Consider the following 56,901-nt stretch of genomic DNA (forward strand, 5'->3'; position numbering starts at 1 on the left):
AACAGGCGTCGCCGGGAGAGCGGAGAGGTGAGGGTGTCAGCCATGGTGCAGGAGTCCTTGCGGGTCCGGGAGCGATGGGCGCTGCCCGGAACGAACCGGGCCGGGCCAACGTAACGAGCTGGTTACGGCATGGGAAGGCCACTCCTGCCTGCGGGTTCGTACTCATCGGCCGACTTTTGGAGGACATGACCGGAACTCTCCCTGGGCAATATCCGATGGCGGAAGAGCGTCGTCGCCGGTCGTCGTGGACCTTTTCGGTCGCTGAACGGTCTCGGGGCGTTGGGCGCCGGGTGTGATGTCTCAGGACTTCGGTGACAGTTCTGTATCAGGACATCGGTGACAGTTGATGTCTCAGGACATCGGTGACGGTTCGGGGTTCTTCGGTGGCCGGCCTCGGCGTTTGCCGCTCCGTTGACCCGTGTGCTTGGAGGCGTATCGGATGCCGAGCGGGGGCCAAGCGTGCTCGGCCAGGATCTCGCCGTGAAGGTCGACGAACGTGACGCTGGCCTGTTCGACGAGGACGTGCACTTCCTGCTGGGCATGAGGGTAGGAGACCTGGAACGCGACGCCGTGGAGGGTGATCGTGCCGTTGTTGTTCACCACCCGTGTTCGTTCACCGGTCTGGATGACCCGCTCCCGGGGGAGCTTCCGGGAACGCTTCTTGCTGTCCCCGACGGACTCGATGATCAGGCTGGGCTCCACGACAGGCCGGGGAGACGGTGCCGGCTCAGTCGCGTCCCAGGCTTGGCGTGGTGTGATCCGTCCGGGAAGTCCCTGGTGAGGGCGTTGCTCGTTATAGATGACGTCGAACTCGTCGACCTGTGCTTGGAGCTCTTCGATGCTTCCCGCGATGGGCTGCTTGTCCAGCCAGCGGAACAAGGTCTGGTGGAATCGTTCGTTCTTGCCCTGCGTGGTCGGCTTGTAGGGCTTCCCGGTGATCGCCTCGACTCCCAGCGCGGTCACGTGGATGACGAGCTGGCCCTTCATCCCACGGCGCGTGGGGTTCAGCGCGGCTCCGTTGTCGGTGAGCAGACGCTGTGGAGTTCCGCAACGCGCGGTGCCCTTGTTGAACACCGCGATCGCTGCTTCAGCGGTCTCGCTGCCCGCCACGTGAGAGGCGACCGCGAGGCGCGAATGATCGTCCTGGAGCTGGAAGATCACGCAGGTCCGGCCGTTGGTGAGGACGTACTGGGTCGCATCCAGCTGCCAGCACGCGTTCGGTGCCGGATAGACGAACCGCCGCCAGGACGCGCGAGGCCGCTTCCTCGGCTCCAGTCGAGCCACGCCTCGTTCGCGGAAGATCCGTGCCAGGGCCGCGATCGATGGCGCTTCAAGTCCCATCGCTTTCATCCGGTCGTGGACGCTGATCGGACCGTGATCCAGCCCAGACGCTTCGAGTGCGGCGCGGACCTGAACAGCCTGGTCCTTGACCTCTTCATCGAGCTGGCCCGGGGAGGTATGTGGTCGTTTGGTGCGGGGCTCGAGCACGGCCGCGGGCCCATCGACGCGGGCGCGAGCACGGAGGACGTAGAACGTCTTGCGCGAGATGCCGTGCTCGACGCAGAACGTGCTCACCGACCCACGCGGCGCGTCATCAGGCCACCGCGAGATGGCCAGGCGGACAGTGGGATCGACGGGCTCGTTTCTGCTCACCGCCCATTTTTACCGGCGAAGTGTCACCACCAAGAGCCACGGAAGTGTCACCGATGTCCTGATACAGAACTGTCACCGATGTCCTGCGACATAACAGCGTTGGGCGCCGGGCCGTGCGCGAGGAGAAGGTAAAAGTTCTCCATGGTGACCGTGCACGCGGGTTCGGCGTGCCCCGCGCCACGAGATCCGTGCCGGGTGAAGGCTCAGCTCCCTGAGTCCCGGGCGAGGCCCCAGGTCTCCGGATCCGGGCGGGAGGTCAGGTCCCTGAGTCGGGCGAGGGCTCGGCCCCTATGTCAGGACAGGGTGTTGATCGCCCTGCGGATCCGCTTGTCGGAGACCGTCTGCTTGGTCCCGAGCGTCTGCGCGAACAGGCTCACCCTCAGCTCCTCGAGCATCCAGTCGATCTCGCGGGCGTCCGGTTCGGCCTTGCGGCGGGCCGACAGCTTCGCCTTCGCCTTGTCCCAGTACTGCTCGAGATCCCGGATCTGCCAGGCGAGCTGCTCATCGCGGCGGGGGTTCTCGGGCAGCTTGTCCAGACGGATCGCATCGGCCTCGAGGAAGCGGCGCAGGTCCGGCAGGTGCTCGATGCCGGTGCGCGAGACGAAGCCGTCCCCGAGCAGCGAGGCCGCATGCTCCCGGATCTGGGTGAGATGGGAGAGCACCGCGAGGGACGGCACGCGGCTCAGCTCCTTGTGGAGCTTCGCGGAAGTGGCGAGCGCGGCGGCGGCATCCTTCACGGCCTGGGCGGCGACGGTGTCGTGCCGGCCGCGCACCCGCTCCCGCAGCGCGTCGAACTCGGCCCGGGTGCGCACCTGGGCGTCGCCCGCGAGGTGCACCGTCGCTGCTCTGGACGCATCGGCCAGCAGGGCCGAGGTGGAGGCGTAGTCGGAGCCGGCGACCGCGAGCTTGGTCGGGTTGGGCAGCGCGTTCAGCACTCCGGAGAGGTCGGTGCCCAGCTCGCGGTCCAACAGGGCGATGACGCCCTGCCGGTGGGCGAGCACCTGCTCGTCCGCGGTGGCGAGCACGGCGAGGTCCACGCGCAGGAGCCGGCCGTCCTCGCCGCGCCGCGCGACCAGCGCCGGGTACCCGGTGACCTTCAGCCCGCCGACGGTGGATTCGTGCACGCTCGGCACACCCTCGTCCGGGAAGCCGGGCAGGTCAGTACGCGCGAGCCCGTCGGCCCGGGAGGAGACCGAGGCGTCCACCCGCTTCTTCAGCCGGTCCTTGAGCACCTCGAGATCATCGCCGGTGCCGATCTGGCGGCCCTTGTCGTCCACCACGCGGAAGTGCATGCGCAGGTGGGCGGGCAGTTTCGAGGTGTCGAACTCCGGCCCGTACAGGGGCAGGTCATCGGGCACGCCGGGCAGGGCGACGAGCTCGTCGGCCACGGCCTCGAGGAACACCTCGCCGGCGTCGGGATCGTCGTCGTGGAGGGTCGCCGCGACGGTCTTCGCACGTTCCGGCGCGGGCACCAGGTGGCGGCGGACGGGCTTGGGCAGGGAGCGGATCAGCTCGGTCACCAGCTCCTCGCGCATCCCGGGCACGAGCCAGTCGAAGCCGCGCACCTGCAGGCGGTTCAGGACCGCGAGCGGGATGGTGGCGGTGACGCCGTCGGTGCCCTTCGCGCCCACCTCCCCGAAGGAGTAGCTCAGCGGCAGGGTGATGTCGCCCTGCACCCAGGTGTCGGGGAAGTCGGCGCCGATGGCCTCGGCGACGTCCTCATCGGCCGCCAGCAGGTCCTTCTCTGTCAGGGTGAGCAGGTCCGGGGTCTCGTGGCGCTGCTTCTTCCACCAGCTGTCGAAGTGGCTCCCGGAGACCACCTTCGCGGGAATCCGCTCGTCGTAGAAGCGGAACAGCTGGTCATCGGAGATCAGCAGGTCGCGGCGCCGGGTCTTCGCCTCGAGCTCCTCGAGCTGGGCGATCAGGGCGCGGTTGTCGCGGAAGAAGTGGTGGCGAGTGCGCCAGTCCCCCTCGATGAGTGCGTTCTGGAGGAAGATGTCGCGCGCCGCCTGCGGATCGATGCGTCCGTATCCGACCACGCGATCGGCGACGATCGGCACGCCGTACAGGGTGACCTTCTCATGCGCCATCGCGGAGGCCTGCTTCGAGGACCAGTGCGGCGCGGAGTACGAGCGTTTGACGACGTGCGCACCGGTCTCCTCCGCCCAGGCCGGATCGATCCGGGCCGCGATGCGGCCCCACAGCCGTGAGGTCTCCACCAGCTCCGCGACCATCACGTAATCGGGTCGCTTCTTGGCCAGCGCCGAGCCGGGCCACAGGGCGAAGCGCGCCCCGCGTGCTCCGGAGTACTCCCGGGTGCGGTCATCGAGCAGTCCCACGTGCGAGAGCAGTCCAGCGAGCAGAGCCTGGTGGATCGCCTGCGGCGAGGCGTCGTTGTCGTTGCGCGAGAGATCGGAGTCCTTCGCCATGTCCTTCAGCTGCGAGTGCAGGTCCCACCATTCGCGGATCCGCAGGTAATGCAGGTGCTCGGCCCGCACCTCCCGCCGGAAGGCCGAGGACGACAGCGCCTTGCGTCGCGCCTGGAGATGGTTCCAGAGGTTGAGGTACGAGAGGAAGTCGCTGGTCTCGTCCTCGAAGCGCTTGTGCTTCTCCTTGGCCTGCTGCTCCTGGCCCAGCGGCCGCTCGCGCGGGTCCTGGATCGACATGGCGGCGACGATGATCAGCACCTCGCGCAGCGCACCGAGGCGATGGCCCTCGATCAGCATGCGGGCCATCCGGGGATCCAGCGGGAAGCGGGCCAGCGCCGTGCCCACCGGGGTCAGGCGACGCCCGCCCGGTTCGCGGGGGGCGGCCTCGATCGCGCCGAGCTCGTCGAGCAGGCGCACACCGTCGGTGATGGCGCGGGAGGCAGGAGGCTCGACGAAGGGGAAGGACTCCACGTCCCCGAACCCCAGCGAGGTCATCAGCAGCACGACGGAGGCGAGCGAGGTGCGCAGGATCTCCGGTTCGGTGAACTCGGGCCTGCCCTCGAAGTCCTCCTCGGAGTACAGCCGGATCGCGATGCCCGGCGAGGTGCGGCCGGAGCGGCCCGAGCGCTGATTCGCGCTGGCCTGGGAGACCGGTTCGATCGGCAGGCGCTGCACCTTCGTGCGCTGGGAATAGCGGGAGATGCGGGCGAGCCCTGCGTCGATCACGTACGTGATCCCCGGAACGGTCAGCGAGGTCTCGGCGACGTTCGTGGACAGGATGATCCGACGGTAGGTGCCCGACGCCGGTGGGGTGAAGATCTTCTGCTGGTCCTGGGCGGAGAGCCGTCCGAACAGCGGCAGCACCTCGACCGGCAACGAGGAGCGACCCTTCGTGCCGCGTTCCAGGTGGGTGCTGAGCGCCTCGGAGATCTCACGGATCTCCCGCTCCCCGGGCAGGAAGACGAGCATGTCCCCGGGGCCTTCTGCGGCGAGCTCGTCGACCGCGTCGGTGATGGCCTCGGTGAGGTCACGTTCGACGGAGTGGATGTCCTCGAGCTCGTCGTCCTCGGCATCCTCGTCGAGCTCGGCCTCCAGGACGAGCGGCCGGTACCGGATCTCGACCGGGTAGGTGCGGCCGGAGACCTCGATGATCGGGGCGTTCACGCGCTCGCCCGAGGGCAGGACGTGACCGAAATGCTCCGCGAAGCGCTCGGGATCGATGGTCGCGGAGGTGATGATGATCTTCAGGTCCGGGCGCTGGGGCAGGATCTGGCGGAGGTAGCCGAGGATCACGTCGATGTTCAGCGACCGCTCGTGGGCCTCGTCGATGATGATCGCGTCGTAGCGCTTCAGCAGCCGGTCCCGGCCGATCTCGGCGAGCAGGATGCCGTCCGTCATGAGCTTCAGCCGGGTGCCGCGACCGGTCTCGCGGGTGAAGCGGACCTGGAAACCGACGGTCCCCTCCCCCAGCTTCTCGCCGAGCTCGCTCGCGATGCGCTGGGCGACGGAGCGCGCCGCGATCCGTCGGGGCTGGGTGTGGCCGATCAGCCGGTTCTTCCGGCCGTATCCGAGCTCGAGCAGCATCTTGGGGATCTGGGTGGTCTTGCCCGAGCCGGTGGCTCCCGCGATCACCACCACCTGATGGTCGCGGATCGCCTCCATGATGTCCTCGCGTCGACCCGAGACGGGGAGCTCGGCGGGATAGGAGATGCGCGGGCCGGGAGCCTCGATGGAGGTCGAGGTCGGCGGCGTGGAAGGCGTGGTCATGGCCCGACCACTCTACGTGGCCGCGCGGCCCGGGTCGCGGTGATATCCGCCGCCCGGACCGACGCTGGCACCGGACCGGGCCGACGCTGCTGCGGGGCCGACGGCCCGTGCGGAACCGTCTCCTGGGACCGGACGCTCGGTCTACGATCGGGAGACGGCGTCCGCGCATGCGGACGTGAGGAGCCGAAGGAGAGCCGACACCGCGATGATGCGTGCGCTGCGTAAGACGGAGCCCGGGCCCGGGCTGTCCATGGTGGACCTTCCCGAGCCGCAGTGCGGCCCGTGGGACGTGAAGATCCGCGTGCTCCGCGCCGGCATCTGCGGCACCGACCTCCACATCCTGGCCTGGGACGACTCGGCGGAGGCGATGTGCGACTCCGTGCCGTTCACCCCCGGGCACGAGTTCTACGGCGAGGTCGTGGACGTCGGCCCCGAGGTGCTGGACGTGCAGGTGGGCGATCGGGTCTCCGGCGAAGGGCATGTGGTGTGCGGGGTGTGCCGGAACTGTCGCGCCGGTCGCAAGCAGATGTGCATCCGCACCCGCAGCGTCGGCGTGCAGCGGGACGGCGCGTTCGCCGAGTTCGTCGTGATCCCGCACCTGAACGTCTGGGTGCATGAGCGCTCCGGCGGCACCGCTCTCATCACCCCCGAGCTCGGAGCCCTCTTCGACCCCTTCGGCAACGCCGTCCACACGGCGCTGAAGTTCCCGCTGATCGGTGAGGACGTGCTGATCACCGGGGCCGGGCCGATCGGTCTGATGGCCGCGGCCGTGGCCCGTCACGCCGGGGCCCGCTACGTGGCGATCACCGACGTCCACGAGCACCGCCTGGAGATGGCCCGCGCAGCCGGGGTGGACCTCGCCCTGAACGTCGCGACCACGTCGATGACGCAGGCGCAGCGTGAGCTCGGCATGAAGGAGGGCTTCGACGTGGGGCTGGAGATCTCCGGGCAGGCCAGCGCCCTGCAGGAGATGATCGCGAACATGAACCACGGCGGGAGGATCTCCCTGCTCGGCCTGCCCTCCCACCACTTCGAGCTCGACTGGACCACCGTCATCACCCACATGCTCACCCTGCAGGGTATCTACGGTCGGGAGATGTATGAGACGTGGAACGCGATGAGCGCGATGATTTCCACCAGCCCCGTGCTGCGCGAGCGCGTGCTCGCGACGGTCTCCGACGTCGTGCCCGCCTCGCAGTGGGAGAGCGCCTACGAGATCGCTCGCTCCGGGGTAGGCGGCAAAGTGCTCCTGGACTGGGAGAACATCGACTGACGCGCTGAGCGCCGAGAGCCGTCGTCCCCTCTGCGACGGCCCACATCCCGCTCATCGGGCCAGCAGTCGGCCCACCGCGCCCCGAAACCCCGCATCCCGCATCCCGCGTCCCGCACCCTCACGAAGCAACCAGCGCCCTTCGTCGAGAACGCACCGCACGCACCACGCACCACGCACCACGCACCACGCACCACGCACCACGCACCACGCACCACGCACCACGCACCACGCACCACGCACCACGCACCACGCACCACGCACCACGCACCACGCACCACGCACCGACCATGGAAGGACCCCCGTGTACACGGACCTCAAGGACCAGCTGACCGCCGAACTCGCACAGATCCAGGAGGCCGGCACCTTCAAGCACGAACGCGTCATCTCGACCCCGCAGAGCAACCGCATCACCGCCGGTCCGCTGGGCCGCGACGGCGCCGAGGTGCTCAACTTCTGCGCCAACAACTACCTGGGGCTCGCCGACCATCCGGACCTGCTCGCGGCGGCGAAGCAGGCGCTGGACGAGCGCGGCTTCGGCATGGCGTCCGTGCGCTTCATCTGCGGCACCCAGGACCTCCACCTCGAGCTGGAGAAGAAGGTCTCGGCGTTCCTGAGCACCGAGGACACGATCCTGTTCTCCTCGTGCTTCGATGCCAACGGCGCCGTGTTCGCGCCGCTGTTCGGCCCCAAGGACGCGATCATCTCGGATGCGCTGAACCATGCCTCCCTGATCGACGGGATCCGCCTGTCCAAGGCGGTCCGCTACCGGTACCGCAATGCCGACCTCGAGGACCTGCGCGCCCAGCTCGAGTCCACCCGCGCCCAGAACGACGGCGCCGGCGCACGCCGCACGATCATCGTCACCGACGGCGTGTTCTCGATGGACGGCTACCTCGCCCCGTTGGACGGGATCTGCGATCTGGCCGACGAGTTCGGTGCGCTGGTGCTCGTGGACGACTCCCACGCCGTCGGCTTCATGGGCGCCACCGGCGCCGGCACCCCGGAGCACTTCGGGGTCTCGGACCGGATCGACCTGTACACCGGCACGTTCGGCAAGGCCCTCGGCGGGGCCAGCGGCGGCTATGTCTCCGGTCGCGGCGAGATCGTCGCGCTGCTGCGCCAGACGGGCCGGCCCTACCTGTTCTCCAACTCGCTGGCACCGTCGATCGTCGCCGCCACGCTGGCCGCCCTCGACCTGGTCGCCGGCAGCGCCGACCTGCGCGCCGCCCTGTTCCGCAACGCGGAGCTGTTCCGTCGTCGGATGACCGAGGAGGGGTTCGAGCTGCTCGAGGGCGAGCATGCGATCGTGCCGGTGATGTTCGGCGACGCCGCGCTCGCCGGACGCATCGCCGACGCGATGCTCGAACGAGGCGTGTTCGTCACCGCGTTCTCCTACCCGGTGGTCCCGCGCGGCAAGGCCCGGATCCGGGTGCAGCTCTCGGCCGCCCATACCGAGGAGGACGTCGAGGCGGCGGTCCAGGCGTTCGTCGCCTCCCGTGCCGCCGTGCAGAACTGACCCCGGCGTGCCGAGGGACACCATGCTCGAACCGGGCCTGTCCATGCTCTGGGAGACGACGGATCCCCGCGAAGCTCTGCGTGCGCGCTTCGGCTTCGACGGTCTTGGGGGCGCCCGCGACTGGATCACGACGATTCTGCGCGCCCATTGGGGCATCACCGTGCACGACTGCCCGCGTCTGGTGATCAGCGACCAGAACGTCATCGCCTGGGTGACCGGGGTGTCAATGGGTCCCGGCTGGATCAGAGAAGCAGCTGGCGAGGGAGAGCAGCCGCGACGTGATGGCGGTGGCGGACGGTTCATCGTGAAGTGGTCGGGGGATCCCGAACGATTTGACGCACTCCGGGCGTCGACCGCCCTGGTGCGAGACATCGCGGAGCCGGGCATCCTCGTTGCTGCACCGATCCCCTCGGCAGACGGGGAGGTGCGCCTCGAGCTCGACGGTCCGTCGGGGCCCTTGTCCGTCGCCGTCCTGCCTGAGATCGACGGCGACTGGCTCGACGTGGCCGATGAGCGGGCCGTGCGCTCAGCCGGGCAGATGCTGGCGCGGATCCACGACGCGCTGCGGCGTCACGACCCCGGGAAGAGCGCAGTTCCCGGGCCGGGCGAAGCGCTCCCCCGGCGGCTCGACGAGTGGTGGGAACGATCCGACCGGGGACTGGCCCAGGAGGCCTCGGCACGGTTGCGGCAGCTTCTTGCCTCCGCGCCGCCGCCACCGGCCGCACAGCAGCTCGTCCACCATGATTATCGCGCCGCGAACATCCTCACTCGTGCTGGACAGGTGGTCGCAGTCCTGGATTTCGAGGAGGTGGGGAGGGCTCCCCGGATCGATGATCTGGCCCGCGCGAGTGTCTACCTGGCAACCCGGTTCACCGACTGGTCCCCGACTCCGGCCGCCGCGCGAGCCGCCCTCCGTGCCGGCTACGAGTCGATCTCCCCGATCGGCGCAGCGGAGCAGCAATGGCTGGAGATCCTGACCCTCTGGTACGGCATCAGCGCCATTCCCCCTGGCAAGAACCGCGCCGAGTGGCAGGCGGCCGTGGATCCCGGACCGCGCGCCGACGCGACGGACACGATCTGAACGCCCTCCTCAGGGACTCTGGTGACCGTGACGTCCGGCCGGGCCGGGCCGGGCCGGGCGTCTCAGCCTCGAAGCAGCCGTCCAGCGACCTGCCCCAAGGGATGGTTCGACGGGTACGCCCCGGTCAGGCTCAACGCCATGCGCGTCGCCCAGGCGTGGGCGCGAGCGACGAGCGGGCCCCAGATCTCGTCGACCTCGATGCCCTCCCAGCTCGCGGACGCGCGGTAGGTCTCGAGGGGCGCGGCGCCGAGCCCGTGCAGGAGCAGTGCGCCGAGATCGCTCGCCGGGTCACCGGCCGTGGTGTCGCCCCAGTCGATGAGCGCGGCGACGACGCGGTTCCCCTCGGCGGCGTCGTCGACCACGACGTTTCCCGGGTGCGGGTCACCGTGCAGCAGCAGATCCTCGCCGGTCCACGCCCGGGCTGCCAGCCCGCGCTCCCAACGATCCACGGCATGCGCCTCGCAGCGCGGGGGAAGCTCTGCTTGCTCCAGGTCCTCGGCGAAGGCGTGCGCGCGGGTCGAGAGCGGGACCCCACGCACCGTGCTGCGCTCCATCAGCGGCACCTCGGAGGAATGCACCTGGGCGAGCATCCGCGCCAACTGCTCCCCCGCCCTGATCCGCCCCGCGGAGTCCGCCTCCGCGGCGGTGATGCCCGGCAGCCAGGGAATCAGCAGTGCATCCTTAGCAGTCGCGAGCGGGGCGGGGACGCGCATCGCGAGCTGGTCGCTCCGTGCAGCGAGATGCCTCAGCACCGTCACCTCGCGTGCCAGCAGCGGTCGTGCGCTCCTGCGCCGCACCACCCGCGCCACCAGGGTCGTCCCGTCGGCCTCGCCCACGGGCCACAGCACGTTGTCCCAGCCCTCCCCCAGAGGCTGCGCACCCAGCCTCCACACACAGTGCTCGAGCGAGATTCCGGGTTCGGGGAGCCAGAATCCCTGGAGCGCCCCGACTGCCTGCACATCCACCGGGAGGTCCGCCGCGGGCGGCCGGGGCGCAGCCCGGGCAGCCGGGCCCTCGCCTGCCGATCCTGCGCCGTGGAGGCGTCCTGCTTCGGGCTGCGACATCGCCCCAGACTACGAGCCCGCGAGGCCGCCGCACCGGGCAACCATCGGCAAGATCCTGAGCGCCTCGCCCGCGCTGGATAGCGTGGATGGCGACGGGCGACGAGGACTCGCCCCCGGGCGATGCGGCCCGGACACACCCCAGGAGGTTCGCATGGCACGAATCGGTATCCAGCTCATGATGCTCAAGGAACATGTCGCCCAGGACGGCATCCTGCCCGTGCTCAGGCGTGTGAAGGACACCGGCTTCGAGGTCGTCGAGGTGTCCCAGATCCCCATGACCGAGGAGAACGTGGCCGGCATGGAAGCCGCTCGCGACGAGCTCGGCATCCATTTCGCGGCGATCTCCGCGAAGACCTCCGCGCCCGAGGACAGCGACGAGCTGACGCTGGCGAAGCACTTCGACCTCCACGTCGAGCACGCCCGCCGTCTGGGCACGAAGCATCTGCGGATCGGCATGATGCCGCTGAGCGCGATGGCGTCCCAGGAGGCCTTCGACGCGTTCGCCGCCGAGGCCGACGGATATGCCCGACGCATGGCGGACGCGGGCCTCCGCCTCAGCTACCACAACCACCACGTCGAGTTCGCGAAGCTCGGCGGCGTCACGCTGCTCGACCAGCTCCGTCAGAAGGCGCCCCACCTGCGCTACGAGATCGACTGCCATTGGGTGCAGCGCGGCGGCCGCGATCCCGAGCGTACCCTTGCCGACTTCGACGGCGTGCTGGACCTCGTCCACCTCAAGGACTACCGCATCACCCTGCCGCCGGCCGAGGTGCTCGCCGCGGCCGCCGGCGGGGATCGGTCCGCGTTCACCCGCTTCTGGGGCGGGGAGATCGTGCAGTTCGCCGAGGTAGGCCAGGGCACGCTGGACTGGAAGCCCGTCATCGAGCAGGCCCTCGCCTCCGGAGCTCAGCACCTGCTCATCGAGCAGGACCAGACCTACGGCCGTGACATCTTCGACGCCCTCACGATGAGCCGTGAGCACCTCGTCTCGCTCGGCTTCGGCGCACTGATCACCGGCTGACCCGACCGTCCCGCGGCTAATCCACCCGTCCATCGGCTGCTCCACCGCCGCACGCCACACGCCACACGCCACACGCCACACGCCACACGACGCAGCGGCCACACTCATCAGGCCATGCCGTGCCGTGGCCGTCGCCGTCTTTCGCCCCCTTCTCCGGACCCACCCCACAGGAGCCTTCATGACCCAGCAGGTCCCCCTCTCCAGCCGCGTCAAGCAGATCATCGAGGTCGACGGGCTGCAGTTCCGGGACCTCGATGGGGACGGCGAGCTCACCCCGTTCGAGGACTGGCGGCTGGCCCCGGCCGAGCGGGCGGCGGACCTGGTCTCGCGGATGTCTCCGGACGAGAAGCTGGGGCTGATGGTGATCAGCTCGCGACCGATGGGCATCTCGCAGCACGACACGGAGCTCACCAGTCACGACGGGGCGGTCGACGAGCAGCATCTGCCGCTCAAGCTCGACCCGCACACCAGCGCAGGCATCCCCTTCCAGGGCACCACCGAAATGATCCGGGGCATGCACATGCGCCACTTCATCATGCGCGAGGAGCCCACCGGATCGCGGATCGCGACCTGGATCAACGCGATGAACGAGATCGCGGAGGACACCCGATGGGGCGTTCCCGTGATCGTCGCCGCGAACTCCAAGAACGAGGCCGGCGGGTTCAAGATGGGCGCCACACCCGAGGACCTCCCGTTCACCCAATGGCCGGGCACACTCGGCCTCGCCGCCACCGGGTCGCTCGACGTCATCGAGGATTTCGCCGCCCAGTCGCGGGCCGAGTGGCTCGCCTCCGGGCTCCGCAAGGGCTACATGTACATGGCCGATGTCTTCACCGACCCGCGCTGGTTCCGCGGCCACGGAACCTTCGGCGAGGATCCCGAGTTCGTCTCCCGCGCGATGGACGCGATCGTGCGCGGCTTCCAGGGCGGCGACCGCCTCGCGGCCGACGGCGTGGCCCTGACCACGAAGCATTTCCCCGGCGGCGGCGCCCGGGAGAACGGCACGGATCCCCATTACGCGGAGGGCCGTTTCAACATCTACCCGACGCCAGGGTCCCTCGAGGAGTACCACCTGCCTCCGTTCCAGGCGGCGATCGATGCCGGGACCTCCTCGGTCATGCCCTACTACGCGATCCCGTCGGACGAGAAGTCCTCCACCCCGCAGGGTCGGGTCACGCAGTTCGAGCAGCTCGGATTCGCCTTCAACAAGGAGATCCTGGACCTGCTGCGGTCGATGGGCCATCGCGGCTACATCAACTCCGACTCGGGCATCCTCTCGAAGATGGCCTGGGGCGCCGAGGAGCTCACCACGGCCCAGCGGGTGGGCCTGGCCGTGATGGCCGGCACCGACATGTTCGCGGACACCAACGACGTCGACGCCGTGCGTGATGCCTTCGTCTCCGGCTTCTTCACCTCCGCGCGGCTCGACGAGGCGGCGCAGCTGCTGCTCGAGGAGCTGTTCACCCTCGGACTGTTCGAGAACCCCTACGCCGACCCCGCCGAGGCGGACCGCATCGTCCGGAACACGGAGGCAGCTGCGGCGGCGGAGGATGCCCACCGACGCTCCGTCGTCCTCGCCAAGAACCACGACGCCGTGCTGCCGCTCACGCCTGCCTCCCTCACCGGCAAGCGCGTGTACGTCGAGCTCATGGCCAAGGAGCTCACGGTCAAGGAGCTCGACGCCCTGCGGTCCCGGATCGAGCAGGCGCATCCGGATGTCGCGTTCACCACCGACCATCGCGGAGCGGACGTCGCGATCGTGCTCATGAAGCCCTTCGTCGGCGCGTACTTCGAGTTCGTGGGGGTCGCCGACCTCGCCATCGATGACCACTCCCACGTCGACATCGAGAAGGTGCGCCGCATCCGCGAGAGCGTCGACACCCTGGTGATCGGGCTGAACGCCATGTACCCGTGGCTGCTCGACGCGATCGAGCCGCTGGCGGACGGCCTGCTGGTCGGCTTCGAGTCCCGCTACGAGACGATGGTCGACGCGGTGCTGGGCGAGTACTCCCCCAGCGGTCGCCTGCCGATCACGTTCCCGATCGACGCCGACGCGATCGCGGTGGATGCGGACGGCCGCTGCGCGTCCCCCAACGACGTGCCGGGCTACGCCAAGGAGCGGCACATGGACGGCCGCCCCTACGTCTACGTCGATGCGGACGGCAACCGCTACGAGCTGGGGCACGGGCTCACGTACGACGTCGCCTGAGCGGCACCGGGCACGCAAAAGGCCCCCTCCCCGCGCAGCAACGCAGGTGAGGGGGCCTTTCGTGGTGAGTGCAATGGTGGAGCCGGCGGGAATCGAACCCGCGTCCGATAGTGCGGAGCAAGAGCTTCTCCGGGCGCAGTCCGTATTATCGTTTTCTCAGTCCCGACGCTCGCACGAACACGTCGTCGACGGACTCAGTCACTCTGAAGTGTTCATCCTTCCCCGATGACGAGGGTCGGCAGCAGTGGCTCCTTAGATGATGGAACGATCCGGGTCAGGAGCAAGCCCGGGGTTCCAGACTGCTAACGCTGATCAGGCAGCGAGAGCGAAGTCAGTGCGCTTGGATTCGGCACTTATTGGTTTCCAGAGGACGTTAACGAGATGACTCTGGCTTCTCGGCCCGCTTCCCCTTGCTGGACAACTACCGTCGAAACCGATCGGCCCCCAGCGTGGGTCTGCAGCACAGATATCGGCGATCCCGAGGGATCGCCCTTGCACTCACGATTCTGTTGTCAAACAGCCACGAGCACCGGGTCTCCCCGCATGCCGTTCCTTGAGTCTACCGCGACTGCCTGTCGAACTGAAGCGAATATCCCTCAGCTCACGGCGAAGCGGTCATCCCTGGACCGCACGCGGCCGCAGAGCCCATCATGATCCCATGGTCGGATTCACCGCAGCAGGAGTGCAGGTCATGGTCGATGACGACACCCTGCGGGAGGTGGTCGCCGATCCCGAGGCCCTCGCGCGCTGGTGCACGGAGAACCCGGAGGATCCCCGCGTCGTTGCTCATCTGCGCATGCTGGGTCGTCTCGACGAGGCAGCGATCGCCGCCCGGCGCTCCCTCGAGGACCCGGCTCTGCCGCCTCTCATGCGCGCGGTGCGACGCACCAGGTATGCCCACGTGCTGCAGTGGCAGGGCGCGTTCACCGCGGCCGAGGAGCAGTTCGACCTCGCCGCCGAGGAGACCGGTTTCGAGGATCCGACCTCCCCCTCCTCGCTGTCCGTGCTCGCTGCGGTGTTCCAGCATCGTGCGAAATGCCGTTTCGAGCACGGTCTCCGGGAGCTGCGCTCGGGCCGGGAGGTCTCGGCGACGGGGCTTCGGGGCCTGGCCCTGGAGGATGCGCGCCGGGCGCTGGTGATGCGCGAGATGCTCGGTGCCGGCGACGAGGGGATCCTGGAGTCGAGCCGACAGACCGTGGCCCGGCTCGAGCGCGACGACTGACCAGGTCCAGGACAGGCCTCGGAGCGCCAGACGGCGTGATCGTCCGGGCCGGAGCGCGTGAATTCGCGTCGGCCCGTCACCCTCAGCGTGCGAGGAGCGCCTCCCTCAGCGCTGGCGGTGCGTTCCGACAGGAAGGTCAGGCGAGTTCGCGCTGCCGCATGGCGCGCTGCGCCTCACGCAGGTCCTGCTGCTCGCGCAGAGTCTGCCGCTTGTCCCATTCCTTCTTGCCGCGCGCCAGGCCGATGACGACCTTCGCGTGCGAGCCCAGGAAGTACATCTCCAGCGGGACGATCGTGAAGCCCTTCTCGCGGGACTTGCTCGCCAGGCGCTCGATCTCCTGCTTGTGCAGCAGCAGCTTGCGCTTGCGTCGGGCTGCGTGATTGGTCCAGGTGCCCTTGACGTACGGGGCGATGTGGACGGCGTCCATCCAGACCTCACGGCCCTCCACGAAGCAGTAGCCGTCGATCAGGGAGGCGCCGCGATCGCGCAGCGACTTCACCTCGGTGCCGGACAGGACGATTCCCGCTTCCCAGGTGTCGTCGATGTAGTAGTCGTGCCGAGCACGCTTGTTCGACGCGATGAGCTTCTTCTCGGGACCGTCTTCCCTGGCGGCTTTCTTCGCCGCCGTCTTCTTCTTCGCCGCCATGGAGTCCCTCCGTTCCGCAGTCGATCTGCGCCAGGTGCCGGCCGGGCTCGTACCGCGACCGAAGACCAAGCTTACGCGGTGATCACCGCAGGACGCGAGACAATATGGCCCGCTCGACGCCGACCGTCCCGACGCGGGCGGGCCCGGTCACGCGCCGCTCTGCGTCACAGGTAGTTCGCGGGGTTGACGGAGTTCCCGTCCTCCTGGACCTCGAAGTGGAGGTGGCAGCCGGTCGAGGAGCCCGTCGTGCCCACGTAGCCGACGGTGTCACCGGCGGAGACCTGCGCGCCCACCGGCTTCGCGAAGCCCTGCAGGTGGTGGTACGAGCTGGTGACCAGTTTCCCGTTGTGGATGCCGTGGCTGAGGATGATCTTGTTGCCCGCACCGCTGTTGTGCGTGCGAGCGATGACGCGACCGGAATGGGTCGCCCCCACCGAGGTCCCGCACGCGACCGGGAAATCGACTCCGGCATGCAGCTTCCGCGTGTGGTAGATCGGGTGGTAGCGCCAGCCGTAGTTCGAGTTCATGCGCGAATTCACCGGGTAGTTCCAGCCTCCGCCGGTGTTCGCGGAGCCGCCGCTGCTGCTCTTCTTGCCCGTGCCGCTCCCGCTGCTGCTCTTCTTCTTGGCCGCTTCGGCCGCCTTCTGCTCGCGTTCGCGCTCCTGGCGGGCGAGCTCCTCGATCTCCGTGTCCAGGGTCGAGCTGCGATCCTCCAGGTTCGCCTCGTCCTCCTGGTACTTCGTCTTCTTGGCCTCGAGGTCGTCACGCTGGGTCTTCTGCGTGGCGTAGAGGTCGTCGAGGTCGGCCTTCGCGGCGGCGGCGGCGTCCTCCGCGTCGGCGGTGCGCTGGACGGCCTGCTCGGACTCGAGCTTCAGTGCGTCGATCTCCTCGCGCACTGCGGTGAGGCGGTCCGCGGAGTTCTCCGTGACCGCCTGGTCGGCGCGCAGGGTGTCCAGGCGGCTCCCCTGGGAGGACATCGTCAGGCGGTAGTTCATCGAGCGATCCACCGCGTCCTGCGGGTCCTGCCCGCCGGTGTAGATGGTCGACGGATTGGGCAGCCCGCCGCCCTTGTAGGCGTCCAGAGCGACCTGCGCCAGCTCGTCGTCGCTGCGGTCGACCTCTTCCTGACCGGTCTCGACCTCTCCGGAGAGCTGCTTCTCCTCGTCCTGGGCGGCCGTGAGGCGCTCCCCGGTGAGCCGATCGTCCTCACGGGCGGCCGCGAGCTCGGCCTGAGCGTCCTCGAGATCCTGCTGCGCCTCCGGGATGAGCAGTTCCGTCTCCGCCAGGGCGATGTAGGTGTCGGCGAGCTCATCGTTCACCCCGCCGAGATCGATGCGGAGGTCCTCGAGCTGCTGGTCGACCGTCTCGCGCTCGGCGATCTTGTCCTGCTTGGTGCCCTCGGCCGAGGCCGGCGACAGCGGTCCGGCCAGCGAGGGCGTGAGGACCAGCAGGACGGTCGCGGCGAGAGTCAGCGGACGGCGCAGGATGCTCGGGGACATGCTCACACCTTCAGATAGCGGTTCAGGGAGACCACCGACGAGGCGATCGAGAGGATCGCGCCGAGCGCGACGAGGACGGGCGCGGCCCAGATCAGGTCGGCGACGCCCACCGTGATCAGGTCGCTGCCGAGGGTCGGCGCGAGCCAGCCCTGGACGATGTAGTCCAGGCCCAGCCACAGCATGCCGGAGGCGATCACGCCGCCGATGATCGCGGCGACCGCCCCCTCCAGCAGGAACGGGAGGCGGATGAAGAGGTTCGAGGCGCCGACCAGCCGCATGATGGCGATCTCGCGGCGACGGTTCGCCACCGACATCCGGATGGTAGTGGCCACCAGGAGCAGCGCGGCGATCAGCATCAGGACCGCGAGCCCGAGCGCGAACAGGGTCGACTGGTTCAGCACATCGATGAACGGGGCGAACGTGCTGAGGAGGTCGGTGACCTCGTCGACCCCGTCGCGACCCTGGAAGAACTCGACGACCGCAGCGGATTCGTCGGCGTCCTGGAGGGTGATGTGGAAGGAGACGGGCATGTCCTCGGCGGTGAAGTTCGAGACGAACCCCTCCCCGGCGAACTGCTCCTGATAGATCCCGAGCGCCTCGTCCTGGGAGCGCTCGTCGTAGGACGCGATGTAGGGCGAGAGCACGTCGCCGTCCAACGCCTCGCGCACCGAGTCGATCTGCGCGTCGGTGGCCGCGCCGCCGGCACAGGAGGCGGCGGTGGAATGCGGTGAGCACAGGAAGATCGTCACCTGCGACTGCTCGACGAGAGTGTCCTTCATGTCCATGATCTGCTTCTGCATGATCAGTCCCGTGCCCACGAAGGTCAGGGACACCGCGGTCACGATCACGACGGAGATGACCATGGCGATGTTCCGCCAGAGCCCGGAGAGGATCTCCCCGGAGATGTAGCGCATCCTCATCGCAGAGCCTCCCCGTCCTCGTCCTCGGCGAACGCGTCCTCGTGCTGCTCCAGCAGCGCATCGCGCTCGTCGATCAGCTCCTCCTCCAGCACGTCCCCGGCAGGCCCGTCCTCTGACGCAGGCTGCTCGCCCTCGTCCACGAGGAGCGCGGACGGCAGTTCGGAGCGGTGGGCGGAGTCATCGGGAAGGTGCCCGGAGATCACGCTGACCGGGGTCTCGCTCTCGTACAGGCCCTCGCGCTCGTCACGCACGACGCGGCCCCCGACCATCTCGACCACGCGGCGGCGCATGCGGTCCACCGCGCCGTGGTCGTGGGTGGCCATGACCACGGTGGTGCCACGCTCGTTGATCTCGCTGAGCAGATCGAGGATCCCTTCCGCGGTCGAGGGGTCGAGGTTGCCCGTCGGCTCATCGGCCAGGAGGATCGAGGGTCGGTTGACGTAGGCGCGGGCGATGGCGACGCGCTGCTGCTCACCGCCGGACAGCTCGTGCGGGAGTCGCTTGCCCTTGTCCTCCAGACCCACCATCTCGAGCATCTCGGGCACCAGTCGGCGCACCACCTTGCGGGGCGTGCCGATCACCGCCAACGCGAACTCGATGTTCTGGTAGGCCGTCTTGGACGGCAGCAGGCGGAAGTCCTGGAACACCATCCCGATGTCCCGGCGGAGTGCGGGAACCTTCCAGGACGGGATGCGGGAGAGGTCCCGGCCCGCCACGTAGACGGTGCCGAGCGTGGGGGCGGTCTCCTTGAGCACCATGCGCATCATGGTGGACTTCCCGGAGCCCGAGGCGCCGACGAGGAACACGAACTCCCCGCGGGCGAACTCGATGTCGAGGTTCTCCACCGCGGGGTGCTGGCCACGCATGTACGTCTTGGTGACGTTGTCGAAACGGATCACGGGTGCCTGTTCACATCGGGGGAGGCGTTCTGTCCCAGAGTAGGGTCGCCGACGCGCGAATCGCCGCAGGCTGACTCGTGAACGAGGTCAAAACCTGGTCAAGGTCTGGTGCCGGTGCTCACACCAGGTGGATCAGCGGACTGCAGGCCCCCGACGGCGCTGATCAGTCCTGCAGCTTGCCCTGCTCGGCGCGCCACCGGATGCCGGCGTCGATGAACTCGTCGATCTCACCGTCGAACACCGAGGAGGGGTTGCCCTCCTGGTACTCGGTGCGCAGGTCCTTGACCATCTGATACGGGTTCAGCACGTAGGAGCGCATCTGGTCGCCCCAGCTGGCCTTCACGTTGCCCGCGAGCTCCTTGCGCTCAGCGGCCTCCTCGGCCTTCTTCAGCAGCAGCAGGCGAGACTGCATGACGCGCAGCGCAGCGGCACGGTTCTGGATCTGGGACTTCTCGTCCTGCATGGAGACGACGGTCCCGGTGGGCAGGTGCGTCATGCGCACTGCGGAGTCCGTGGTGTTCACGGACTGCCCGCCGGGGCCCGACGAGCGGAAGACGTCGACCTTGAGGTCGTTGTCGGGGATCTCGATGGAGTCGGTGGACTCGATCAGCGGGATGACCTCGACGGCGGCGAAGGAGGTCTGGCGACGCCCCTGGTTGTCGAAGGGGCTGATGCGCACCAGGCGGTGGGTGCCGCCCTCGACGGACAGGGTGCCGTAGGCGAAGGGTGCGGAGATCTCGAAGGTGACCGACTTCAGCCCCGCCTCTTCCGCGTAGGAGGTGTCCATGACCTTGTGCGCGTGGCCGTGCCGCTCCGCCCAGCGCAGGTACATGCGCATGAGCATCTCCGCGAAGTCCGCGGCGTCCACGCCACCGGCGCCGGCGCGGATCGTGATGACCGCGTCGCGCTCGTCGTACTCGCCCGAGAGCAGGGTGCGCACCTCGAGCTCGTCGAGCGTCTTGTGGATCGAGACCAGCTCCTGCTCGGCCTCTTCGAGGGTGTCAGCGTCGTCCTCCTCGGCGGCGAGCTGGACCATGACCTCGAGGTCCTCGATGCGCGAGGAGAGCTGGCTGATGCGTCGACGCTCGGACTGCGCGTGGGAGAGGGACGAGGAGACCTTCTGCGCGTTGTCGACGTCGTCCCACAGGTCCTGGGACGATGCCTGCTTCTCGAGGTCGGCGATCTTGGCGTCGAGCGCCTCGATGTCGGTCACCTGCTCGATCGACGACAGGGTCGAGCGGAGCTGGGGGATCTCTACGGAGAAGTCGATGGAAGTCACGAGGCCCGAGTCTACGGCAGGAGCCTGGACCGGGCCGACGAATCGGTCCGTCCCGGGGCTCCCCGGGAGCGTTCCGGGCTCTCCCGGTATCGTTCAGCGGCCTGCAGCGCCCGACCCGTCGCGCGCGGCAGCATGCTCCTGCTGCGGGGCATCCACGAGCCAGGTGCCGAGGTCGCGCCCCACCTCGACCAGCCACCTCGCCGGATCGGCGATCGCCTTCTCGACGGATCCGGCGCGCGAGGTGAGATCCCACGCCCTGGTGATCCCGGCCTCGTGCAGCTCGTCCTCGGACAGGGTGATCGCTCCGGCGACCGCCGCCACCGGGAGCCCCAGATCATGGGCGCGACGGGCGATCTCGGCAGGCCCCTTCCCCTGGAGCGTCTGTGCATCGAGCTTCCCCTCCCCCGTCACCGCGACGTCGGCGCGGGCCAGGAGGGACTCGACGCCGGCGAGCTCGAACACGGCGTCGGCCCCGGAGCGCTGGGCGGCACCGAGCAGGAACAGTGCGAACCCGGTGCCGCCGGCGGCGCCGGCACCGGCGGCGTCCCGGCACGCATGCGCGGGGTCCAGGATCTCCGCAGCGGCGCCGAGGACCGCGTCGACCACCGCGATGTCCTCCGACGGGATCCCCTTCTGCGGTCCGTACACCGCGGTGGCGCCGTCGTCTCCCAGCAGCGGATTGGTCACGTCGCTCGCGGCGATCAGCTCGATCCCTTCCAGCGCCTCGAGCGCCGGGGCGAGGTCGACCGAGGCGAGAGTCGCCAGGCCGTCGACCCCTGCAGCGATGTCCTCCCCGGCGGCGGTCAGCAGCCGCCCGCCGAGGCCCTGGAGCAGACCGGCCCCGGCGTCGGTCGAGGAGCTGCCGCCGAGTCCGACCATGACCGAGCGAGCCCCGGCGGCGACGGCGGCGAGGATCAGCTCGCCCAGACCACGGGTGGAGGCCGCGCGGGGGGCGAGTTCGTCACCGGGGAGGGCGCGGAGGCCGACGGCCTCGGCGAGCTCGACGACGGCCAGCCCGTCCGAGAGCGCCCAGCGCGCACTGCGGGACTCCCCCGTCGGTCCGGTGATGAGACTCGTGCGCTCCTTGGCGCCGGCGGCGAGCGCGGCGTCCACGGTGCCATCGCCGCCGTCGGCGATCGGGCAGGCGAGCAGCTCGACGGCGGGTGCCGTGTCCCGGATCCCGCGGGCGAGCGCCTCGACCACCTCGGCGGCGCCGAGCGTTCCCTTGAACTTGTCGGGGGCGAGCAGTGCGGTCGTGATCGGGGTGGTCATCGCGATCTGGCCTCTCCTTGAACGGTCAGGGGGACGGACAGTCCCGTCCTTCGTGTGAACCATCCTGCCAAGGGCGGATGGGTGCGAGCGGTGACCACGACGCGGACGGTCCCGTCCCCGTCGACGGAGACGTCGAGCACCTGCACGTCCTCGGTGCTGGTCGTGTCCAGGGGATATCTGCGCAGCTGCTCCTGCGCGGCACGACGCGCGAAACCGGCGTGGAGGGCGTTGCCGTCGCCGGTGGTGTAGAGCCGCGCGGGGTCCACCGCCTGCGAGGCGGCGAGCGCGGCGCTGTCCGCAGCGGCCTGCAGGCCATTGCGCTCCAGGTGGACCCCGGTGACGGCGGTGCCGACGCCGATCACCATGAGGATCACGACGAGCACTCCCGTGGTCAGGATGGTCATGGACCCCCGGGGATCGCGCAGCCTGGAGAGCACCCGGCACCGGCCCCGACGTGAGTCCTCGGTGCCGTTCACTGTCGGCGCTTCGGTCCCGTTCACGGTCGGCTCCTCGAACCCGTGCACGGTCGGCTCGTGGTGTCCGCTCATGGGGCCCCCTCCCCGTACTGGTCGACCTGGACGGCGTGCGCGGATCCCACCGTGACCGGTCCGGTATCACCGAGGATCGGGCCGAGACCGGGGACGGGAACCGGGATCCGTACCCGCGCGGTGACGGTCCCTCCCGCGGTCGCACACGGGTCCTCGCTGCAGCGGATCTCCACGACGTCGCTCACGGGGAGGCGGTAATCCTCGAGGATCATCGTGGTGTGCTGCCAAGTTCGCGCGGTGGCGTTCTCGGGATCGGCGTCGACGGCGTGGATCCGGGCTGCGTCCCGGGCGATGGTGTCGGCGGCGAAGACTGCCGCCTGGACGGACCCGAGCGTGAGCACGAGGTAGAGGGAGGGGATCAGCAGCGCGGCCGAAAGCGCCACGAACTCGACGATCGTGTTGCCGTCCTCGTCGCGCAGGCGGTTCCGTGCGCCGTTGCATCGGCGATGCCGAGGGCCGATCGCGCAGGGCGCGACGAGCGTCACCATGCCTCCTCATCCAGTGCGCGTCCCTCGACGCGGAGCGTCCCCGCGGGGCCGAACAGTCCCACCAGAGGCAGGTTCGCGCGCACGTGGACCGTGATGGTGCCGTCGGCGTCCTCCGACGCCGTGGCGGCGACCTGGTACGAGCTCCCGAACCGCTGCTGGACGAGCTGCTCCGCCCGTGCGGCACCGTCGTCGGGGGCGGCTCCGACCAGGGAGGCGTGGTGGGCGCCCTGGACGGCGGCATCGATGAGCGTGTTGCGGGTGTGGAGGACGAGGGCGGCCTGCACCACGGCGAGGGCGATGAGGATGATCAGCACCGCGACCATCGGGAACTCCGCCACCGCCGAGCCCTCCTCCCGGCGCAGGTCGCGCGCCAGCTGCCGGCCGGGGCTCGTGCGTGATCGGCCGCGTCGGGCCGGAGGGCAGGGTGATGCCACGAGTGTCGAGGACGGTGCGGTGATCACGGTGAGAACTCGGGAGCGACGGCGATCAGAGGCTTCCGCCGAGGAACGGCGCCATGGCGTTCTCGAAGATCTGCACGATCTGCTCGGAGGCCACGGCCCAGAGGGCGACGACGATCCCGGCAGTCATGAGCGTGATCAGCACCCATCCGGGCACGTCGCCGCGATCGGAACCCAGACGCTCGACGAGCTGCGACGTCCTGCTCTGCGGCTCGACCGCTGCGCCGTGCCGCGGGCCGCGGTATGCGACACGCCCTCGGCGGGACCGACGGTGGAGAGTGGTGCGGTGAATGGTCATGTCTGGCTCCTCGGCAAGGATCCCGGAGTGTTTCTTCGGGATCGGGTCGGCGGTGCGGGGCGTGCTCGTTCAGGTATCTGGAGAGGCAGCCGGCGGCCGGCCTCGACGGGCAGGACCGGAGGGGGTCGGCGGGCAGTTCCCGGCAGCGAGAGGTGCCGGGCGCCTCCCGGCGGCATCGGCGCCCTCACAGGGCGATCTCCAGCACGGCGATTCCCGGAAAGATCGCGAAGACCACCACGAGCGGCATCACGAAGAACACGACGGGCATCAGCATGTAGATCTCGCGGCGACCGGCGATCTCCATCAGATCGCGCTTGGACGCCTCCCGGGCATCCTGTGCCTGGGCGCGCAGCACGTCCGCCAAGGGCGTGCCGCGTTCGATCGCCACGGAGACGCCCTCACCGAAACGCCCCAGCGAGGCCAACGGCGTACGTGTCCCCAGGGAAGCGAGCGCCTGGGCGACGGAGGTGCCTGAGCGGATGTCCGCGACGGTGGCCGCGAACTCCTCGGGCAGGGCGCCGGTGGAGGTGTGCGCGACCCGTTCCATCGCCGCGATGGGGCTCTCGCCCGCAGCCACGGCGAGCGCGAGCAGGTCCGCGACCGTGGGGAACTCCCGCGCCATCCGGGCGGCACGGCGCGTGATCTCCCGTCCCAGGAGGTAGTCGCGCAGGAGCACTCCGAGCAGCGTGCCGAGAGCGACGATGCACAGTCCCAGCACGGGGCTCGCGCCGCGGGAGCTGATCGCCAGCAGCGCCACCACGAGGCCGAGGAGCAGGCCGAGCACAGCGAAGACCACCTGCTCGACGCGGAACGAATCCACGGAAGAGCGTTTCCCCGCCAGGCGCAGCCGCCGTTCGAGCTGGTCCGCCCCGCCGGTGAGGCGTTCGAGCAGACCCAGGCCGCGGTGCGCGATCGGGCCGAAGAGGTTCTCGGCGACGAGTCGCGTCCTGCTGGTGCTCGCTGGGGCGCTGAACAGGGAGGCGGAGCGGGAACGACGCAGATACGGGTCGATGCGCGCGCCGAGATCGCGGGAGCGCAGCCATGGCAGGCGGCCTGCCACCAGGGCGAGCCCGATCCCGAGCATGAGACCGAGGAGCGCTCCCAGGAGGGCGATTCCGGAGGTCGTCATCGCAGCACCCTCTCGTCCTGCGGCAGACGCGCGATACGCAGCATCACGCGATAGGCGACCAGAGAGACTGCTGCTCCGATGAGGATCATCGACATTCCCATCGGGGAGTCGTATGCCTGCGCTGCCTGCGGACGGGTCGACATCAGCGCCAGCACGGCCCACGGGGCGACGAGCGCGAGGCGTGCCGCGTTGATCGTCCAGGACTGGCGGGCCTCGAGCTCGGCGCGGGTGCGGGCGTCCTCGCGGAGGAAGGTCGCCAAGGTGCGCAGGAGTCCACCGAGATCGGTACCTCCGACGTCGCGCGTGATCCTCAGGGCTTCGACGATCCGATCTCCGACAGGATCGGCGAGGCGGGTCTTCAGTCGGTCCAGGCAGGCAGCGAAGTCGCCGCTGGCCTGGTAGTCGAGCGAGAACTCGTGGAATGCCGGCCGCAGCCCCTCCGGCCCCTTGTGGCTGAGCTGGACCAGCGCTTCGGGCAGGGAGAGGCCGGCTCTGATGGCGGAGTTGACGTGATCGACCGCTTCGGGCCAGACCTCGCGCAGTTCAGTGGTGCGACGGCGGGCCGCGGAGCGCAGGAAGACGATGGGCAGGGCCATCGATGCCGCGCCGATGGTCACGGAAGGGACCACAGCGCCGGAGAGCGACCACAGAGCAGCCGAGACCACCAGGCCCAGTCCTGCGCTCAGGGCCGGCACCGCAGCCGGCGGAACGGAGGTGAGCCCGACGGTCACCAGGTCGTCGCGCATCCGATCCATCGCCCGACCGATACGTCCCCGTCGCACCGAGTGACCGTCCTGCTCCCACAGCGACCACCAGATCGACAGCAGACCGAGGCCGGCGATCAACCCGAGGAATGCTCCGTCGCTCATGCTGCCTCCGGACGCCCCAGCAGGGCATGGAGATCGTGATCGGCACGTGCGAAACGTTCGGCGTGGGGAGGATGGCCTTCCCCGCGCACGAGACGATCCCCGCGCAGCGTGAACAGCTCGGAGATCTCGATGACCTCGTCCTCCACCCGACCGCTGAGCCCTGCGATCTCCCGCACCCGGCGGCGCCCGTCCGCGAGCATGTCCAGGTGCACCACGAGGTCGATCGCACTGGCCACGGTGGGCACCACGAAGCGACTGGAGATGTTCTCCCCGGCCAGCAGCGGCAGCGTGCAGAGCTTGGTGACCGCGTCGCGCGCGGAGTTGGCATGGATCGACGCGAGTCCGGGCAGGCCGCTGTTCAACGCGATCAGCATGTCCAGTGCCTCGGCCTCGCGGACCTCCCCGACGATCACCCGGCTGGGACGCATGCGCAGCGCCTCCTTCACCAAGCGGCGCATCGAGATCTCCCCTGTGCCCTCGAGGTTCGCCTGGCGCGTCTGCATCGCGACCACGTCGCGCAGGCCCAGATCCAGCTCGAAGACCTCCTCGATGGTGACGACCCGTTCGCGGGCACCGATCGACTGCGCCAGGCACCGCAGGAAGGTGGTCTTGCCCGCCCCGGTCGCGCCGCTGGCGATCACGTTCAGTCCCGAGCTGATCGCTGCGTCGAGGAAGTCCGCGGCCTGAGCGGTCAGCGATCCGAGGGCGACCAGGCCCTGGAGGTCGATGGCCTTGGCGACGAACTTGCGGATGTTGATCGCCCAGTGGGTGCGCGTGACGCTGGGGATCACGACGTGCAGGCGCGATCCGTCCGGCAGCAGGGCGTCGACGAACGGGGTGCTCATGTCCAGGCGCCTGCCCGAGCTCACCAGCATCCGCTCGACGATGCCGCGGACCTCGGCGTCCGAGAGGACGATCGTGGTGAGCTCGCTGCGTCCGTTGCGCGCGCAGAAGACCTGGCTCGGCGAGTTCAACCAGATCTCCTCGACCGTGGGGTCGTCGAGCATCTCCTGGAGCGGTCCGAAACCGCCGATGCGTGCGGCGACCTCGGCCACCATCGTGTCGCCGTCGTGGAGCACCGGCACCTCTCCGGAGGAGGAGCGGTAGTCGTAGTCCGCGACGACCTCCCGGATCAGCGGCTCGAGCTGGTCGGCACGCACGTCCAGTCCCCGACGGCGGATCAGCTCCCGCGATTCCGCCTCGATGATGGTGGCGGTCTCCATCCAGTCCCCTCCCGACCCGACCGACCGGTCCCTCCAGTCGCAATGTGCTGCGCAGCACATCCGCGGTCACTGTAGAGGGATCAGCCGTGCCGCGCCGCGCGAAGTCAGGAATTGTGGACAACTCTCCCAGGGTCCGACCATGGCAGGATGACGTGACGCCTGTCCCAGAGATCGTCCCCACTACCAGGAGCCCTTCCTCATGGCCGACTCCCCCGATCCGTCCTCCTCGCGCCTCAGCCGCCCCACCGTGAAGTACATGGCGAAACGTGTGCTCTCGGAGTTCTCCCGCGATGGGGGCACGGACCAGGCCGCGAAGCTCACCTATTTCATGGTGCTGTCGATCGCTCCGACGCTGCTGGCGCTGTTCTCCTTGGCCACGCTCCTGCTCGCCCCGGTCAAGGACCAGATCGCCGCGCTCATCACCGATGCGATCGAGTCTGCCGCGAGCGGTTCCGAGCTCGGTGCCGGCGATGCGGTCGCGTCGACCGTCGAGTCCCTCATGGGCTCGGCGACCGGCGGCACCGTCGCGCTGATCATCGGTATCGCCACCGCCCTGTGGTCCGCCTCGGGGTACATCAAGGCGTTCGGCCGCGTCGCCAACCAGGTCTACGAGATCCCTGAGGGCCGAGGACCGGTCCGCCTGATCCTCTCGATGCTCGGGCTGACGATCGCCATGATCCTCGGCATCCTCCTGATCTTCGTGTCGATCCTGCTGAACCAGTCGCTCGTGGACGGGCTGCTGGGCCCGATCGCCTCCGCCTTCGGCGCCCAGGGCGTGCTCACCTTCCTGACCGGATCGTTCCTGCCCGTCTGGGCCTGGGTGAAGTGGCCCGTGATCCTGGTGATCGCCTTCGCACTGATCTCGCTGCTGTACTGGGGCGCCCCGAACATCGCCAAGCCGTTCCGCCTCATCTCCCCCGGCGGTGTGTTCGCGATCATCGGCATCGCCATCGCCGCGGTCGCCCTGTCGATCTACATGGGCACCGTGGCCGGGTACTCGAGCTACGGCGCCATCGGCGGCATCATGGCCGTCCTGTTCGCCCTGTGGATCATCAACATCGTGATCATCCTCGGTGCCGAGGTGGACGCGGAGTTCGAGCGAGCTCGCGAGCTGGAGTCCGGCAAGCCCGCCGAGGACGACCTCACCCTCCCGATGCGTGACTCGAAGGCGGCGGAGAAGGCCGAGGCCAAGCGCGAGGACATCATCGATCAGGGCCGCGACATCAGGCTGAAGAACTTCCACCGCGACGCCGAGGCCTACACCGGCGAGGACGCCCGCCTCACCCCGCGTCACGGCGTGCCGACGGTCGATCCCGCTTCCGTCGACGGCAGCGAGGGCCCCACCGCCGATCAGGCCACCACCGGCGAGCCCACCGAGGATCCGAAGGGCTCCTGACATGTGCGGGCGCTTCGCGTTCTTCCAGGAGATCGATCCGCTGGTCGACGACCTCGGGGCCGTCGACCTCGCGGATCCGCAGCTGCGCAGCCGGTGGAACATCCCGCCGACGGCGCCGATCCACGTGGTCACCGAATCGATCGACCCGGGCTCCCGGACGATCACCCGCGCGCTGCGTGTCGCCCGCTGGGGCCTGCTGCCCCCGTTCGCGACGGACTCCTCGTTCTCCTCACGCACCTTCAACGCCCGCCGCGAGACCCTCGCAGAGAAGCCGAGCTTCCGCGGGAGCCTCGGCCGCTGGCGTGCGATCGTCCCGATGGACGGGTACTACGAGTGGGTGCGCGACGAGCAGGGCAGGCGCGGGCAGCCGCACTTCATCGCCCCGGCCGACGGCTCCCCGCTGTACATGGCGGCGCTGGTCTCCTGGTGGAAGGGGCCCGGGCACCACGCGGGCCCGGCCGCCAGCGAGGACGGCGATTTCCTGCTCAGCGCCACGATCATCACCCGCGAGGCCGTCGGGGAGCTCCGCGACCTCCACGACCGCACCCCGGTGATGCTGCGCCGCAGCGAGCTCGATGTGTGGCTCGACAGCTCGATGGATGACCGGCACGCCGCCCAGGAGTGGATCCTGGACGACACCCACCTGCTGGACGATGCCGCGCTCGAGATCCGCGAGGTGGATCCCGCAGTCGGTGCGGTCGGCAACGACGGCCCCGAGCTGCTCGAAGCGCCGCTGCGCCTGCTCTGACCGTGCCGGCGCCTGCGGCGACCGGGTGCCTCCCGGCAGATCCGCACCGGCACCCGCACCCTGCGTCGGACCGGTCCCACCCGCGGGTCAGACCGCGGTCTGACGCACGCGGAGCCCTCTCCCCCGTACGCTCGTGCCCATGACCACCGGATCCGATGCACGCCCGGAGGAGCCGAGCGGGCCCGTCCGGCGCTCCGACCCATTCCGCTGGATCATCGAGAACCCCGGCACCGTCGATCTGATCGGTTTCGGCGGGCTGGCCTTCCTCACCTTCGCCTTCGGCGTCTGGACGGGCAGCTTCGGCTGGTGGACGCTGTTCACGGTCCCGATGATCGCGGCCGCCGCGATCTGCCGGGTGCGCCCGCTGATCGGCGTGATCGTCATCGGAGTGCTCGCCATCTCCCACATGCTGCTGGGTGTGCCCGTCGTCGGCGGCGACATCATGACCTTCTATGCGATGTTCTGCGCCGTCGCCTACGGCGGGCCGGCGGTGCACGCGATCGGCGTCGGCGCCGGTTTCCTCGGAGTGCTGGCGCAGGCCGGGTACTGGAGCATCGTCACCTTCTTCGACGAGTACGGCGGCCCGCTCCAAGCCGCGCTGACCTTCGGAGGGCTGTGCGTGGTCGGCACGATCACCATCGTCGCCGTCTGGGCGCTGGCGAACCTCCAGCGGGCACGGGTCCGCCAGCTCGCCCTCACGCGTGACCGCGCAGAGCAGGCGGTCCGGGAGCGCGAGCAGCGCACGGCGCTCGCCGTCGCCGACGAGCGCGCCCGCATCGCCCGCGAGATGCACGATGTCGTCGCCCATTCGCTCTCGGTGATCATCGCCCAGGCCGACGGCGGGAGGTTCGTCGCCTCCCAGAAGCCCGAGATGGCCGTCGAGGTCCTCGGGACGATCGGGGAGACCGGCCGCGCGGCGCTCGCGGACATGCGGTCCCTGCTGGGGGTGCTGCGCCAGGAGGACGAGACCAGCTTCGGACCCCAGCCCGGCCCGGAGATGCTCGACGACCTCCTCGAACGGGTGCGAGCGGCCGGGCTCGACGTGACGCTCGAGATCGAGGAGCCGCTGGAGGATCTCCCCCAGGCCCTCGGCATGTCCGTGTTCCGCCTGGTCCAGGAGTCGCTGACGAACACGCTCAAGCATGCCGGCCCCGGCGCCTCCGCCGCAGTGCGGATCTCCCGCGCCGCCGGGCGTCTCGAGATCGAGGTGCTCGATGACGGACAGGGCACCGATCCCGAGTCCGACGGGCTGGGTCACGGGATCACCGGTATGCGCGAGAGGATGTCCGTGTTCGGGGGGACCCTGCAGGCCGCTCCTCTGCCGGGCCGCGGATATCGCGTTCTCGCCACGGTCCCCCTCGATGCTGCCGGAGCGCCCTCCCCCGGCGATGATGACCCTCCTCGCTCCCCACCGCCCTTCTGATCCGATCCCGCGGATCACCCGACCCTCGCCCCCCCTGATCCCCTTCCCCACCCTCACCGAGGAGTTCTCCGATGACTGCACCGCTGGACCGTCCCCTGCGCATCGTCCTGGTCGATGACCAGCCTCTCGTGCGTGCAGGATTCTCGATGGTGATCGACTCCCAGGACGACATGTCGGTCGTCGCGCAGGCGGCCGACGGCGCTGCAGCGGTCGAGGAGCTGCGCGCCCGCACGGTCGACGTGGTGCTCATGGACGTGCGCATGCCGCGCATGGACGGCATCGAGGCGACCTCCCGCATCCTCGCCCAGGCACCGGAGGGTCGGGCTCCGAAGATCATCGTGCTGACCACCTTCGACCTCGACGAGTACGTGGTCTCGGCGATCCGGGCCGGTGCCAGCGGCTTCCTGCTCAAGGACGCACAGCCCGAAGAGCTGCTCGCCGCGATCCGGACGGTCCACAGCGGGGACGCGGTGATCGCCCCGTCGGCCACCCGTCGGCTGCTCGCACGCGTCGTCGCGACCCCGGAACCGCAGGAAAAGGACACCTCGATGCTCGAGGCGCTCACCGAGCGCGAGCGCGAGGTGCTCACACTCATGGGGCGCGGGTATTCGAACCAGGAGATCGGCGCCGAGCTGTTCGTCGCCGAGGCGACGGTGAAGACCCATGTGGGCCGGGTGCTCTCCAAGCTCGGGGCCCGGGACCGCGTCCAGGCCGTGATCATCGCCTTCGAGACCGGCCTGGTCTCCCCCGGCGCTGAGTAGCCCCGGCGTCGTCCACCCCTGGTATGACGAGGCACCATCCTCAGGTCTCGACACCAGCCACCTGACGAGACCGGAGGCTGACGAACCGGGAGCTTGCCCAGGAGAGGATCGACATCGACCCGACACCCCCTCCGAAGGATCCCCATGACCTCCCAGCATCTCGCCAGCTCGACCCCGTCCGACGGTCCCGACGGCTCGACCGGCACGGCGGCGGGCGCCCTCGCGCACGGCGCCACCGGCACGGAAGCTCCCGCGATCATCGCCCGCGGCATCACCCGCACCTACGGCACCGGGGCCGGCGTCGTCACGGCGCTGGACCACGTCGATCTCGACGTCGTCCGTGGAGCCTTCACCGCGATCATGGGTCCCTCGGGATCGGGCAAATCCACGCTCCTGCACACCCTGGCCGGGCTCGACGTCGTGGACGGCGGATCGATCCGGATCGGCGACACGGAGATCACCGACCTGTCGGACGACGCGCTGACCGTGCTGCGCCGTGAGCGCATCGGCTTCGTCTTCCAGTCCTTCAACCTGCTGCCGATGCTGAGCGCCGAGCAGAACATCCTGCTGCCGTTGGAGCTCTCCGGCAAGCGCGTGGACCGCGCCTGGCTCGAGACCATCACCGAAGCGTTCGGGATCGGCGACCGGCTCTCGCATCTGCCCTCCCAGCTCTCCGGCGGTCAGGTCCAGCGGGTCGCGATCGCGCGCGCCCTAGTGACCTCCCCCGAGGTGGTGTTCGCCGACGAGCCCACCGGCAACCTCGACTCCCAGACCACCGAGGAGGTCCTGGAGTTCCTGCGGCTGTCCGTGGACCAGTTCGGGCAGACCGTCGTAATGGTCACCCATGAGCGCGACGCCGCCGAGCGCGCCGACCGGATCCTCACCCTCGCCGACGGTCGCATCGCGAACGACGAGGACCTGCGAGGGCAGCGCTGATGGCCCGTCGTACCCCCGTGAAGCTCACCCCGCTGCGTCGACATTTCGCCGCCGTCCTCACCATCGCGCTGTCCTGCACCTTCGTCGCCGTCATGGTGCTGGCCGGGAACCTCATGCAGTCCTCGCTGCGCTCCCAGGCCGCCCAGCAGTTCGACGGCGCGGACCTCCAGATCGAACGCCCCCTCTCCGACGAGGACTGGTCCTCCGAGGACCCGCTGGATCCGCCCGAGGTGCCCGGCGCCGACGCCGTATGGCCTCAGCTGATGGACTACATCCAGCTCGACTCACCGGACGGTGACGGCGTCTTCCTCACCACCGCCATGCTCCCCCCGGGGGACGCCGGCGAGCGCTATCTGTCGGAGGGCAGAGCCGCGACGTCCGACTCCGAGGTCGTGCTCGACGCCTCTGCCGCGGATCAGCTCGGAGTGACGCTGGACGACACCGTCGTCCAGCCCGCCGACTTCTCGCCCAGCGGCACGGAGCAGGAGCTGACCGTCGTCGGCATTGCACCGACGGCAGACGGCGCCGCGTTCGGCGGCACCCCGCGCGTCCTGGTCTCCGAGGCCGATGCCCAGACGCTCCTCGGGCCGACGGCCGGGACCATCACCGACAAGTGGCTCGCCACCGTGCCGGAAGGCACCGACCCCGCGGACGTCGCTGCGGACGCCTCCGCCGGCGACCTCACGGTGCGCACGGTCGACGAGGCCGAGGAGGAGGCCGCAGGTCAGTTCATGCAGGGCTTCGGTGCCCTCGCGATGGTGCTCGCCGTCTTCGTGGTGATCGCCCTGTTCACCAGCGCCGTCGTCATCGCGAACACCTTCGCCGTGACCATCGCCCAGCGCACCCGCAGCCTCGCACTACTGCGCACCCTCGGTGCGACCCGCTCGCAGGTGCGCAGCGTGGTGCTGCGGGAATCGCTGACGGTCGGACTGGTCGGGTCGCTCCTCGGCGTGCTCGGAGGCCATCTCCTGGCACAGGCGGCGCTGGCCGCTGCCGCCGGCATCGGCTGGATGGACGGTCTCGTGCTCGTTCCGGTGAGCCTCTGGTCGGTGCTGCTGCCGATCTTCGCCGGGGTCGCCATCACCCTGGGGGCGAGCTTCGCCCCGATGCGCTCCGCCACCAAGGTCGCACCGCTGCAGGCTCTGCGTCCCGCACCGCCTGCACAGCAGCGCGGCCTGGGCGTGCGCGGCATCCTCGGCCTGGTCGCCGTCGTGCTCGGCATCGCCGTCATGGCAGGCGGCACCGCCCTCGCCCTGACCAGCGATGCTGCCGCGCTCGGCATCCTGCTCGCGATGGTGGGAGGCGTCCTCAGCTTCACGGGCGTGCTGATGACCCTGGTGATCGCGACCCGTCCGCTGTCCGCTCTCGCCGGGCGGATCGTGGGACGTCTCGGCGGGCTGCCCGCGCGGATCGCCGGCGCGAACGTCGCCCGCAATCCCCGCCGCAGCGCCGCCACCATCGCTGCGCTGCTGATCGGGACCACCCTGATGACGATGATGGCCGTCGGGGCGCGGACCGCGGAGGCGACGCTCACCTCCGAGCTCGACTCCCGTCGACCGATCGACCTGGTCGTCTCCGCCGCCGAGATGCCGGAGGACGCCGCGGAGAAGACCGCGGAGATCGACGGCATGGACTCCGCCCACGCCGCCGCCCGCGGAGACATCGACGTCGACGTCGAGGAGCCCATGACGCTCTACGGCGCAGACCCCGAGACGGTCCGGGAGGTTTCCCATCGGCCCGAGATGGCCGACGAGCTGAGCGACGGCATCGTCCTGCTGGGCGAGGAGCGGGCCGAGCGCTTCGACGTGACCGATGGCGAGGTCCTGCAGGTCCAGGGCGCCGACGGCGCGGAGCATGAGCTGACGGTGCAGGTCGACGCGAACCTGCAGATGTCGCTCGTGACCCCGGCGACCCTCGAGCAGCTGCTCGGGAAGAGCACCGATCCGGTGGTGCTGGGCGATTTCGCGGACCCGGGCACCGCGGCGCGCGAGGGCATCACCGCACTGGACCTCGTCGACGCCGTGAACCAGCAGATCTCGGGCGAGGGCTACTCGGAGGCCTCCGCGGACTTCGGCGGGACGGAGCGGGAGTCGTACGCGCAGATCCTCTCGATCCTGCTCGGCATCACGATCGCGCTGCTGGCCGTCGCCGTGCTGGTCGCCCTCGTGGGCGTCGCGAACACGCTCAGCCTCGGCGTCATCGAACGCACCGGGGAGAATGCCCTGCTGCGTGCTCTGGGGACCACCCGGCGCCAGATGCGGGCGATGCTCGGCTGGGAGGGCGTGCTGCTCGCCCTGGTCGGGGCGGTGCTCGGCATTGTGCTGGGCAGCGTCTACGGGGTCCTCGGCATCAATGCCCTGCTGGGCTCGACGTACCCGGTCTCGATCACCATCCCCTGGGGCCAGCTCGGCCTCGTGCTGGTGCTCGCCCTCCTCGCCGGCGTCCTCGCCTCGGTGCTGCCGGGCCGCGCCGCCGCACGGACGGCTCCGGCCGCCGCCCTGGCCGACGCGGACTGAGACGCCACAGGCCCCGCATCAGACAGGCCCCGCTCCGGAGCGCTCCGGAGCGGGGCCTGTCTGATGCGGCAGCGCGCACCGTCGGCCGGGCATCGCCCGACAGGAACCGGGGCTGCGCGTCAAGCACGGGGCTCCGGCTGTGCGTCAAGCACGGGGCTCGGGTTGCGCGTCAGGCGCGGGGCCCCGGTTTCGCGTCCGTCCGGGCGCTGCAGGTGCGCGTCAGCTCGCGCGATCCGGCAGCGGCGTCGAGCGCACCAGGCGCAGCAGCAGCACGAACACCGCGATCGCGAGGGCCAGGCCGAGCGCACCCTGCCAGTACATGCCGCCGCGCAGCATGCTCGAGGCGACCAGGGCCTGGAACATCTGCCACGTGATCCCGTAGCCGAGACCGAAACGCCCCTTGACCAGGACCGAACGCGAAGCGAGCGCAGTGCCGACGGCGAAGATGATCAGGAAGATGCCCAGGCCTGTCCCGAGGCGCGCATGCAGGTTCCCGGCGGAGACCATCACGAAGCAGAACGTCGCCGCCGCGAGCAGCAGGAGCGTCTCGATGCCGAGCAGCCCGGCCGCCGCCGGGCGCAGGCGCGGGCTGGGATCCTCGACGTCGGCGGGTCGGCCGTCGGCGCGACGGGGCGTGCTGGATCCGGTGGGCTGGGCATTGCGGGGCATGACGGAACTGTATCCGTGCCGGCTTCCCGCGGCGCGCCACGAGACGCTCCCCAAGCACTCCTGGCGCTCTTTCGCAACGCTTCCGTGCGGGGCATCACGCCGCTGAGGAGCCGTGTGGGAAGTGCCACCCAGGTCGGGCATCCAGGCCCTTGTCGAGTCCGCGACCGCCCCAGAGAATGGAGGTCGGCTCGCTCGCGACGCCGCGATCCGCAGGTTCGTCCGCGGCACCAGCATTCGCGACGATGAGCCGGATATCCGAGAACGCCCCTTGATGGTGCGACCCTCGCCGCGTCACGCCCCACGGGGTGAGGCGTGGCGTTCTGGAAAGAGAGAGTGACGATGGACTGGCGCCACCGTGCCGAGTGCCTCAACCATGATCCCGAGCTGTTCTTCCCGATCGGGAACACGGGACCGGCGATCACGCAGATCCAGGAGGCGAAGGCGGTGTGCCAGAAGTGCGACGTCATGACCGCCTGCCTGAAGTTCGCTCTCGAGTCCGGTCAGGACTCAGGCGTCTGGGGCGGCCTCTCCGAGGATGAGCGCCGCTCCCTCAAGCGCCGCAACGCGCGCGCCCGCCGCGCCAGCTGACCCGCCGTCCTGCGGCGCACCTCCGCAAGGGGCGGCGCCGCAGGAATCTCGCACGCTCAGCCCAGCCGTCGTCCGCGGACGACCCCGTACTGATCAGATGCTCAGCGGGTCCAGGTACACCTCGACCAGTGCTCGGGTGCCGCCCTCGGGGCGGCTCTCCCAGGTCAGGGTTCCGCCCAGCTGACCCTGCACCAGGGTCAGGGCGATATTGGTGCCCAGCCCGGTCGGCTTGGCCATCCCCATCCCGTCGCCATCGTCCTCGATGGTGATGACCAGATGCGATCCCGTCCGCTCGCTGCGCACGGTGAGGGTGCCGCCGCAGTCCGAGAGCCCGTGCTCGACAGCATTCGTGGCCAGCTCGGTGACGACCAGGGCCAGCGGCGTCGCCTCCTCGGCACGGATCGTGCCCACGCGTCCGATCTTCTCGGTGCGCACCTCGACCTGGTTCTCGGTGAGCCGCGGCGTCCCCTCGCGATGCACGCTGGCGCTCGCCGCGTCCACGGCCAACCGCAGGCAGCGATCGATCACCTCGTCGAAGTGGACCGCCTCCTCGGAGCCCTGCAGCAGCGACTCGTGCACCAGCGCGATGGTCGACACACGTCGCATCGCTTCGTTCACCGCCTCGCGCGCCTCGTCGGACGTCATCCGTCGCGACTGCATGCGCAGCAGCGCAGCGACCGTCTGCAGATTGTTCTTGACCCGGTGGTGGACCTCCCGGATCGTCGCGTCCTTGGTGATCAGCTCCCGTTCGCGACGACGCAGCTCGGTCACATCGCGCACCAGGATGATCGCGCCGGTGCGCTCTCCGCGCTCGGTCAGCGGGACCGCCCGCAGCGAGAGGGTTCCGCCGCGCGCCTGCATGTCCGAGCGCCAGGCCGCGCGCCCCATGAGCACCAGCGGCAGGGACTCGTCGACGGGTGAACGGGACTGCAGCACCTCGGTGGAGAGCTCGGCGAGGGTGATCCCCTCCATCGATCCCTCGATGCCGAAGCGGTGGAACGCCGACAGCGCATTGGGTGAGGCCCACTGCACGACTCCGCCGCCGTCGAGCTCGACCACACCGTCGCCGACGCGGGGCGCTCCGCGCCGAGGCGGGATCGGGGCGCCCTCGATCGGGAACGCCCCGGCTTCCAGCATGCGCAGCACCCGGCTGCCGAGGTCGTGCTGATGGATCTCGTTGGCGGACCGCATGCCGTCATGGACCGGGCTCTCCGTGGCCAGGACCGCGAGGGTGCGGCCGTCCTTGCGCACCGGGACCAGCAGGCCCGAGGCCTCGCGGCCCTCCCGTTCGATGGTGCTCGGCCGACGGGTGGGCTCGGCCCCGTTCAGCAGCGCGGGGATCTCGGAGTCCGTGTCCTCGTCCAGCACGATCCCGACGGGATCCTCGTAGTACACGGTTGATCCGGTCGCGGGTCGGCAGTGGGCGACGGCCTGGGCGCCCTCCAGGGTCTGGATCCACAGCACGAGGTCGGACCGGAGGAGGTCGGAGACCAGATTCCAATCCCCGACCAGGTGCTGCAGCCAGTCGGCTTCCTTCTCGGAGAGACCGCGGACGTCAGTGAGGAACTTGGACAGGCTCGGCATGTGATCAGGATAGACGCCGATCATCGGGCCAGCGCACGCCGACCGGCGTCGGCACTGACTTAGGCTGTGGCGGACCGATCCCCCAGGGAGGACGAGGAATGAAGCTCCGCGAGACGTTGAACCTGCCCCTGCCCGTGCGCGCCGTCGCCACGATGTACGCCGACGAGGACTACACCGCGATCCGTCGCGAGACGCTCGGCGCGAACAGCGCCGACTCGACCGTCGACGGGGATCCGAGCGGTGCCTTCACCGTACGCACGGAGCTCACCATGCCCACAGACCGGGTCCCGGACATCGTGCGGCCCTTCGTGGGATCGTCCGTGACGATCCGCGAGGAGCAGGCCTGGTCCGCGCCGGCGCCGGATGGCAGTCGCACCGGCACGATGTCGCTCGACGTGGCCGGCACTCCGGCCGGGTTGACGGCCTCGGTGCGGCTGGTCCCTAGCGGATCGCTGACCAGCACCGTCGAGATCGATGGTGAGCTCGTCGCCAAGATCCCCCTGCTCGGCTCCCGCATCGAGAAGGCTGCCGTCCCCTATGTCTCCACCGTGCTCCGGCGCGAGGAGAAGTCCGCAGCCACCTACCAGGCGAAGCACTCCGACTGAGCGCGAGTCAGGGTCCGGCAGGAGTCGGCGTCCGGCAGGTTTCAAAATCCGGCAGAAGTCGACGTCCGGCAGGAGTCAGTGCGCGGCGCTGCCGTCCGGATCCTGGGCCTTCCCCTCCAGATAGGTCAGGGCATCGGCCGTCTCGCTGGGGTCGAACCACAGGAGAGCGGGATCGGTGTCATCCGCGTCGGCCGCTGCGGCATCCAGCTCGGTGACGTGCATGCTGGCGATCCGTGCGTGCGTCGCCACGCGAGTGCGCAGTCCGAACGCTCCGCCGCTCTCGACAGCCTCCTCGAAGGCGTTGTCGGGGGCATCGGCGGCGATCACCAGGGCACGGGCGTCCGCAGCGCCGGCGAGCAGCGCGACATGGACGGCGTCCTGGATGGCCTCGTACTCGAGATCCTCCTCATCCTGGTCCGGGCGGTCGGTGCGTGCCGAGGCAGTGACGCCCCAGGCCGATCTGCCCTCCGGCAGCTCGAGCTGGGTGCTCGCACTGCTCAGCGCGAGGCGATCGGGGTCGGTCAGCGGCAGATAGATCCTCATGGCGGTCATCTTCTCACCCCCGCGAGGAGGCCGTTCCGCGCCGCTGCCGGCTCCCGTGCGCTCACTCCGCCGCGAGGACGGCCGCTGCTGACGCGTCGGCATCGACACCCGCAGTCCCGGATTCCTCGGGAGCATGTCCGAGCACGGCCGCAGAACCCGCGATCTCACGAAGCGCTCTGCGCAGGCTCGAACGCGGAGCGGACTCGGCCAGCAGCGCACCGTCCCATGACGCCGTCCGGCAGGTGGTGGGGTCGTCCGGCAGAAGGTGCAGCGTGGCCACTGGGATCCGTGACGTGATCAGGTCACGGATCCGGTCCCTGGGGATCGGTGCGCCCACCCGGTTCACGATCACGTGCAGCTCCTCCACACCGAGCTCCTGGAGCCGCGTATGGTCACGCAGCAGCCGGGTGATGCTCACCGGATCGGCGGAGACCACGGCGAGCACGGCGTCCGCGCTCTCCAGAGTGCTGATGGCGGCGGCGTTCCGCTGGGGCGCCGCGGTGTCGTAGCTGAGTTCCTCATCCTCTTCGAGGACGGGCCCGACATCGGCGACGACGAGTCCTCCTCGGCGCGAGAGTGCTTGCCAGACACCGTCCATCGAGGTGCGACGCACCTCGGACCAACGAGCCGGCACCCCGATCCCGCTGAGCAGTCGCAGCCGCGGCTGGGCCAGAGGCAGCAGGGCGGCGAGCGCGTCGTCGTCCAGAGTGTCCCGGTCATGGGCCCGACAGGCAGCGACCAGACCGGGCGTCTCATCCAGGACCCCGAGGATCTGACTCAGGGAGGGGCCGTAGGTGTCGGCGTCGACGAGCACGGTCTCATGTCCGGCGAGCGCGCTCTCGGCGGCGAGGTTCACGGCGACGGTGGAGCGTCCCGGCGCTCCCGTCGGCCCCCAGACGGCCACCAGGCGGCCTCGGACATGAGGGCCCTCGTGGGCGGCGTCCTGCATCCAGGCGTCCGCCTGGTCCTCCTCGGAGGCGACGGCGGAGGTGAGCACGGTGAGGATCTCGCCGATCGGTGCGTCGGCAGGCAGCACGTGGCGCAGCCCGAGCGACGTCTGCTCGGAGGCTCCATCGGAGCGCAGGCCCACCACCGCGGCATCGCGCATCAGCGCAGCCAGCGGATCCCGCCCGAGCCCTCGCACGGTGAGATCGATGAGCACCACGTCGCCGATGCCGGCTGCGGTCACGGCCAGCGTCTCGGCGAGGTCGGCGCATCGGCGCACCACGCGGGCGGTGCGGGTCATGTCGATGGCGAGGTCATGGACGATGCGCACCTCGTCGCTTCCGGAGGCGCACAGGACGACGTCGATCATGGGGTGACCCCATAGGCGCCGGGCACACCGATCACGTCGAGCCGTTCGTCGCGCGAGAGGACCTGCAGGACGGCCGCGAGATCGTCGCTGGGGACCAGCACTTCGACGGCCATCGAGCGCATGCCCAGCGAGCTGCCCTCGTCGATCGAGCGGACGATGCCGCGCTCCACAAGCAGCTCGGCTTCGACGTCGCCGCTCTCCTGTGCCGGGGCGGTGTGCCAGAGTTCGACGCTCGCCCCGGGTGCGACGGATTCCGCCACCGTCGAGTCCACGGGTATGACGATCGGGCGCAGCGGGACGTCCGCGGATTGGCCCACAGCGGAGAGCGGGAGCAGCTCCCCGGCCTGGACCGCGCGGGTCGCGACGGACCCGTCGGGGATCGCCTCGATCGCACCGAGGTAGAGATCGTGCTGATCTCCGAGGCGCATCTCCACGAGGGTGAGGTTGTCGGGATCGATCGGATCGCCCGGCACGATCGGTGAGCGGGCCACGAGCACGGGGGTGGTCTCGGCCAGCCGTGAGACCAGGAGAGCTCCCATCAGCACACTCGCGACGACCAGCACGACGCCCACGATCAGCCGCGGATCCTTCCACCGAGGCCGGCGCAGTCTCATCACTGGTGCACTCACTGCCACGCGCTCCTCCTGCTGCTGTGCCCGACCCCGCGTCGCGCCCCGCCAGAGGCTACGGGAACGTCACGACTGCGAGTCGAGGGGCGCACGGATTGTGGATAACTCAGAGCGCCGGACACCCACGAGGTTGTCCACACGTCCTCTCCGGGAGAACGCAGGACGGTGTGAGACTATCCGGGTCGTGACAGGTGAACCGATCGGGAAGGAACGTCGATGACTCCTCGCTTCGTACCGCTATCTGATGTCGCAGAGACGCTCTCGATCTCCGCTTCCCAGGCGTATGCACTGGTCAGATCGGGCGAACTGCGGGCCATCAAGGTAGGCGGCCGCGGTCAGTGGCGCGTGGAGGTCTCGGAGATCGAGTCCTATATCGAGCGCAGCTACGCGGCGACGGCCCACATCCTGGAGGCTGAGCGCGAGCTCGAGCGCCAGAAGTCCGACGGCAAGAGCTGAGCCGAGCCCACTTCTGCGCCAGATGCTTCCGAGCCGCCCATTCCCCGCCCGACGTTCCGGCCCCGCTCCCCGCGCGACGTTCCGGCCCCGCTCCCCGCGCGATACCGTCCCCCGCCGCGCCCGCCGCGCCCGCCGCGCCCCTGTCAGCGTCCCGAATTCTCGATTTCCCGCAGCAGTTCCCGCGGCTGCGGGTCAGCCACAGTGCGATCTCACGGTCCCTCTCGTCTCAGCGAGGGATCACGGCCAGCAGCGCGGCCATCGCCACGGTGACTCTGACCGACCCGGGAACCGCCCCGTGCTCGCCGGTGGGCAGGGACTGCACGTCCAGGCTGTCGGCGCCGACCGCGGCGATCCGTCCCATGATCCTGCCGGCTGCGGTCTCCAGACGCACGATGCTGCGATCCCGCGCGATCGCCCGCAGCACTGATCCCAGGCCGAGCGGAGAGAGCAGCGATTCCTCCGCCGGGCGCGCACGCGCGGGAAGCCCCTGGACCAAGGAGACCGCAGGCATCGGGATGACCGCTCTCTGAGAGCTCTCCGGGTCTCGCAACGCCACCCAGGCCTCTCCGACCTCCTCGACGAGCCCTTCGAGACGCAGATCCGTCCCGACGTGAAGAGTCAGGACCGAGCGCCCGGCGCCGCGCAGACGGTCCGCCAGGGACAGCTGCGCACGTTCGGCGCGTGCAAGATCCTCCGCAACCGCACGCATCTCCTCCCGCTCCTGGTGCTCGAATCGACCCTCCAGGTCGTCGAAGATCCGCTCGAATCGCATGCCGTCACTGTAGGCGCATCGTTGCTGCGCAGGGCCGATTCGCCCCCAACGGGCAGTGCCCTCGCCCGCCACACCCGCACGACACGGCGACAGGAGCGCACCTCTCCTCCCCCGCACGACTCGTCCACACACCTCCGGACGCCCCTTGCGTTATGACCCACCGCACATTACTTTTCTCTCTCAGAAGCCAACGACATCAAACTGCATCAAATGACAGCGTGCGGGGTGTGAGGGGCACGACGAGGGGGATCGATGGAGAGCAGAACGGAAGCGGTCCGCGCCGCTCATCCGGCGAGAGCGCTGTGCGGAGGAGGGTTCTCAGGCGCCGGGGCACTCGCCATGGCCGCCACGGCCTCGGCACTCTGGCCAGCCGCCATCGACGGACACGGACAGGCCGGGTTGATCGCCTGGGTGCTCGTCGCGGCGGCGACGACGGGCGCAGCGCTGTGCCTGTATCTGGCAGTGATCTGGTCCCTGGCGGGCCTCGTGCTCATGATCGGGCCGGCGAGCCGAACAGGCACTGCCCTGCTCGGCGCGCTGCGGATCCTCGCACCGCAGCTGGCACGACGGATCCTCGTCGGCACCGTCCTGGCCACCACGGCCACCGGTCTGGCGCTCGTCCCGGCCAGTGCCTCGACCACGGGGCCGTCGGCCGGCTCGGGTCGGAGCGTCGACGCCGTGGCCATCTCCTCCGAGCTGACGCCCGCCCTGCCCGTCGGATCCGATCCGGACCCGGAAGCCTCAGCTCCCACCGTGAGCCCGGACGATGCCGAGGCGCCGCGCCCCGGCCTCGGCTGGGGTGAGAGTGCTGCCGGCGTGCCCGCGCCCGAGGAGCAGCCTCTCGCCGCGGACCTCGCCGACGACCCCACGGAGGGCACCGGCACCCCCGGCGCAGCATCCCTCGAGCAGGAAGCACCGGCCGAGCAGCAGGGCCCTCTGCACGAGGCCGATGCTCCCTCCTCCCCGGGCACCGTCGTGGTGCACGCCGGGGACACACTCTGGAGCATCACCGACGATCTGCTCGGTCCGGCTCCGGAGGACCCGTCCGAGATCGCTGCGGCCTGGCCACTTCTCCACGAGGCCAACCGCGACGTGATCGGGCACAACCCCGACCATCTCGAACCCGGACAGGAACTCACCGTGCCCGCACCCCTCACCTCTCAGGAGTCGTCATGACCACCACCGATCAGCGCGTCGTCACCGGTGGTGAGTCGACGGAGAACCTGGACCTCGACGATCCGCGGATCGTGGAGCGGATGGTCGCTCCAGTGGCTCGGCGGGCCGTGGAGATCGTCCGGGACATGCGACCCGAGAACGCCCTGGCCCGGATCGTCACACCGGACGTGGGCAAGCTGCTGTCGCGGCGCGCCGCGCTGACGCGGCGCCTGCGTGCGACCACGGGGTATGCGCCGCCTCAGCGCATGCAGGTGAGCGGGGTGCGCACCTGCGTGGTCAACGAGCAGACGGTCGAGGCCAGCTGTGTGCTGCGCGAGCCCGGCCGTGCCCGTTTCCTCGCGATGCGGTGGGAACTGCGCCATTCGGGCTGGCGGGTCACGGTGCTCGAGATCGGGTGACGTCAGCCGTTCGGACGACGCACAGAGAAACAGACGCACTACGAACACACGGCGCAGAGACGCAGAGACGCAGAGACGCACGGTGCCGCCACAGATGATCCTGTGCCGGCACCGTGCGTCTGCACGTGATAAGGACAATCGGAGAGCCGGGCGACGTGCAGCCCACCCGGCGGGGCCGTTCACCTCGCCCATCCTCCGGTCAGCGCTTGGCTCATCGCCCGTCCCCGGCGCCGACGCTTGACGCATCCGCCCGTCCCGGCATCAGCGCTTGGCTCGTCGCCGGTCCGAGGGGTCAGCCCTTGCGCCGGCGGGCCCCGCGGGGGCCGCGGTTCTCTGCCGGAGCGCCCTCTGGCTTGTCCGAGGTCGTGCTGCCCGCAGCGGAGGCCCCTGTGGAACCGGCCTGCTTGGCTCGTCGACGGCGCTCGGCGCGGGAGAGGCTGCCCTCGTCCTGCACACCGCTGCCCTCGGCCGAGGAGTAGCGGAGCTGCCCCGAGCGGGGACCGTCATCCAGTCCCTTGGCGGTCAGCACGATGCCGTTTTCGTCGACGGGGTCCTCCTCGTCCGAGCCCGGCTCCGACGCGGAGGCGGGCTCGACGGCGCCATCGGCCGTCTTCTGCTCGCCGACCCGCTGTGCCGCGGCAGCCAGTGCCGCACCGGTCGCGGTGGTGGTGCGCAGCAGGTCGCTGACGGCCTTCGGCACCACGGGCTCCGCCTTCTGGACCTGCACCTCGAGGTTGTAGATGTAGCCGACCACGTCTTCCTTGATGCCCGCGATCATCTCGTTGAACATCAGGTGGCCCTCGCGCTCGTACTCGATGAGCGGATCACGCTGGGCCATCGCCCGCAGACCGATGCCCTCCTTGAGGTAGTCCATCTCGTAGAGGTGCTCGCGCCAACGGCGATCCATCACCGACAGCAGCACGCGGCGCTGCAGCTGATGCATGCCGTCCTCGCCGAGCTCCTCAGCACGGTTCTCGTAGGCGACGCGAGCATCGGCGAGGATCTCCTCGCGGAGCAGGTCCGCTCCGAGGTTCTCCTGGCCGTTGACCTCGTCGACGAGCTCCTCCGCCGTGATCGAGACGGGGAAGGCGGGCCGCAGGGCGCCCCACAGCTCCTCGAGGTCGAAGTCCTCGGCGTTCTTCCCCTTGGTGTGGGAGTCGACGGTGCCGCCGATGACCTCGTCGATGAACCGCTCGACGTGCTCATCGAGGTCCTCGCCCTCGAGGATGCGCGCACGCTCCTCGTACAGCTTCTTGCGCTGCTTGGTCAGGACGTCGTCGTACTTCAGGACGTTCTTGCGGATCTCGGCGTTACGGGACTCGATCGAGTTCTGCGCACGCTGGATGGCGCCGGAGACCATGCGACCGGTCAGCGGGATCGACTCGTCGACGCCGCCGCGGGCCAGCAGGGACTCGGCGGCCCCGGAGTTGAACAGCCGCATGAGGTCATCCTGCAGCGAGAGGTAGAAGCGGGACTCGCCGGGGTCGCCCTGACGTCCCGAACGGCCGCGCAGCTGGTTGTCGATACGACGCGACTCGTGACGCTCGGTGCCCAGCACGTACAGACCGCCGAGCTCGACGACCTCGTCGTGCTGCTCCGCCACGGCCGCCTTGGCCTTCTCGATCTCCTCGTCCCAGGCGGCCTCATAGCCCTCGGGATCCTCCTCGGAGTCCAGACCGCGCTTCTCGACGGCGGCGTGCGCCATGAACTCGACGTTGCCGCCGAGCATGATGTCGGTGCCTCGGCCGGCCATGTTGGTGGCCACGGTGACCGAGCCCTTCGCGCCGGCCATCGCGATGATCGCGGCCTCGCCGGCGTGGTTCTTCGCGTTGAGGACCTCATGGTCCACACCCTGCGCGGTCAGCATCTTGGAGAGGTACTCGGACTTCTCGACGCTGGTGGTGCCCACGAGGACGGGCTGGCCGCGGTCGTGGCGCTCCACGATGTCCTCGACGACCGCATCGAACTTCGCCTTCTCGGTGCGGTAGATCCGGTCCGGCTCGTCCGCACGCTGCATCTCGCGGTGCGTGGGGATCGGGACCACGCCGAGGTCGTAGGTGTTCATGAACTCGGCGGCCTCGGTCTCGGCCGTACCGGTCATTCCCGAGATCTTGTCGTAGAGCTTGAAGTAGTTCTGGAGGGTGATCGTGGCGAGGGTCTGGTTCTCCGCCTTGATCTTCACCCCCTCCTTGGCCTCGATCGCCTGGTGCATGCCCTCGTTGTAGCGACGGCCGGCGAGGATACGGCCGGTGTGCTCGTCGACGATCATGACCTCGCCGTTGAGCACGACGTAGTCCTTGTCGCGCTTGAAGAGCTCCTTGGCCTTGATGGCGTTGTTGAGGAAGCCGATCAGCGGGGTGTTGAGGGACTCGTAGAGGTTCTCGATGCCGAGGTGGTCCTCGACCTTGTCGATGCCGCTCTCCAGCACGCCCACGGTGCGCTTCTTCTCGTCCACCTCGTAGTCGCGGTCACGACGCAGGAGCTTGACGACCTTCGCGAACTCGCTGAACCACTTGTTGGCGTCGCCCGAACCGGGTCCGGAGATGATCAGCGGGGTGCGGGCCTCGTCGATGAGGATCGAGTCGACCTCATCGACGATCACGAAGCTGTGGCCGCGCTGGACGCGATCATCGGGCGAGAGCGACATGTTGTCACGCAGATAGTCGAAGCCGAACTCGTTGTTCGTGCCGTAGGTGATGTCCGCCGCGTACTGCTCGCGACGCTCCTCCGGTGTCATCCCGGATTTGATCACGCCCGTGGTGAGCCCGAGGCTGCGGAAGACGCGCCCCATGATGTCGCTCTGGTAGCCGGCGAGGTAGTCATTGACGGTGACCACATGGACGCCCTTGCCCGAGAGCCCGTTGAGGTAGGCCGGCAGCGTGGCGACCAGGGTCTTGCCCTCACCGGTCTTCATCTCGGCGATGCGCCCTCGGTGCAGCGCGGCGCCGCCCATGACCTGCACGTCGTACGGACGCTGGCCCAGGGTGCGGTGGGCCGCCTCGCGGACCGCGGCGAAGGCCTCGACCATGATGTCGTCAAGGGTTTCGCCGTCCTCGAGCCGGGCCTTGAAGCTGTCGGTCTCCCCGCGCAGCTCATCGTCGGTGAGGTCGGTGAAGACGTCCTCGGCCTCCCCTACCTTCTTGGCGATGGACTCGAGCCGGCGCAGCTCACGGCCTTCGCCGGCGCGCAGGATCTTGTCGAAGAGGTTGACCACTCGTGCTCCCGTAGTTCTGGAATGTGTCCTGACGGACGGCTGGTGCCTGACCCATCGTAAGCGTCACCTCGCTCAGAGGTGACGACGTGCGCGCATCCTCACGCTGACGCGTGGCTCGCGGCCGCGTCTCCGCGCTCGCTCGCCGCCTCGGTGTGGGCCGCGAGCGCGGCCGAGAGCTCCCGGTCCCCACTCGCCGCGTCGACCTCGATCCGTTCCAGGCCCTGCCAGGTGGCGGCACGGCGCAGCTCGACGGCCAGCGCTGCGACCACGGCCTCGTCGGCCGGGCGTTGGCGGGTGGGCAGATGGGGAAGCTCCTCCCGGAAGACCCCGCGCACCTCGAGCGTTCCCCGGGTCCTGTCCGCCTTGAGGTCCACGCGGGCGGGGAACACGTCACCGAGGAGGAAGAGCAGGGAGTAATAGCCGCTGGTCCGCTTCGCGGCGGGCGTATAGATCCCGATCCGGTAGTCCACGTCGAACAGTCGTTCCAGGCGCGGCCGATGGAAGACGATCGGGTCGAAGGGGCTGACCAGCGCGGCCGTCCGCAGCGGTGTCGGAGCGGGAGCATCGCGGTGCAGCAGCATCGTGCGCCGGCCTGCCGGATGCTCGACCTGCACCTCCGTCACCTCGCCCGAGGTCAGCAGCTGCTCGATCGCGGGGCGGGCGTCCCGCAGGCGAAGTCGGAAATAGTCCGCGAGCGAGGCGGGCTCGGCGATGCCCGAGGAGCGGGCTGCGAGCGCCATGAGCTGCTCGTGACTCGTCCGGTCCTGCCGGTCGTGCGGCGCCGTGGGGGACGAGGGGTCGAAGGCTGCGAGCTCGTCGAGCCGCTGAAAGGCGCCGGGGACCGGCACGTAGAGGCGCTCGAACTGGCTGTTGCGGCCCACGCAGTCCAGGATCCCGGCGCGGAACAGGTACTCGACGGTCCACTGGCTCGCGGTGCGCCGCCACCCCCAGCCCTCGCCGCGCTCGGTGTCCCCCAGATGCCGCGAGAGGGCGGCCGCGCTGACCGGCCCCAGCTCGTCGCACGCAGCGAGGATCCGGGCGAACAGGTCGGGCGAGGAGGCCGCGGCCTCGCGGATGCGGCCCCAGTCTCGCGTCGCGGCGGCGCGCCGCCGGAAATCCAGCAGATCGTGGACGTGTTCGGTGGCGAAGGTGGCCTCATGGGCGAGCGCTTCCTTCACCAGGCGGGATCGGCCGGGTCGTGAGGCGCGCTCCAGGGCGGCCGTGTCCCAGCTGCCAGTGCGGGTGAACACCGGCAGGTGATGGGCCCGCTCGAAGATGTTCACCGAGTCGATCTGGAGGAAATGGGTGCGTTCGAGCGTGGCGCGCAGTGCGCGTCGGCTCACCGCGGCGGACGGGAGCGCCATACGTCGGGCCCGTCCCATGCCCTGGGCACGCAGAGCTATCCGCCGTGCGTTCGTCCAGCTGAGGGTCGCGGTCATCAGTGGTGGGCTCCGGTCGGATCGGGACGGACCGAGGTCCGGGCGGGAGAGCACGTGCGCATCTCCCACCCGGACCGGTCGAGCAGGGTCAGGAGGACGACGGGAGCTCGGCGTCGAGCTCGATCACGCCGTAGTTCCAGCCCTTGCGGCGGTAGACCACCTTGGGATTCCCGGAATCCCCGTCGACGAAGAGGAAGAAGTCATGGCCGACGAGCTCCATCTGGTAGAGCGCGTCGTCGATGCTCATCGGCTTCGCCGCGTGCTTCTTCTCGCGGATCACGACCGGGCTGCCGGAATCGGCGAGGTCCGTCTCGTGCGGCGCGGTGGGGTCCGAGGTCTCCGCGGCGGGCTCCGAGGGGGTCTCCTGGAGCGCGGCCGGCAGTTCCTGATCAGCGGGCAGGGTGCGCAGGCTCTCGCCCGATCCCTGACGAGAGCGGTCCCGACCACGACGGTGGTCCTTGCGCTTGTCCCGTGCGCGGCGCAGACGTTCGAGCAGCTTCCCGTAAGCGATGTCGAGGGCTCCGTAGAGGTCATCCGCGCGGGCTTCCGAACGGACGATGGAGCCGCTGTCGTGAACGGTGAGCTCGACGCGGTCGCTGAGTTCGGCCTGCCGGGGGTTCTTCTCCTGTGAGATCTCCACGTCCACCCTCAGCGCTGCGGGCGCGAGCTGGGTGACCTTATCGAGCTTGTCGGTGAGATGACGACGGAATCGGTCCGGGACGTCCATATGGCGTCCGACGACATTGATCTCCATGAGGTGTTCTCCTCCTATCCGGGTGCGGCCGCTCTGAGCCCGGCCGCAGTGGCTCTTCGGCTGGGGTGCGCACCTCCTGGGGAGAGGATGACCGGCGGACTGTGCCGGGTCACGTCAGCATGCCATGTTTTCCTCCGAGTTGTCTGGTGGTCCGTCCTGTGGATTCACGAGGTGTCTGCTCGTGCGCCCCGTGGAGTCACGATGCCCTCGCCTCGGGACGGGTTCGCGGGACTGCGACCGGATCGACGCGACCTGCATGGTCAGGCGGGCAGCTGTGCGCTGTGGGCGGGTGGGATCCTTGCGGACGCGATGACGGCTGCCCCGAGCACGTCCATCCCCGCCTCGGTGAGCGCTTCATGCGTCCCGCGCAGTGTGGACCCGGTGGTCACGACGTCGTCGACGATGACGACAGAGGTGGCGCTCTGCCCGGCGCGGTGAGCTCTGCGACCGGTCACGCGGATCTCCCGCGTCCTTCGCTGCCGGGCACCCTGCCCCTCCTGAGCGGTGGTGGGTGCGGAGCGCAGCAGCAGCGGAGTGCCGCTCCCCGCACGGCTGAGGCCTCTCACGAGCTCGACGGTATGGTCCTCGCCCCGTCGCAGGCGGGCGCCGAGACGGGACGGGACCGGCACCAGCGCCGGCTCGGACACCTCGGCGTCCTCGGCAAGCGCTGCGACCGCCGGACCCAGGGCCCGTGCCAGCGGCGCCCCGAGGTGGAGCATCCCGCCGTTCTTCCAGGCGAGCACGAGCCGTTGCAGGGGCCCGCTGTACTCCCCCAGAGCGAGCACCGGAAGCACTGGGGAATGGTCCACCCCGGCCGGCAGGAGCAGGCCGTCGCGCTCCTGCTCGTGGACTCGTGCGGCGGTGAGATGCTGCAGGGCGTCGCATGCGGAGTCGACGCGGATCGGCGGGGCTGCGAGAAGCGCGGTGCAGTCCGGGCACAGCCAGGAGCCCTCCGCGCCGCAGGGACACTGCCGAGGAGCGATGAGCGAGCAGGTCTGGGCGATGATCTCCCACCACAGAGGAGGCTCCGCTCGGCGTCTGTCCGGAGGACCGTCTCTGCGCCTGCCCGGATATGCGTCTGTGCGCCTGCCCGGACGCCGGTCTCTGCGCCCGCCCGTGGGCGGGGTCGGGCTCCGGCCCGCGGCCTCGCCCCTGCCGCCGGCTCCGTTCGCGTAGCCCTGCTCGTCCATGACCGGATTCCAGCAGGTCGCGGGCGCCACGTGCTCGAGCTGCCCGCGAGTGTTGATGCCGGGCCCGTGGGGAGGAACGGTCGAGCCGGGCCGCGGGACGAAGGCAAGAGACGCGGGACGAGGCGGCGAGCGGCGAGCGGCGAAGGGCGAGAGACAAGGGGCGAGTGAAGAGCGACGAGCGACGAGCGACGAGCGACGCTGCAGCGCTCGGGACGGCTCAGTAGAACGACGGGTCGTGGGCCTCGAGATCGACGACGGACCACCGGCTGCCATCACTGCGCAGCAGATCCCCGTCGGATGTCCCGGCCCAGATGGTCTCCCCCACGACGGTGCCTGCGATGCGATCGGTCGTCGACCGGACGGAGGGCAGCGGGTCGCGACCGGAGGTGAGATCGAGGATCTGCCCGCGCAGCTCCCCGGTGCCCGGGTCGGAGCCGAGCAGGATGAGCCCCACCTCGTCGTACCAGCTCGCCTGGGTGACGTCCGAGAGGAAGGTGCGCACCTGGTCCGGCTGGGTGAGGGAGCTCGGCACCCCGTCCGCATCCCGGATCACGGCGCACAGGTCCAGCTGCGATCCGGCCGAATCGGTCGAGAGCACCATCATCCGGGTCGAATCGGCGGCGATGTCCAGCGCCCTCACCTCACGGCCACGGAGCCACGGCACGTCGACCTTCACGTCCTGGCCCGGCCCGCTGCCGGCCAGTGCGAGCATCACGCCCGCGCTGCGCACGGTCGAGGTCCACACCAGCCCGGCGTCATCGACACGCGGCGGGACGAACTCACCGCCGGTCGCGGCCTCTCGGGGCGGAACCGAACCGTCGGTCGAGGCGAGCAGCACCACGGTGCCGTCATCGGTGAGCGCGGCGGCGAGCCCGCCCTCCTGCGCGATCACCGGAGAGGTGAGGGCCTGCTCCGCGAGGTCCGGCACCAGCTGGGCGGCCGGCGCGTCCATGCTGGGATCGTTGAGGGAGATGATGCCGGTGGGGCCGGCCGCGATCGGGCGGTGTCCGGGAAGCGCCCGTTCGATCGTGTGCTCCTCACCGGCCGAGTACTCCTCATCGTTGCGCACGAGGCGGATCCCCGACAGCGAGCGCAGAGAACGCAGTGAGGATTCGATCTGCGCCAGGGCCTGGGCCCGCTCCTCGACGCGCAGAGCGAGGACCGACCAGGGCACGTCGACCTCCGGGGTGCCGTCCGCGGCGGTGGTGACGACCGCATCAGCGATATCGGGAGCATCGGGCACCGCGCTGCGCACGGCGCCCTTGAGGAAGAGCGCCGGCCCCGCCACGAGCGCCTCGAGCACGGCGGCAGCACCGCGCTGCAGGGAGAACCAGCGGTGGTCGGGGACGAGATGGCGACCGCGGGCGTCGAGGAAGTACAGACGTGCGGGCGCGAAGAGCGTCTCGAACGCCGCCTCGGACAGGAAGATGCCGTCCGGCACCTCACCGATCCGCCATTGGTCCTCGACCTGCTCCATCGTGACCTCCACGTTCTGGGAGACAGGGCCGGAGAGGACGCTGCGCACACCCGAGCCGTCCACCACGGCGACCACCTGGAGCACGAGCACCATCGAGGTCTCGTCGACCTCCTTGACCTCGAGCTCCTGGCTGCTGGAGTAGATCGTGATCCCGGCGGCGGGCCGCCAGCGCGCACTCAGCTCATCGGTGAGATAGGAGCGGGCGACAGCGAAGTCCTCCTCCGAGCCCACGCCTGCCTGCACGAACCCGGAGACCACCTGCTGCGCGGTGGCGTCCTCCGCGGGCGGGAGCGCCTGCACGTACGGGGCCCCGGGCTGGACACGACCGCTCAGCGGCCTGCTGTCGATCGGGGAGCCGGTGGGGATGCGCGCGCACGCCGCACCGAGTCCCAGGACGGTGACGGCGCCGGCGGCGTGCAGCACGGTGCGACGTGGGGGCCTCATCCTCGTCCTCCTGGCATCGGGTTCTCGCCCTCCGGTTCGGCGTCCGGCGCGGCGTCGGACAGATCGGGCAGATTGCCCGGACCGATCGGGATCTCGCCGGTCGGAGTGACCGAGTAGGTGCCGGTCAGGTCGCGGTCGAAACGTCGCTCCAGACGCAGCGGGGACCGTGTGATCGTGCCGCCGGGTCGGCGCGGCAGGGTCAGGCGGAACACAGCACCGCGGCCCTCCTGGCCCCAGGCCTGCAACCATCCGGTGTGCAGTCGCGCGTCCTCCGCGGAGATCGAGAGCCCCAGGCCCGTCCCGCCGAGGGTCCGAGCACGGGAGGGGTCCGCTCTCCAGAAGCGGTCGAACACGTGCTGCGCATCCTTCGGGGAGATGCCGTGGCCGTAGTCCTGCACCACCACCGCGACGGAGTCCTCGTTCGAGGAGGTCTGCACCAGGACGGGCCCGCCCGCGCCGTGCTCGATCGCGTTGGTGAGCAGATTGCGCAGCACCCGGTCGACCCGGCGGGCGTCGACCACCGCGCTCATCTCGCGTCCTGCCAGATGCACGTCCAGGAGACATCCGCGCGCTCCGGCCAGCGGCCGCACGTCGTCGATCGCGCGGACCACGAGGGCGTCGAGATCCTCGCGGTGCGCCTCCAGCTCTACTGCCCCGGCGTCGAAGCGCGAGATCTCCAGCAGGTCCGCGAGCAGCACGTCGAAGCGTTCCACCTGGGCGGAGAGGAGTTCTGCCGTGCGCTGCAGGTCGCCGGGCAGGTCGGGGCGACGGCTGTCGAGCACGGAGGAGGCCATCCGGATCGTGGTCAGCGGAGTGCGCAGCTCGTGGGAGACGTCGGAGACGAACCGCTGCTGGAGGCGGGAGAGCTCCGTGAGGTCGTCGACCTTCTGCGCGAGGCTGCGCGCCATGTCGTTGAAGGACTCCCCCACCCGGGCGAGCTCGTCGGCCCCGGAGACCTCGACGCGGCTGTCGAGGTCGCCACCGGCGATGCGCTCGGCCGCGCGGGCCGCATGCTTCAGCGGGGTCGTCACCAGGCGGGCCACGGCGATCGCGATGCCGACGACGAGAGCCAGCAGGACTCCGCCACCGCCGAAGAGCACGCTCTGCACGAAGCCGAGGGTCTCCTGCTCCTCCTGCATGGAGTACACGAGATAGAGATCGTAGGAGCCGACCCCGGGGACCATCACCCGGGTGCCCACGAGCAGTGCCGGCACCGTGCGCCCCTGGGAGTCCTCCCGGCCGATCGAGCGCCAGGACACGGCGTCCGGGCTCGCGGCCACCGCGGCGGAGAACTCGTCGTCGACCTCGTCGAACAGAGTGCGGTCGGAGGAGGCGACAGGGAAGACCGTCTCGGAGGTCTCCACCGGGAGCAGGGCGACCTCCCGGCGGTCGCCGCCGCCCTGGCCGCCTGCGGACTGGACGAAGGCGTTCACTGCATCCTGGCGCTGGGTGCTGGTGGCGCTGGAGAGCTGGGTGAGGCTGTCGGAGAGGTCACGGCGCACCTCGACGGTCTCCTCGAGCACTCGGTCGCGCCGCTGCTCGTACAGCCCGTCGGCGATCACGGAGGAGAGATAGGCGCCGACGGCGAGCATGGCCAGGATCGACAGCAGCGTCGTGACCAGCACGACCCTCAGCGCGAGCGGCCAGCCGCGCGGGTCTGCGGCGCGAGCGAGCCGTACGGAGGCGGGCGCCTCCGCCGCCCCTTCGGCCACTGTGCTCACGGACGGTCCGACGTTCTCAGGACGCGCTCCCGGCGCGATAGCCGACCCCGCGGACGGTGACGACGATGCGCGGGTTCTCGGGGTCGTGCTCGATCTTCGAGCGCAGGCGCTGGACGTGCACGTTGACCAGACGGGTGTCCGCGCTGTGCCGGTACCCCCAGACATCCCGCAGGAGCACGTCTCGTGTGAACACCTGCCACGGCTTGCGCGCGAGCTGCGTGAGCAGATCGAACTCGAGCGGGGTGAGGGCGATCAGCTCCCCGTCGCGACGCACCTCGTGCCCGTCGACGTCGATCGAGAGGTCCCCGATCGCCAGCTGCTCCGTGGTGGGCGGCTCCACGCGGCGCACCCGCGCCTTGATCCGTGCCACGAGCTCTTCGGGTTCGAAGGGCTTGGTGAGGTAGTCGTCGGCTCCGGCCTCGAGCCCCTCGACCACATCAGCGGTATCGGTGCGGGCGGTCAGCATGATGATCGGGACCCCGGACTCGCGGCGCAGGCGCCGACAGACCTCGATGCCGTCCATTCCGGGCAGCATGAGGTCGAGCAGGACCAGATCGGGCCGAAGTCGCGGGAAGGTCTCCAGCGCGGAGGCGCCGTCGGGCGAGGTGGCCACTTCGTAGCCCTTGCCGCGCAGGACGATCCCGACCATCTCGGCGATCGCCTGGTCGTCGTCAACCACGAGGATCCGAGAAGGCGTCGTCATACGGCTCATTGTGCCACCGGCACTCCCTTTCCGAGCGCATCCCCGGATGATGGGGTGTCCGGAAGACGCATGACCATCGACGTTCGTCGGATCGGTGCAGGGCCCAGGAGTCCGTAGGTTGTCCTGGAGGACATCGCATCCCGCCCACCGGCCGCCGCCGGATCCCGGGTGCCGACGGACAGCAGGAGGACAGATGAGCACGGGCTGGACCGCACCGGGAGCGACCGAGGGAAGCTCCCAGCCCGACCCCACGGCGCCCCAGGGCTCCGTCGATACGCACCCCGCGCCGTCGCAGGGGGCACCGTCGGGGGCTCCTGCGCCGCAGGGACCCCGACGTGAGCTCGTGCAGGACATCCCGCTGTTCCCGCTGCGTCCGCTCAGCGTCGGCGAGGTCTTCGGCGCCGCCCTGCGCATCTATCGACTGCGGGCTCGCACCGTGCTGGGCCTGGCCGCCATCGTCTACGGGGTCGCCTTCGTGCTCGTCACCGCCACCACCGGGGCCGGGATGATCCCCGTCTTCGGGGACGTGCAGGCGCTGATGGAGGATCCCGAGGCGTCGGGCTCGAGCGACTACGGCACTTCGCAGATGCTCCTGACGGTCGTCTCCTCCCTGATCACCGGGATCTTCACGATGGTCGCCTCCTCCCTGGTCACGGTGGCGCTGACCCACGTGGCGATCGGTGAGGCGACCGGACGCGGCGCGAGCACGTCGCAGATGTGGGCGACGGTCCGGCGTCTCGCACTGCCCGCGATCGGCGTGAGCCTGCTGCTCGGCGTGCTCGGCACGGTGGCCTTCGCACTGCCCGCCGCCCTCGGCACGCTGCCGCTCCTCCTGCTCCAGGAGCCGACGGTGCTCACGATCGGCGCGCTCGTCGTCGGCGTGCTGATCGGGATCCTCGTCGCCCTGTGGATCTGGGCGCGCATGCTCCTGGCGATCCCCGCCCTGGTGGTCGAGCGCACCGGAGTGTTCGGCTCCATCGCACGATCCTTCCGCATGACCGCCGGTCGCAAGCTGTGGCGGGTCCTCGGCGTGGGTGTGCTGCTCTACGTGTGCTACACGCTCGGCACGCAGGTGATCTCCGGCGTGTTCAGCGTCGTCGCGATGATCGTCTACGTGGCGATCCTGCTGGCGTCGAGCATGCAGGGCCTGGTCCTGGGACTCGTCCTGATGACGATCATCATGATGATCGGCTCCTACCTCGCCACCGTGCTGCTGGCCCCGTTCCTCTCCGCCGGATTCGCTGCGGTCTACGCGGACAACCGCATGCGTCATGAGGCCTGGGACATCGACCTGATGCGCAGCTCGCGCGAGAACTGGTCGACGGACAGCACCCGATGATCGACGCAGGACCTCCGGTCTATGCAGGCCCTCCGGTCCCGGATCCGGACGAGGCGCGCTCGCGCGTCTTCGATGAGCTCTCCAAGGCCGAGTACGACGACTCCCCCGGATTCGTCCAATGGCTGCTCGGCGTGATCGAGCGCTGGCTCACCGACCTCTTCGACAGCGTCGACGGCACCTCCACCGTGCAGGTGGGGCTCGCGATCGCGCTGATGGCCGTGCTCCTCGTGGTGGTCGTGCTCGTGCTGCGACGCACCGGCCTGGTCCGGCGCAGCCACACGCTGGCCGTCGCTCCCGGTCTGGACGCCGACCCCGTGCTCAGCGCGCACGACCTGCGCGAGCAGGCTCGCACGGCGCTGAACGCCGGCCGCTTCGACGACGGCACCGTGCTCGCGCTGCGCGCTCTGGTCCGGGACCTCGAGGTCCGCACCCTGCTGGACGTCACCTCCGGGATGACCGCGCACGAAGCGGCCGCCCGCGCCGCCGCTCCGTATCCCGATCTGCGCGGACGCCTCCTGCGCGGGGCCGATGCCTTCGACACCGCCGCGTACTCGCACCGGCCCGCCACGGCGAAGGCGGCCGACGATCTGCTGAGGCTCGCCGAGTACATCGCCGAATCCGCCCCGGACCTCTCCACCGCGGACGACGTCGCCGCCGAGAACTCGACGCACGAGGACTCGACCCGGAACGAGGTCGGCGCGTGAGCACCCCTCCCCTCCCGTCCTCCACCGCCGCGACCGTGGGTGCGGAAGCCGCATCGACCGCGGGCGCTGCCGCCTCGTCCCCGTCGCCAGGTCGCGCCGCCGGCTCCTCCCCACAGACCGAGCAGCGTCGGCCCTGGCTGACCGTGCTGGTGGTCCTCGCGGTGCTCGGTGCGGTGCTGGCCTCCGTGGCCCGCGGCTACTACCGCGACGGCCCCCTCGAGCCGGACGCCCCGACCGGGCAGGGATCCAAGGCCGTGGTGCAGGTGCTCGAAGGGCTCGGCGTCGACGTGGAGGTCTATCGGCACACCGCGGATGCTGCGGCGGACCTGCGTGCGGGCCGCACGGTGCTGGTCACCGACCCGCGCGGGCTCTCTTCGACGCAGCTCTCCGCGCTCGCCGAGGCCCACGAGCAGGGCCCGGGTCGGCTCGTGCTGGTCCAACCGGATGACGAGGCGCTGTATGCCCTCGCCCCGGACATCACGCGGTCCGGCTCGCTGAGCACCGCGAGCGATCTGTCCCCGGGCCCCGAGTGCGGGGATCTCTCCCAGGGAGCTCGGACGGTGCACGTGCCCGGGGAGGACGGGCTGCGCGGCTCCTCGAGCCTCTACCGCGCGAGCGGGGAGGCGCGGTCGTGCTTC

The 56,901-nt window shown here is 69.9% G+C and carries 49 protein-coding genes, 1 other RNA gene and 1 pseudogene (2 of these 51 only partly in view); 20 read left to right on the plus strand and 31 right to left on the minus strand.

Features of this window, described 5'->3' with window-relative positions:
* The 3 genes and pseudogenes from CIK81_RS09790 to hrpA all read right to left on the minus strand — a co-directional run.
* A protein-coding gene (locus tag CIK81_RS09790; protein ID WP_096163510.1) for a hypothetical protein crosses the window boundary here: on the minus strand, positions 1 to 44 show its beginning. The gene continues 559 nt to the left of window position 1, outside the view; only the first 44 of its 603 coding nucleotides appear in the window; its start codon is at positions 42 to 44; the stop codon falls past the left edge of the window.
* A gap of 281 nt (positions 45 to 325) precedes the next feature.
* Positions 326 to 1,575: pseudogene (locus CIK81_RS09795) on the minus strand (integrase core domain-containing protein).
* Positions 1,576 to 1,946: 371 nt separating this feature from the next.
* Positions 1,947 to 5,849, minus strand: coding sequence for an ATP-dependent RNA helicase HrpA (hrpA, locus tag CIK81_RS09800; RefSeq protein ID WP_114355649.1), 3,903 nt, complete (start codon positions 5,847 to 5,849; stop codon positions 1,947 to 1,949).
* 208 nt (positions 5,850 to 6,057) lie between these two features.
* Here hrpA and tdh point away from each other — a divergent pair, with 208 nt between their 5' ends.
* From tdh to CIK81_RS09815, 3 genes are all read left to right on the plus strand, one after another.
* Positions 6,058 to 7,122 (plus strand): L-threonine 3-dehydrogenase, encoded by a 1,065-nt coding sequence (gene tdh, locus CIK81_RS09805; RefSeq protein ID WP_096197193.1) that lies wholly within the window; start codon positions 6,058 to 6,060, stop codon positions 7,120 to 7,122.
* Between the two features lie 301 nt (positions 7,123 to 7,423).
* Positions 7,424 to 8,638, plus strand: a complete 1,215-nt coding sequence (locus CIK81_RS09810; RefSeq protein WP_096163508.1) for a glycine C-acetyltransferase — start codon at positions 7,424 to 7,426, stop codon at positions 8,636 to 8,638.
* Positions 8,639 to 8,645: 7 nt separating this feature from the next.
* Complete coding sequence (locus tag CIK81_RS09815) at positions 8,646 to 9,719, plus strand: phosphotransferase enzyme family protein (protein ID WP_199586342.1); 1,074 nt, start codon at positions 8,646 to 8,648, stop codon at positions 9,717 to 9,719.
* A gap of 62 nt (positions 9,720 to 9,781) precedes the next feature.
* Here the strand turns inward: CIK81_RS09815 and CIK81_RS09820 are convergent, their stop codons facing one another.
* Entirely contained in the window at positions 9,782 to 10,783 is a 1,002-nt protein-coding gene (locus CIK81_RS09820; protein ID WP_114355650.1) for a phosphotransferase, read from the minus strand.
* Positions 10,784 to 10,934: 151 nt separating this feature from the next.
* On the opposite strand from CIK81_RS09820, the gene CIK81_RS09825 reads away from it, so the two are divergent.
* Positions 10,935 to 11,804, plus strand: coding sequence for a sugar phosphate isomerase/epimerase (locus CIK81_RS09825; RefSeq protein WP_096197172.1), 870 nt, complete (start codon positions 10,935 to 10,937; stop codon positions 11,802 to 11,804).
* Positions 11,805 to 11,982: 178 nt separating this feature from the next.
* Positions 11,983 to 14,013 carry a glycoside hydrolase family 3 protein gene (locus tag CIK81_RS09830; protein WP_096163505.1) on the plus strand — a complete coding sequence of 677 codons (2,031 nt, stop codon included), beginning with the start codon at positions 11,983 to 11,985 and terminating at the stop codon, positions 14,011 to 14,013.
* A 74-nt stretch (positions 14,014 to 14,087) separates the two neighbouring features.
* Here CIK81_RS09830 and ssrA read toward each other — a convergent pair.
* Positions 14,088 to 14,458, minus strand: a transfer-messenger RNA (tmRNA) gene (gene ssrA / locus CIK81_RS09835).
* Between the two features lie 213 nt (positions 14,459 to 14,671).
* On the opposite strand from ssrA, the gene CIK81_RS09840 reads away from it, so the two are divergent.
* Positions 14,672 to 15,235, plus strand: coding sequence for a hypothetical protein (locus CIK81_RS09840; protein WP_096163504.1), 564 nt, complete (start codon positions 14,672 to 14,674; stop codon positions 15,233 to 15,235).
* Between the two features lie 136 nt (positions 15,236 to 15,371).
* Here CIK81_RS09840 and smpB read toward each other — a convergent pair whose 3' ends face one another.
* The 13 genes from smpB to CIK81_RS09905 all read right to left on the minus strand — a co-directional run bounded on the left by smpB (position 15,372) and on the right by CIK81_RS09905 (position 26,763).
* Positions 15,372 to 15,881 (minus strand): SsrA-binding protein SmpB, encoded by a 510-nt coding sequence (smpB, locus tag CIK81_RS09845; protein WP_096163503.1) that lies wholly within the window; start codon positions 15,879 to 15,881, stop codon positions 15,372 to 15,374.
* Positions 15,882 to 16,045: 164 nt separating this feature from the next.
* Positions 16,046 to 17,380 (minus strand): murein hydrolase activator EnvC, encoded by a 1,335-nt coding sequence (locus CIK81_RS09850; protein WP_096197170.1) that lies wholly within the window; start codon positions 17,378 to 17,380, stop codon positions 16,046 to 16,048.
* Between the two features lie 2 nt (positions 17,381 to 17,382).
* On the minus strand, positions 17,383 to 18,300 hold the full coding sequence (gene ftsX, locus CIK81_RS09855; RefSeq protein WP_096163501.1) for a permease-like cell division protein FtsX: 918 nt from the start codon (positions 18,298 to 18,300) through the stop codon (positions 17,383 to 17,385).
* Positions 18,297 to 19,199 carry a cell division ATP-binding protein FtsE gene (gene ftsE / locus CIK81_RS09860; RefSeq protein ID WP_096163500.1) on the minus strand — a complete coding sequence of 301 codons (903 nt, stop codon included), beginning with the start codon at positions 19,197 to 19,199 and terminating at the stop codon, positions 18,297 to 18,299. Before ftsE ends, ftsX begins: the two co-directional genes overlap by 4 nt.
* Before the next feature lie 163 nt (positions 19,200 to 19,362).
* Positions 19,363 to 20,478, minus strand: a complete 1,116-nt coding sequence (gene prfB / locus CIK81_RS09865) for a peptide chain release factor 2 (RefSeq protein ID WP_096163499.1) — start codon at positions 20,476 to 20,478, stop codon at positions 19,363 to 19,365.
* Positions 20,479 to 20,571: 93 nt separating this feature from the next.
* Entirely contained in the window at positions 20,572 to 21,750 is a 1,179-nt protein-coding gene (locus CIK81_RS09870) for a glycerate kinase (RefSeq protein WP_096197169.1), read from the minus strand.
* Positions 21,747 to 22,298, minus strand: coding sequence for a pilus assembly protein TadG-related protein (locus tag CIK81_RS09875; RefSeq protein WP_114355651.1), 552 nt, complete (start codon positions 22,296 to 22,298; stop codon positions 21,747 to 21,749). The genes CIK81_RS09870 and CIK81_RS09875 overlap by 4 nt, the downstream gene beginning before the upstream one ends.
* Complete coding sequence (locus CIK81_RS09880; RefSeq protein WP_241964101.1) at positions 22,295 to 22,786, minus strand: TadE/TadG family type IV pilus assembly protein; 492 nt, start codon at positions 22,784 to 22,786, stop codon at positions 22,295 to 22,297. Before CIK81_RS09880 ends, CIK81_RS09875 begins: the two co-directional genes overlap by 4 nt.
* Positions 22,780 to 23,124: a TadE family protein gene (locus tag CIK81_RS09885; protein ID WP_114306391.1), complete on the minus strand. Its 345-nt coding sequence runs from the start codon at positions 23,122 to 23,124 to the stop codon at positions 22,780 to 22,782. The genes CIK81_RS09880 and CIK81_RS09885 overlap by 7 nt, the downstream gene beginning before the upstream one ends.
* 148 nt (positions 23,125 to 23,272) lie before the next feature.
* Positions 23,273 to 23,542: a hypothetical protein gene (locus tag CIK81_RS09890; RefSeq protein WP_096163495.1), complete on the minus strand. Its 270-nt coding sequence runs from the start codon at positions 23,540 to 23,542 to the stop codon at positions 23,273 to 23,275.
* Between the two features lie 184 nt (positions 23,543 to 23,726).
* Entirely contained in the window at positions 23,727 to 24,671 is a 945-nt protein-coding gene (locus tag CIK81_RS09895; RefSeq protein ID WP_096163494.1) for a type II secretion system F family protein, read from the minus strand.
* Entirely contained in the window at positions 24,668 to 25,540 is an 873-nt protein-coding gene (locus CIK81_RS09900) for a type II secretion system F family protein (protein WP_096163493.1), read from the minus strand. Before CIK81_RS09900 ends, CIK81_RS09895 begins: the two co-directional genes overlap by 4 nt.
* On the minus strand, positions 25,537 to 26,763 hold the full coding sequence (locus CIK81_RS09905; protein ID WP_096163492.1) for a CpaF family protein: 1,227 nt from the start codon (positions 26,761 to 26,763) through the stop codon (positions 25,537 to 25,539). Before CIK81_RS09905 ends, CIK81_RS09900 begins: the two co-directional genes overlap by 4 nt.
* Positions 26,764 to 26,962: 199 nt before the next feature.
* Here CIK81_RS09905 and CIK81_RS09910 point away from each other — a divergent pair, with 199 nt between their 5' ends.
* The 6 genes from CIK81_RS09910 to CIK81_RS09935 all read left to right on the plus strand — a co-directional run bounded on the left by CIK81_RS09910 (position 26,963) and on the right by CIK81_RS09935 (position 34,543).
* Positions 26,963 to 28,159: a YihY/virulence factor BrkB family protein gene (locus tag CIK81_RS09910; protein WP_096163491.1), complete on the plus strand. Its 1,197-nt coding sequence runs from the start codon at positions 26,963 to 26,965 to the stop codon at positions 28,157 to 28,159.
* A gap of 1 nt (position 28,160) precedes the next feature.
* Positions 28,161 to 28,907: an SOS response-associated peptidase gene (locus tag CIK81_RS09915; protein ID WP_114355652.1), complete on the plus strand. Its 747-nt coding sequence runs from the start codon at positions 28,161 to 28,163 to the stop codon at positions 28,905 to 28,907.
* Positions 28,908 to 29,046: 139 nt separating this feature from the next.
* The gene (locus CIK81_RS09920; RefSeq protein ID WP_096163489.1) at positions 29,047 to 30,330 is read left to right on the plus strand and encodes a sensor histidine kinase; all 1,284 of its coding nucleotides are present in this window, start codon (positions 29,047 to 29,049) and stop codon (positions 30,328 to 30,330) included.
* A gap of 71 nt (positions 30,331 to 30,401) precedes the next feature.
* Positions 30,402 to 31,091, plus strand: coding sequence for a response regulator transcription factor (locus CIK81_RS09925; RefSeq protein WP_096163488.1), 690 nt, complete (start codon positions 30,402 to 30,404; stop codon positions 31,089 to 31,091).
* Positions 31,092 to 31,235: 144 nt separating this feature from the next.
* Entirely contained in the window at positions 31,236 to 32,027 is a 792-nt protein-coding gene (locus CIK81_RS09930) for an ABC transporter ATP-binding protein (protein WP_096163487.1), read from the plus strand.
* Entirely contained in the window at positions 32,027 to 34,543 is a 2,517-nt protein-coding gene (locus CIK81_RS09935) for an FtsX-like permease family protein (protein WP_096163486.1), read from the plus strand. Before CIK81_RS09930 ends, CIK81_RS09935 begins: the two co-directional genes overlap by 1 nt.
* 219 nt (positions 34,544 to 34,762) lie before the next feature.
* Here CIK81_RS09935 and CIK81_RS09940 read toward each other — a convergent pair whose 3' ends face one another.
* Entirely contained in the window at positions 34,763 to 35,212 is a 450-nt protein-coding gene (locus tag CIK81_RS09940) for a hypothetical protein (protein ID WP_096163485.1), read from the minus strand.
* Between the two features lie 339 nt (positions 35,213 to 35,551).
* Between CIK81_RS09940 and CIK81_RS09945 the strand changes: the two genes are divergently transcribed.
* Positions 35,552 to 35,800: a WhiB family transcriptional regulator gene (locus tag CIK81_RS09945; protein WP_010549779.1), complete on the plus strand. Its 249-nt coding sequence runs from the start codon at positions 35,552 to 35,554 to the stop codon at positions 35,798 to 35,800.
* 93 nt (positions 35,801 to 35,893) lie between these two features.
* Here the strand turns inward: CIK81_RS09945 and CIK81_RS09950 are convergent, their stop codons facing one another.
* Positions 35,894 to 37,384, minus strand: a complete 1,491-nt coding sequence (locus tag CIK81_RS09950) for a sensor histidine kinase (protein ID WP_096163549.1) — start codon at positions 37,382 to 37,384, stop codon at positions 35,894 to 35,896.
* Between the two features lie 98 nt (positions 37,385 to 37,482).
* On the opposite strand from CIK81_RS09950, the gene CIK81_RS09955 reads away from it, so the two are divergent.
* Complete coding sequence (locus CIK81_RS09955; protein WP_096163484.1) at positions 37,483 to 37,989, plus strand: DUF2505 domain-containing protein; 507 nt, start codon at positions 37,483 to 37,485, stop codon at positions 37,987 to 37,989.
* 75 nt (positions 37,990 to 38,064) lie between these two features.
* Here the strand turns inward: CIK81_RS09955 and CIK81_RS09960 are convergent, their stop codons facing one another.
* From CIK81_RS09960 to CIK81_RS09970, 3 genes are read right to left on the minus strand one after another with little or no spacing between them, the layout of a single operon-like run.
* Positions 38,065 to 38,541: a hypothetical protein gene (locus tag CIK81_RS09960; RefSeq protein ID WP_241964102.1), complete on the minus strand. Its 477-nt coding sequence runs from the start codon at positions 38,539 to 38,541 to the stop codon at positions 38,065 to 38,067.
* 52 nt (positions 38,542 to 38,593) lie between these two features.
* On the minus strand, positions 38,594 to 39,847 hold the full coding sequence (locus tag CIK81_RS09965) for a P-loop NTPase (protein ID WP_114306399.1): 1,254 nt from the start codon (positions 39,845 to 39,847) through the stop codon (positions 38,594 to 38,596).
* Complete coding sequence (locus CIK81_RS09970) at positions 39,844 to 40,476, minus strand: SAF domain-containing protein (protein WP_241964103.1); 633 nt, start codon at positions 40,474 to 40,476, stop codon at positions 39,844 to 39,846. The genes CIK81_RS09965 and CIK81_RS09970 overlap by 4 nt, the downstream gene beginning before the upstream one ends.
* A 216-nt stretch (positions 40,477 to 40,692) precedes the next feature.
* Between CIK81_RS09970 and CIK81_RS09975 the strand changes: the two genes are divergently transcribed.
* Positions 40,693 to 40,932: an AlpA family transcriptional regulator gene (locus CIK81_RS09975; RefSeq protein ID WP_096163481.1), complete on the plus strand. Its 240-nt coding sequence runs from the start codon at positions 40,693 to 40,695 to the stop codon at positions 40,930 to 40,932.
* Positions 40,933 to 41,158: 226 nt separating this feature from the next.
* Here the strand turns inward: CIK81_RS09975 and CIK81_RS09980 are convergent, their stop codons facing one another.
* Entirely contained in the window at positions 41,159 to 41,704 is a 546-nt protein-coding gene (locus CIK81_RS09980) for a hypothetical protein (RefSeq protein WP_096163480.1), read from the minus strand.
* A gap of 252 nt (positions 41,705 to 41,956) precedes the next feature.
* On the opposite strand from CIK81_RS09980, the gene CIK81_RS09985 reads away from it, so the two are divergent.
* On the plus strand, positions 41,957 to 42,880 hold the full coding sequence (locus CIK81_RS09985) for a LysM peptidoglycan-binding domain-containing protein (RefSeq protein ID WP_158541983.1): 924 nt from the start codon (positions 41,957 to 41,959) through the stop codon (positions 42,878 to 42,880).
* Positions 42,877 to 43,278, plus strand: coding sequence for an Rv3235 family protein (locus CIK81_RS09990; protein ID WP_096163478.1), 402 nt, complete (start codon positions 42,877 to 42,879; stop codon positions 43,276 to 43,278). Before CIK81_RS09985 ends, CIK81_RS09990 begins: the two co-directional genes overlap by 4 nt.
* A 292-nt stretch (positions 43,279 to 43,570) precedes the next feature.
* On the opposite strand, the gene secA is transcribed toward CIK81_RS09990, so the two are convergent.
* From secA to mtrA, 7 genes are all read right to left on the minus strand, one after another.
* Entirely contained in the window at positions 43,571 to 46,492 is a 2,922-nt protein-coding gene (gene secA / locus CIK81_RS09995; protein WP_096163477.1) for a preprotein translocase subunit SecA, read from the minus strand.
* 98 nt (positions 46,493 to 46,590) lie between these two features.
* Positions 46,591 to 47,931, minus strand: a complete 1,341-nt coding sequence (locus CIK81_RS10000) for a winged helix-turn-helix domain-containing protein (RefSeq protein WP_096163476.1) — start codon at positions 47,929 to 47,931, stop codon at positions 46,591 to 46,593.
* An 88-nt stretch (positions 47,932 to 48,019) separates the two neighbouring features.
* Complete coding sequence (raiA, locus tag CIK81_RS10005) at positions 48,020 to 48,685, minus strand: ribosome-associated translation inhibitor RaiA (protein ID WP_096163475.1); 666 nt, start codon at positions 48,683 to 48,685, stop codon at positions 48,020 to 48,022.
* A gap of 260 nt (positions 48,686 to 48,945) precedes the next feature.
* Complete coding sequence (locus CIK81_RS10010) at positions 48,946 to 49,479, minus strand: ComF family protein (protein WP_241964104.1); 534 nt, start codon at positions 49,477 to 49,479, stop codon at positions 48,946 to 48,948.
* Positions 49,480 to 50,092: 613 nt separating this feature from the next.
* Positions 50,093 to 51,796: an LpqB family beta-propeller domain-containing protein gene (locus tag CIK81_RS10015; protein WP_114355654.1), complete on the minus strand. Its 1,704-nt coding sequence runs from the start codon at positions 51,794 to 51,796 to the stop codon at positions 50,093 to 50,095.
* The gene (mtrB, locus tag CIK81_RS10020) at positions 51,793 to 53,517 is read right to left on the minus strand and encodes an MtrAB system histidine kinase MtrB (RefSeq protein WP_114355655.1); all 1,725 of its coding nucleotides are present in this window, start codon (positions 53,515 to 53,517) and stop codon (positions 51,793 to 51,795) included. Before mtrB ends, CIK81_RS10015 begins: the two co-directional genes overlap by 4 nt.
* 16 nt (positions 53,518 to 53,533) lie before the next feature.
* Positions 53,534 to 54,229, minus strand: coding sequence for an MtrAB system response regulator MtrA (mtrA, locus tag CIK81_RS10025; protein WP_114355656.1), 696 nt, complete (start codon positions 54,227 to 54,229; stop codon positions 53,534 to 53,536).
* Between the two features lie 184 nt (positions 54,230 to 54,413).
* Between mtrA and CIK81_RS10030 the strand changes: the two genes are divergently transcribed.
* The 3 genes in view from CIK81_RS10030 to CIK81_RS10040 are tightly spaced (each overlapping or abutting the next) and all read left to right on the plus strand, a layout consistent with a single transcriptional unit that may run on beyond the window.
* Positions 54,414 to 55,559 carry a glycerophosphoryl diester phosphodiesterase membrane domain-containing protein gene (locus tag CIK81_RS10030; protein WP_114355657.1) on the plus strand — a complete coding sequence of 382 codons (1,146 nt, stop codon included), beginning with the start codon at positions 54,414 to 54,416 and terminating at the stop codon, positions 55,557 to 55,559.
* A complete protein-coding gene (locus tag CIK81_RS10035) occupies positions 55,556 to 56,263 on the plus strand; it encodes a DUF4129 domain-containing protein (protein ID WP_114355658.1) in 708 nt (235 codons plus the stop codon). Before CIK81_RS10030 ends, CIK81_RS10035 begins: the two co-directional genes overlap by 4 nt.
* On the plus strand, positions 56,260 to 56,901 hold the 5' portion of the coding sequence (locus tag CIK81_RS10040) for a DUF4350 domain-containing protein (protein ID WP_241964105.1). 609 nt of this gene lie beyond the right edge of the window; the window shows 642 of its 1,251 coding nt (coding positions 1-642); the start codon lies at positions 56,260 to 56,262; its stop codon lies off the right edge, out of view. The genes CIK81_RS10035 and CIK81_RS10040 overlap by 4 nt, the downstream gene beginning before the upstream one ends.

The sequence above is a fragment of the Brachybacterium sp. JB7 genome (genome assembly GCF_003335205.1).
Classification (GTDB): Bacteria; Actinomycetota; Actinomycetes; order Actinomycetales; family Dermabacteraceae; genus Brachybacterium; species Brachybacterium alimentarium.

Excerpts from the sequence above, each read along its gene's own strand:
- hrpA (WP_114355649.1), bottom strand. The coding sequence starts at position 5,849 with ATGACCACGCCTTCCACGCCGCCGACCTCGACCTCCATCGAGGCTCCC.
- tdh (WP_096197193.1), top strand. The coding sequence starts at position 6,058 with ATGCGTGCGCTGCGTAAGACGGAGCCCGGGCCCGGGCTGTCCATGGTG.
- CIK81_RS09820 (WP_114355650.1), bottom strand. The coding sequence starts at position 10,783 with ATGTCGCAGCCCGAAGCAGGACGCCTCCACGGCGCAGGATCGGCAGGC.
- CIK81_RS09825 (WP_096197172.1), top strand. The coding sequence starts at position 10,935 with ATGGCACGAATCGGTATCCAGCTCATGATGCTCAAGGAACATGTCGCC.
- CIK81_RS09830 (WP_096163505.1), top strand. The coding sequence starts at position 11,983 with ATGACCCAGCAGGTCCCCCTCTCCAGCCGCGTCAAGCAGATCATCGAG.
- CIK81_RS09840 (WP_096163504.1), top strand. The coding sequence starts at position 14,672 with ATGGTCGGATTCACCGCAGCAGGAGTGCAGGTCATGGTCGATGACGAC.
- smpB (WP_096163503.1), bottom strand. The coding sequence starts at position 15,881 with ATGGCGGCGAAGAAGAAGACGGCGGCGAAGAAAGCCGCCAGGGAAGAC.
- CIK81_RS09850 (WP_096197170.1), bottom strand. The coding sequence starts at position 17,380 with ATGTCCCCGAGCATCCTGCGCCGTCCGCTGACTCTCGCCGCGACCGTC.
- ftsX (WP_096163501.1), bottom strand. The coding sequence starts at position 18,300 with ATGAGGATGCGCTACATCTCCGGGGAGATCCTCTCCGGGCTCTGGCGG.
- CIK81_RS09870 (WP_096197169.1), bottom strand. The coding sequence starts at position 21,750 with ATGACCACCCCGATCACGACCGCACTGCTCGCCCCCGACAAGTTCAAG.
- CIK81_RS09875 (WP_114355651.1), bottom strand. The coding sequence starts at position 22,298 with ATGAGCGGACACCACGAGCCGACCGTGCACGGGTTCGAGGAGCCGACC.
- CIK81_RS09880 (WP_241964101.1), bottom strand. The coding sequence starts at position 22,786 with ATGGTGACGCTCGTCGCGCCCTGCGCGATCGGCCCTCGGCATCGCCGA.
- CIK81_RS09890 (WP_096163495.1), bottom strand. The coding sequence starts at position 23,542 with ATGACCATTCACCGCACCACTCTCCACCGTCGGTCCCGCCGAGGGCGT.
- CIK81_RS09895 (WP_096163494.1), bottom strand. The coding sequence starts at position 24,671 with ATGACGACCTCCGGAATCGCCCTCCTGGGAGCGCTCCTCGGTCTCATG.
- CIK81_RS09900 (WP_096163493.1), bottom strand. The coding sequence starts at position 25,540 with ATGAGCGACGGAGCATTCCTCGGGTTGATCGCCGGCCTCGGTCTGCTG.
- CIK81_RS09905 (WP_096163492.1), bottom strand. The coding sequence starts at position 26,763 with ATGGAGACCGCCACCATCATCGAGGCGGAATCGCGGGAGCTGATCCGC.
- CIK81_RS09910 (WP_096163491.1), top strand. The coding sequence starts at position 26,963 with ATGGCCGACTCCCCCGATCCGTCCTCCTCGCGCCTCAGCCGCCCCACC.
- CIK81_RS09915 (WP_114355652.1), top strand. The coding sequence starts at position 28,161 with ATGTGCGGGCGCTTCGCGTTCTTCCAGGAGATCGATCCGCTGGTCGAC.
- CIK81_RS09920 (WP_096163489.1), top strand. The coding sequence starts at position 29,047 with ATGACCACCGGATCCGATGCACGCCCGGAGGAGCCGAGCGGGCCCGTC.
- CIK81_RS09925 (WP_096163488.1), top strand. The coding sequence starts at position 30,402 with ATGACTGCACCGCTGGACCGTCCCCTGCGCATCGTCCTGGTCGATGAC.
- CIK81_RS09930 (WP_096163487.1), top strand. The coding sequence starts at position 31,236 with ATGACCTCCCAGCATCTCGCCAGCTCGACCCCGTCCGACGGTCCCGAC.
- CIK81_RS09935 (WP_096163486.1), top strand. The coding sequence starts at position 32,027 with ATGGCCCGTCGTACCCCCGTGAAGCTCACCCCGCTGCGTCGACATTTC.
- CIK81_RS09940 (WP_096163485.1), bottom strand. The coding sequence starts at position 35,212 with ATGCCCCGCAATGCCCAGCCCACCGGATCCAGCACGCCCCGTCGCGCC.
- CIK81_RS09945 (WP_010549779.1), top strand. The coding sequence starts at position 35,552 with ATGGACTGGCGCCACCGTGCCGAGTGCCTCAACCATGATCCCGAGCTG.
- CIK81_RS09950 (WP_096163549.1), bottom strand. The coding sequence starts at position 37,384 with ATGCCGAGCCTGTCCAAGTTCCTCACTGACGTCCGCGGTCTCTCCGAG.
- CIK81_RS09955 (WP_096163484.1), top strand. The coding sequence starts at position 37,483 with ATGAAGCTCCGCGAGACGTTGAACCTGCCCCTGCCCGTGCGCGCCGTC.
- CIK81_RS09960 (WP_241964102.1), bottom strand. The coding sequence starts at position 38,541 with ATGACCGCCATGAGGATCTATCTGCCGCTGACCGACCCCGATCGCCTC.
- CIK81_RS09965 (WP_114306399.1), bottom strand. The coding sequence starts at position 39,847 with ATGATCGACGTCGTCCTGTGCGCCTCCGGAAGCGACGAGGTGCGCATC.
- CIK81_RS09975 (WP_096163481.1), top strand. The coding sequence starts at position 40,693 with ATGACTCCTCGCTTCGTACCGCTATCTGATGTCGCAGAGACGCTCTCG.
- CIK81_RS09980 (WP_096163480.1), bottom strand. The coding sequence starts at position 41,704 with ATGCGATTCGAGCGGATCTTCGACGACCTGGAGGGTCGATTCGAGCAC.
- CIK81_RS09985 (WP_158541983.1), top strand. The coding sequence starts at position 41,957 with ATGGAGAGCAGAACGGAAGCGGTCCGCGCCGCTCATCCGGCGAGAGCG.
- CIK81_RS09990 (WP_096163478.1), top strand. The coding sequence starts at position 42,877 with ATGACCACCACCGATCAGCGCGTCGTCACCGGTGGTGAGTCGACGGAG.
- CIK81_RS10000 (WP_096163476.1), bottom strand. The coding sequence starts at position 47,931 with ATGACCGCGACCCTCAGCTGGACGAACGCACGGCGGATAGCTCTGCGT.
- raiA (WP_096163475.1), bottom strand. The coding sequence starts at position 48,685 with ATGGAGATCAATGTCGTCGGACGCCATATGGACGTCCCGGACCGATTC.
- CIK81_RS10015 (WP_114355654.1), bottom strand. The coding sequence starts at position 51,796 with ATGAGGCCCCCACGTCGCACCGTGCTGCACGCCGCCGGCGCCGTCACC.
- mtrA (WP_114355656.1), bottom strand. The coding sequence starts at position 54,229 with ATGAGCCGTATGACGACGCCTTCTCGGATCCTCGTGGTTGACGACGAC.
- CIK81_RS10030 (WP_114355657.1), top strand. The coding sequence starts at position 54,414 with ATGAGCACGGGCTGGACCGCACCGGGAGCGACCGAGGGAAGCTCCCAG.
- CIK81_RS10035 (WP_114355658.1), top strand. The coding sequence starts at position 55,556 with ATGATCGACGCAGGACCTCCGGTCTATGCAGGCCCTCCGGTCCCGGAT.